This window comes from Staphylococcus sp. EG-SA-17, assembly GCF_017151845.1.
Taxonomy (GTDB): Bacteria; Bacillota; Bacilli; order Staphylococcales; family Staphylococcaceae; genus Staphylococcus; species Staphylococcus aureus.
Genome location: NZ_JACVZO010000009.1, coordinates 1 through 57,671, shown reverse-complemented (window position 1 = coordinate 57,671; position 57,671 = coordinate 1). Strand labels below are relative to the sequence as shown.

Genomic DNA, 57,671 nt, shown 5'->3' with positions numbered 1-57,671 from the left:
TAATTAGCAAAGACATCATATTTATAGCGTTTGTGTTTATTAGTGATTGGGTATTTGAAAATGGTCAATGATAGTTTTTAAAGGAATAAATTCATTTTCATTTATACCAGTAAGATTAAATACTAGCTACCAAAGTCTATTTATATACGTCAAAATATAATGACTGCTATAATGAGTAATCAATAGACACAAAGAGGAGATTATGTGATGAATAATAAAGTATTAGTGACGGGTGGTACAGGGTTTGTTGACATGCGAATCATTTCACGATTATTAGAACAAGGTTATGAGGTCAAAACGACGATACGTGATTTAAGTAAAGCTGATAAAGTAATTAAAACAATGCAAGACAATGGTATTTCCACAGAGCGATTAATGTTTGTCGAAGCGGATTTATCACAAGATGAACATTGGGATGAAGCAATGAAAGATTGTAAATATGTGTTGAGTGTGGCATCTCCAGTGTTTTTCGGTAAAACAGACGATGCAGAAGTGATGGCGAAGCCTGCCATTGAAGGCATACAACGTATTTTAAGAGCTGCAGAACATGCTGGCGTGAAGCGTGTGGTGATGACTGCAAACTTTGGTGCAGTTGGTTTTAGTAATAAAGATAAAAATTCAATCACAAATGAAAGTCATTGGACAAATCAAGATGAACCAGGCTTATCAGTATATGAAAAATCAAAATTGTTAGCTGAAAAGGCAGCGTGGGATTTTGTTGACAATGAAAATACGACAGTAGAATTTGCCACAATCAATCCAGTTGCAATTTTTGGACCATCATTAGATGCACATGTTTCAGGAAGCTTTCATTTATTAGAAAATTTATTGAATGGTTCAATGAAACGTGTACCTCAAATTCCATTAAATGTTGTTGATGTGAGAGATGTAGCAGAACTACACATTTTGGCAATGACAAATGAACAGGCTAATGGCAAGCGATTTATTGCTACGGCTGATGGACAAATTAATTTATTGGAAATTGCAAAATTAATTAAAGAAAAACGACCTGAAATAGCTCAAAAAGTTGCTACTAAAAAATTGCCAGACTTTATTTTGAGTCTAGGTGCTAAATTTAATCATCAAGCTAAAGAAGGTAAACTTTTATTAGATATGAACCGCAATGTAAGTAACGAACGTGCAAAAACATTACTTGGTTGGGAACCGATTGCGACACAAGAAGAAGCAATTTTAGCAGCAATTGATAGTATGGTTAAATTTCATTTAATATAATACAAAAACACCGTCCATAAGTAAGTGGCTTTCCTCTTGATAAAAGGGGCATTCACTCAATATGTGACGGTGTTTTATATTTTTACGTTAACACTATTGCTGTGGCTTTTGACGACCTTTTAATAAAATTGCTGTCGCACCTACGATAATAATAAATAGAATCGCACCAAATAATCCCATATATTTTACTGCGTTACCGAACACGATACCGACAGCTAAAAAGTCTGTATCTGAGAATGTTGTTGCAGCACCACCTAATTCGCCTAAAAATGGCAAGAATAATAATGGTAAAAACGTGATTAGGATACCATTTAGAGCGGCGCCAGCAACAGCACCTTTAATACCGCCTCTTGCATTACCGAATACAGCAGCCGTTGCACCTAAGAAGAAGTGTGCAACTACGCCAGGTAAAATGACGACGCCACCAAATAAGAATAAGATAAACATACCGATGACACCTGTAATAAAGCTGACAAAGAATCCAATTAATACTGCATTTTGTGCATAAGGGAACACAATAGGGCAGTCTAATGCAGGTTTAGAATTTGGTACAAGCTTTTCAGAAATTCCTTTAAATGCTGGGACGATTTCAGCTAAGATTAAACGAACGCCGGTTAAAATAATAAATACACCAGCAGCAAATGTCACACCTTGAATTAATGAAAAGACAATAAAGTTTTGACCATCACTAATAGATTCGTGTACATAACTAACGCCCGCAAATAAGCATGCGATGAAGTAAAGTAATGCCATCGTAATCGAGATACTAATTGTACTTTCTCGTAAGAAACTTAAGCCTTTTGGAAATTTAATCTCTTCCGTTGATTTAGACTTACCTTTGAATAATTGACCTACAGCACCTGCGGCAAAGTAACTGATTGAGCCAAAATGACCTAACGCTACTTGGTCATTCCCTGTAATTTTTCGCATCGTAGGTTGGAGTAATGCAGGTAAGACTGCCATGATTAATCCTAATACGAGTGCGCCGATAACAATCGTTAGCCAGCCTTTAATATGACTGACTGTTAAAATGATTGCTAAAAACGCAGCCATGTAAAATGTATGATGACCTGTTAAAAAGATATATTTTAAATTAGTGAAGCGGGCAATTAAAATATTAACAATCATGCCACAGACCATGATGAGTGCAGCTGTTGTTCCAAAATCTTTTAAGGCTAGTGAGACGATAGCTTCGTTGTTAGGTACGATACCTTGCACACCGAATGCGTGTTGAAATATTTTGCCGAATGGCTCAAGAGATCGAACGACGACATCAGCACCTGCACTTAAAATTAAGAAGCCTAATATCGTTTTAATGGTTCCTGAAGTGATCGTTGCGGCAGGTTTTTTCTGAACGATTAAACCTATAAAGGCAATCAGTGCAACAAGAATGGCTGGTTGACTTAAAATATCGACTATAAAATTAAGGATTGCTTGCATAGGTCGTACCTCCTTTAAATCATGTTAAGTTGTTGTAATTTTTCTGAGAGCTTTTGTTGTAATTCAGCTTTATCTAAAATATTATCAAGAACTAAGACATCCCCTAGACGTTCGGCATTTTCAGCTAAATCTCTACCACAAATAAACAAGTCAGCCATCTCTGGACTTGCTGTCATAATGTCACTATGTTCAACTTCGATATCAGATGGTGCATTAAGTTGCCTAAGTGCTTCTTGTGCGTTCATTTCTACCATAAAACTACTTCCTAAACCGTGGCCACATACTACTAAAATCTTCATATTAATCATGCTCCTTTAAAATGTTTTTAATGTCTTGTGCGTTTGTTGCAGTTAATAGTTGCTGGACTGTTTGGTTATCGCCCAGTATGGTTGCTAAATTTTGTAATACAGATAAGTGTGAATGATTGTCGATGGCACTCAATACAAAAATGAGTGATGCGTAGTGATTTTCATCACAGAATGCCACATGTTGGTTCAACTTTAATAGACTTAAACCAACTTGATGTACGTCATTGTTCGGTCTTGCATGTGCAATTGCAATTTCAGGTGCGATAACGATATAAGGTCCAAGTTCATTAACGCTATCAATCATTGCTTGAACATAGCCTTGTTCAATAATTTGTTCTTGTAGTAATGGCTGAGAAGCTATAGTTATAGCTTCAGTCCAATCATTTACTTGTTCTTTTACAATGATGCGTGTTGTTGACAAAATGTCTAATGACACGTTATTAAGCCTCCTTTGTCATAGTTAAAGCAATGTGTTGTTTAATTTTAAAAATATTCCCATCTAAGAAATCTTGTCGATATAAGTCGCTGCTTAAGCATTCGCTTAACTGTCCCAATGCCTTTAAATGTGCATTGGGGTGGTCCGTTGCTAATGTAATTACAAGGTGAACGGGATCGTTAGCTTTACTACCAAAGATAATCCCTTCAGTGAAATATGTTAGTGCGAAACCTACACCATTCTGTACATAATCAGTACCAGCGTGAATAAGTGCAATATGTGGACTAATGACCATATATGACCCGAATTGTTCAAATTGTTTTAAAATTGCAGCTGTATAATTTGAATAGACAATGCCATCATTGATTAAAGGTTGCACAGCCACTGCAATTGCGGATTCAATTGATAATGGTTGTTTATTTATAATGATGCGATGTTCAGGCAATAAATCTGCGAGTGACTTGCCATCAGTTGCCATTTTCATGACTCGTTGTTCTCTTGAGTCATTGATAATTTGATTCAATTTTTGACGAGATTGTTGATTGATAAATGGATCGACATGAATAACTGGTACAGCTGATATTTCACAAGGTACTGTTGAAATGACATAATCAATGTTATCTTGCAATAATCGACTTTCTTCCAATTGATAAATGGAATAGGCATCCCAAATGTGAAACTCAGGATACAGATGATTTAGTTTTGATTTTAAAAGTTGCGACGTGCCTATACCAGAACCACATAGTAAGACAACCTTAATCATTGATTGCTTATGTGTTGCAACACGCTCTATACTTGATGCGAAATGAATTGTAATGTATGTTAATTCATCTTCGTTGAAGCGAATAGCAGCATCCTGTTCAATTGGGCTAATATGCTTGCTAACGGCTTCTATGATTTGAGGATAGCGACGCATAACTTCTTGCCTCAAAGGATTAGGTTGTAGCATATCGTATTTAATACGATGTATAGCTGGTTTGATATGTGTGATCAGACTGGTATGCAACTTGTTGTCTTTTGACATATCAATGCCTAATTCTTGGCTAACACAAGTGATCAATTCATGTATATTTTGCGATAAATCATGATATTCAAAGGTAATTGAAGATGCTGTATGTTCGGTCATTTTAGAGCCTAGTAAATGTAACGTGATAAAGATAATTTCAGACTCTGGAAATGTGACATTACAACTGCGTTCTAAGTTTTCTATCATTTTTGAAGCAATAGCATACTGATTAGTATGTCGCCATTTATTAATTTCATTGATAGGTATATCGAACGAAAAATTTTCATTTAGACGCTGAATGGCAATGAGTATATGATAGATTAAGCCATCGATAGCCGACTGAACTAAATGATAATTTTCACTATTTAATGTCTTAATAATGGCACGGCGAACCAATGCGATTGATTCTGAATTAAAGATATCAGCCTCTATAAAAGGTGCAGCTTGTTTCATATATTGATGTATAAAGTGTGCATACGCTTTACGATAATAATCTTCCTCACCAATAATATTGAATCCTTTATTGTGGACATAATTTAACTTTAAATGGTATTGATCTAGTTGGGCTTGAATCATTTTAATATCATCTGCAATTGTCCGACGCGAAACATTAACATCTTGCGCAAGTTGCTTTGTTGAAACAGGGTCAGTTGTTTCGAATAACTTTAAAGCGATATGTGTGAGTCGCTCATCTTTTGAAAAATGAATTTGATTCGTTAGATTGTGCTCTAATTCATTTAATAGTGTCGCGTGAGCTGTTGTTACTTTGATGCCTGCAGCTTTATTACGACTGACTTGGTAATGATAAGTTTCAGCATATTGCTCAATATATGCTATATCATATTGAATGGTACGAGGTGATACACCAAGTTGATTAGCAATGGTATTGATTGGAATAAACGTTTGCTCATGAATTAAAAGATACAAAATTTCGATTTGTCTATAACTTAACAACGTAATATCCTCCTATTTGTAATTGTAAGCGATTTCTCGAAAACGTAGATATGCAATCTCTTTCATATTTTAATCCGAAAAATTGCATATCAAAATGTTTATGGCGCAAGATTTTATAGGAATTTTTAAAATAAATTAGATATTCATGTTGACAATTTAAAAATGTCGCAGTATATTTAGTTAGACATCTAACGAAATGGTGGTGCAATAAATGGAATTCACTTATTCGTATTTATTTAGAATGATTAGTCATGAGATGAAACAAAAGGCTGATCAAAAGTTAGAGCAATTTGATATTACAAATGAGCAAGGTCATACGTTAGGTTATCTTTATGCACATCAACAAGATGGACTGACACAAAATGATATTGCTAAAGCATTACAACGAACAGGTCCAACTGTCAGTAATTTATTAAGGAACCTTGAACGTAAAAAGCTGATCTATCGCTATGTCGATGCACAAGATACGAGAAGAAAGAATATAGGACTGACTACCTCTGGGATTAAACTTGTAGAAGCATTCACTTCGATATTTGATGAAATGGAGCAAACACTCGTATCGCAGTTATCTGAAGAAGAAAATGAACAAATGAAAGCAAACTTAACTAAAATGTTATCTAGTTTACAATAAATGGTAAGCGTGACTGGTAGAAATCAGTCACTTTATCTTTAATATTATAGTTAGATATCTAATTGTTAGTAAGCTAATTATTGAAAAAGACAAGGAGTATTGAACAATGAAAGACGAACAATTATATTATTTTGAGAAATCGCCAGTATTTAAAGCGATGATGCATTTCTCATTGCCAATGATGATAGGGACTTTATTAAGCGTTATTTATGGCATATTAAATATTTACTTTATAGGATTTTTAGAAGATAGCCACATGATTTCTGCTATCTCTCTAACACTGCCAGTTTTTGCTATCTTAATGGGGTTGGGTAATTTATTTGGCGTTGGTGCAGGAACTTATATTTCACGTTTATTAGGTGCGAAAGACTATAGTAAGAGTAAATTTGTAAGTAGTTTCTCTATTTATGGTGGTATTGCACTAGGACTTATCGTGATTTTAGTTACTTTACCATTCAGTGATCAAATCGCAGCAATTTTAGGGGCGAGAGGTGAAACGTTAGCTTTAACAAGTAATTATTTGAAAGTAATGTTTTTAAGTGCACCTTTTGTAATTTTGTTCTTCATATTAGAACAATTTGCACGTGCAATTGGGGCACCAATGATTTCTATGATTGGTATGTTAGCTAGTGTAGGCTTAAATATTATTTTAGATCCAATTTTAATTTTTGGTTTTGATTTAAACGTTGTTGGTGCAGCTTTGGGTACTGCAATCAGTAATGTTGCTGCTGCTCTATTCTTTATCGTTTATTTTATGAAAAATAGTGACGTTGTGTCAGTTAATATTAAACTTGCGAAACCTAATAAAGAAATGCTTTCTGAAATCTTTAAAATCGGTATTCCTGCATTTTTAATGAGTATCTTAATGGGATTCACAGGATTAGTTTTAAATTTATTTTTAGCACATTATGGAAACTTCGCGATTGCAAGTTATGGTATCTCATTTAGACTTGTGCAATTTCCAGAACTTATTATCATGGGATTATGTGAAGGTGTTGTACCACTAATTGCATATAACTTTATGGCAAATAAAGGCCGTATGAAAGACGTTATCAAAACAGTTATCATGTCTATCGGCGTTATCTTTGTTGTATGTATGATTGCTGTATTTACAATTGGACATCATATGGTCGGACTATTTACTACTGATCAAGCCATTGTTGAGATGGCGACATTTATTTTGAAAGTAACAATGACATCATTGTTATTAAATGGTATAGGTTTCTTGTTTACTGGTATGCTTCAAGCAACTGGTCAAGGTCGCGGTGCTACAATTATGGCCATTTTACAAGGTGCGATTATCATTCCTGTATTATTTATTATGAATGCTTTGTTTGGACTAACAGGTGTCATTTGGTCATTATTAATTGCTGAGTCACTTTGTGCTTTAGCAGCAATGTTAATCGTCTATTTATTACGTGATCGTTTGACAGTTGATACATCTGAATTAATAGAAGGTTAAATATTTCGTACACCTCTGGCTGAGTATATTTCGGTCGGAAGTGTATTTTTCGAAAAAAATAAATATATGATACGATTATGAAAAATAAAGTGAGATTGGCATATGTATAAATCTAAAATACTGTTGAAATATATTTTTAGTGAAGAATTAGACGTTAAAGATTTAACTGAAGAAAAATATAATCAAGATTACGAAGCATTAACATTTAGCTTTAAAGAGGAAACATATCAAAGTAGGTTAGCTAAGAAAACACCGACTAAAGCAGGTTATTTTGTTGCATGTTGGACAAAAGATGAGAACAATTGTAATCAACCATACTCGAAAGAGGCGTTTGCAGATTACTTAATGATTATAGTTATTGATGAAGAATTAAGCGGTTATTTTTTATTTCCTAGGGAATTATTGGTAGAAAAAGGTATCTTAACTACATTTGAACATAAAGGTAAGATGGCTTTTAGAGTTTATCCTAAGTGGTGTAATCAATTGAATAAAACAGCAGGGCAAACACAAAAGTGGCAATGTAAATATTTTTTTGAATACTAATAAAAAGTCATATGGTTGAACTTATAAGAGATGAATATATCATCTTCGATAAGATAACCATATGACTTTATTTTTTATCATTTAATGATGAACGGTTTCTTGTCCTACTTTATTCCAAGTGAGGATAAAGCTCAACATTGCAAACACACTGATTGCTGTTAATAAAATAAAACCGACATCCCATCCGAATTTATCAACTACAGCACCTAAGACGATGTTGGCCATTACAGCACCAAACAGATAACCAAATAATCCTGTTAATCCAGCTGCTGTGCCAGCTGCTTTTTTAGGTACATAATCTAATGCTTGTAAACCAATTAACATAACTGGTCCATATATTAAGAAACCAATGGCAATTAATGAGACATTGTCTAACCAAGCATTGCCTGGAGGATTTAACCAATAAATTAATACAAATACTGTGACACCTAACATAAAGAAGAAACCTGCAGGTCCACGACGACCTTTGAATAATTTATCAGAAATGTAACCACATAATAATGTACCAGGAATTCCAGCCCATTCGTATAAGAAGTATGCCCAACCTGATGCTTTTAAGTCGAAATGTTTTTCTTCACTTAAGTAGACTGGCGCCCAATCAAGTACACCATAACGCACGAAATAAACAAATATATTTGCAAAGGCAATTGCCCATACCCATTTATTGTTTAGTACATATTTAAATAAAATTTCTTTTGTAGTTAATTCTGTTTCTAATGTTTTCTTATCGCTTGTAGCAAAGTCATTTTTATAAATTTCGATTGGAGGTAAACCTTGAGATTGAGGTGTGTCTCTAATCAATACGTATGAAATTGCGGCAATGATAAGTGCTAAGAGTGCAGGGTAAATGAATACACCTTCGAAACCTTTTAAATAACCAAAGTTGATAAATGCTGTTGTTGTAATACCCCAAGCAGCAATAGGTGCCATAATACCTCCACCAACATTATGCGCAACGTTCCAAAGGGCAGTCTTACTTCCGCGTTCACTTACACTAAACCAGTGAACGAGAACACGACCTGAAGGTGGCCAGCCCATACCTTGAAACCATCCATTTAAGAATAATAGGACAAACATAATACCGATACCTGATGTAAAGAACGGTACAAATCCCATTAACAAATTGACGATAGCAGTGAGTGCTAATCCAAGAACTAAGAATATCCGAGCATTGCTCCGATCACTTACAGTACCCATAAAGAACTTACTAAATCCATATGCGATGGAAACAGCAGAAAGTGCAAAACCTAGTTCCGCTTTTGTAAAACCTTGCTCTTGCAATGCCGGCATCGCTAATGAAAAGTTTTTACGTAATAAATAGTACCCAGCGTAACCGATGAAAATCCCAAGAAATACTTGGAGACGTAATCGTTTATAGGTATCATCTATCTGATTTTCTGGCAAAGGCTTAATATGCTTTGCAGGTTTAAGAAAATTCATAAAATCCTCCTTAATATGTATTTATATGCATTTTGTGCGATAAACTTATATTAGACATGTATGAAAGCGTTGTCAATATACTTTTGTGAAATCTTGCAGATTTAGTTTTTGAAGCATTTTATAAACAGTCAGAAAAGTAAATGGTCGAACATAAATTAATAATTATGCAATTATTATGTCGTTATACTTACTAGCTGTGTATCTACGAATGGAGTGCAAACATATTTTTATTTGCAGAAAAGGGGTAAATGGCATATAACTATCTTTTTTATGTAGGTTGGTATAAAATTTATACTAATAGGAGGGATAGTATGAATATAGTAGGGCATCATCACATATCCATGTATACAAAAGACGCAAAACGTAATAAGGATTTTTACACAAATGTCCTTGGATTACGATTAGTTGAAAAGTCGGTTAATCAAGACAATCCGTCAATGTATCATTTGTTTTATGGGGACGAAGTAGGTACAGCTGGAACAATTTTAAGCTTTTTTGAAATTCCCAATGCGGGTCATAAGCAGCCAGGTACTGAAACGATTTATCGATTTTCATTATTAGTACCAAATCAAGCGGCACTTCATTATTTTGAAAAACGCCTTGATAATAATGGTATTAAGTCTGAACGTTTGTACTATCTTGGACAAGAAGGTATTGTCTTTAAAGATGAAGACGACTTAGAAATCATACTGCTTGTTAATGATAGTTTTGAAGTACCACATCAATGGCAACATAACGCTTATAGTGAAATACCTCAAGCATATCAAATTTTAGGAATAGGGCCAGTCGAATTAAGAGTTAGAAATGCAGCGCGTACGGTAGAATTTTTGGAAAATGTCTTAGGTTATCGCAAAAGAGATAATAAATCATTCGATGTGCTGACATTAGCACCACAAGGTTTATATTCGGATTTTGTAGTTATTGAGCAACAGGGACAACGTGAAAGACCTGGACGAGGTTATATCCATCATATTGCAGTTAATACACCTCAAATGAGTGACTTAGATGCAATTTACAAGAAATTACAACAACAACCACAAAGTAATTCAGGTATAATTGATCGCTATTTCTTTAAATCATTATACTATCGCCATAATTCAATTATGTATGAATTTGCGACTGAAGCGCCTGGATTTACTATTGATACACCTCTTGAACAATTAGGAAGTCAATTGAACTTGCCTGACTTTTTAGAAGCAGAACGTGAACAAATTGAAAGTAAGTTACACGAAATATAAAGGAGAATGTTTAATGGCAAAATTAGAAATGAATAAAAATACGCCTCTTGAGTTTGGTTTGTATTCCTTAGGTGATCATTTATTGAATCCATTGAAAGGTGAAAAAGTTAGTTATGAGCAACGTATTAATGAAATTATTGAAGCAAGTAAATTAGCAGATGAAGCAGGTATTGATGTTTTTGCAGTTGGTGAAAGTCATCAGGAGCATTTTACAACACAGGCACATACGGTTGTGTTAGGTGCAATTGCCCAAGCGACAAAGCATATTAAAGTTTCAAGTTCTTCAACGATTATTAGTGCAACAGATCCTGTAAGAGTATTTGAAGACTTCGCGACATTAGATTTGATTTCTCATGGTAGAGCCGAAATTGTAGCTGGCAGAGCATCAAGAACAGGTATTTTTGACTTGTTTGGCTATGATTTAAAAGACTATGATGAATTGTTTGAAGAAAAATTAGGTTTACTTTTAGAGTTAAATAAAACTGAGCGTATTACTTGGTCTGGAAAATATCGTCCAGAACTTAGAAATATGAAAATATTCCCAAGACCAATCGATAATACATTGCCAATATGGCGTGCTGTTGGTGGTCCACCTGCAAGTGCTATTAAAGCGGGAAAACAAGGTGTGCCAATGATGATTACAACTCTTGGTGGCCCAGCAATGAACTTTAAAGGTTCTATAGATGCTTATCGTCAAGCAGCAACTGAAGCAGGTTTCGATGCTTCGCCTAAGTCTTTACCAGTAAGTACAGCGAGTCTGTTTTATACAGCTGAAACAACTCAGGATGCTATGAGAGAATTTTATCCACATTTGAATACAGGGATGTCATTTATTCGTGGCGTTGGTTATCCGAAACAGCAATTTGCTAATTCGTCAGATTATCGAGAAGCGCTAATGGTTGGAAGCCCGCAACAAATTATTGAAAAGATATTGTATCAACACGAGTTGTATGGTCATCAACGTTTTATGGCACAGCTTGATTTTGGCGGTGTGCCATTTGAAAATGTTATGAAGAATATAGAGTTAATTGGCAACGACATTATACCGGCGATTAAAAAGCATTTATCAAAATAGGAGGGGCGTCATCATGAATATTGTATTATTGTCAGGTTCCACAGTAGGTTCTAAAACGAGAATTGCTATGGATGATTTAAAAAATGAACTAGAAGTCATCAATGAGGGACACCAAATAGAATTGATGGATTTACGAGACCTCGAATTAGAATTTAGTGTTGGAAAGAATTATCTAGATACTACAGGAGATGTATATAAATTAACGACGTCGTTAATGCAGGCTGATGTGATTTTTATTGGTTTTCCAATTTTTCAAGCTTCCATCCCTGGTGCTTTGAAAAATGTATTTGATTTGCTTCCGGTCAATGCGTTTCGTGACAAGGTAATAGGACTTGTAGCGACAGCAGGTTCTAGTAAACATTATTTAATTCCTGAAATGCATTTAAAACCAATATTGAGTTACATGAAAGCACATACGATGCAAACGTATGTATTTATTGAAGAGAAAGATTTTTCAAATCAACAAATTGTCAATGATGATGTTGTATTTCGTTTAAAAGCGTTGGCACAATCCACAATGCGAACTGCTAAAGTACAACAACATGTGCTTGAAGAAGAAAACAACCAATACGACTTTTAAAGTATAAAAATAAGACGCTCGGCACACTAAATTTGTAAGTGTTTGAGCGTCTTTTTATTTAACTATATAGCCAGTGAACGACGATAAAGGCAAGTGATGACAAGCATATTGAGGTAATAATGATTGTCATAAGCGGTTTAAGTGCGCGATTTTTAAGATCTTTAAATGCCACATTTAACCCTAAAGCAACCATGGCCATTAATAAGCAAATTGTTGATACAGTATTTAAAATATTTAGCAATGCTGACGGAATAGTTACATATGTATTCACTAAGGCCATAATGACAAATCCAATTAAAAAGTAAGGAATGCTTATTCGACCCTTGCTAGATGATTCTGATGAACGGAAACGCATAATTAAAATAAGTACAATGGTTAATGGAATCAGTAAGAATACTCTACCAAGTTTACCAAGAAGTGCAATTTTAAGTGCATCACTACCACCAAAGCCACCAGCTAAGACAACGTGTGCAATTTCATGAAGACTAACGCCGGACCAAGCGCCATAAACATTTGTCGTCATTGAAAAGATAGCATAGATAGCTGTATATATAAGTGAAAATATCGTACCAATCAATGCGATGATACCGATACTAATAGCTGTATCCTTTTCACGTGATTTGAATATTGGAGCTACTGCAGCAATAGCGGCAGCACCACAAACGCCTGTACCTACACCTAGTAATAATGCGATGTTTTTGTCACCATGCAACAGTTTGTTGACAAAGAGCATCATTACAATACTAAAAATAACGACACCTACATCGATGGCTAATAGTCTACTACCTTGACCGATAATATCAAATATATTGAGTTTAAGTCCGTACAGGATAATTGCAAATCTTAATAAATATTTAGATGAAAACGTAATACCTGAGCTATATTGTTCAGGATATCCTCTAAAGTGACGATATAGAATAGCGATTAATATCGCGATAGTTAATGCGCCAACCTTATCTAGGATTGGCAATTTAGCTGCTAAAAAGCTAAATAATGCGACTATAAATGTTAGTGATAGTCCAATCATAAAATGCTTATTTTTCAATGATGCCATGAGCAGTGCCTCCTTTAATAGCATTTTAGCACTGTTTTGTAGTATTTTTAAATATAAATTTGGAATGGTTAATAAAGTAGTTATTAAATTAAGTTGTGTGATAGGTATCAAGGACATCAATCAAAGTAATAGGCACTACAACCCTTATTGGTGGGGCCCCAACAAAGAAGCTGACGAAAAGTCAGCTTACAATAATGTGCAAGTTGGCGGGGCCCCAACATAGAGAATTTCGAAAAGAAATTCTACAAGCAATGCAAGTTGGGGAAGGACAACAAATTTAAGATACAAGGCGTAATATTAATATGTTATTATTATGATAATTTACAGAATTATATGAAAAATAAATGAGGGTGTGATGGTATGTTTGGAATGAAAGTGAATGAACAAATAAGATTAAAAATTTTAGAAGCCCATGACACAGAAGCGCTTTTCAATTTAATCAATCGTTCAAGAAATTCACTTAGGGAATGGTTACCTTGGGTAGATGCAACTGAGCAACCATCAGATACGCGTGCATTTATTAAAAGAGGACTTTTGCAATTTGCTGATGGTAATGGATTTCAGTGTGGTATTTGGTATGAGGGAATGCTAGTTGGTGTTATCGGTTTGCATGAAATTAATCACATGCACAGAAAAACTTCAATAGGGTATTATTTAGATAAACAATTTGAGGGTCATGGGATTATGACACAAGCAGTTGAGGCATTGATAAAGTATTGCTTCGATGAGATTGACTTAAATCGAATTGAGATCAGTGCCGCAGTTCATAATGAAAAAAGTCGAGCTATTCCTGAAAGGCTAGGATTTACTAGAGAAGGTATGTTACGTGACAATGAATTACTAAATGGTATTTATTCATCGAGTTACATCTATAGTTTATTAAAATCAGAATATAATGAAGGATGATAAATCAGACTACAAAAGAGTAATGACTTACATATAAGTATTACTCTTTTATTTATTTTCAAACTAAAAAGGTTGTTGACAGTATTATTTTATAACAATATAATGATTTTGATAATTATTATCAAGTAGATAATGTTCATGGGAGGATGCCTTAAAATCATCATTTTAAGAGCCACGTATTATCTTGGCATTTAGGGAGTGTGAGATAGTACGAATGAGGGCATGTCTATGGGGATAATAGAATTTCTATAATGAGGTGTCAAAATGAAAAAGTTAACAACGCTATTATTAGCATCAACGTTATTAATTGCTGCATGTGGGAACGACGATAGTAAGAAGGATGATTCAAAGACATCGAAAAAAGATGATGGTGTTAAAGCAGAATTAAAACAAGCAACAAAAGCATATGATAAATATACTGATGAACAGTTAAATGAATTTTTAAAAGGTACAGAAAAATTTGTTAAAGCGATTGAAAATAATGATATGGCCCAAGCAAAAGCGTTATATCCAAAAGTTCGTATGTATTATGAACGCTCTGAACCAGTTGCAGAAGCATTTGGAGATTTAGATCCTAAAATTGATGCACGTCTTGCAGATATGAAAGAAGAGAAAAAGGAAAAAGAATGGTCAGGATATCATAAGATTGAAAAAGCATTATACGAAGATAAGAAAATTGATGATGTGACTAAAAAAGATGCACAACAATTATTGAAAGATGCAAAAGAATTGCATGCCAAAGCTGATACATTAGATATCACACCAAAATTAATGTTACAAGGTTCTGTTGACCTATTAAATGAAGTTGCAACTTCTAAAATCACAGGTGAAGAAGAAATTTATTCACATACAGATTTATATGATTTTAAAGCGAACGTTGAAGGCGCACAAAAAATTTATGACTTATTTAAACCTATTTTAGAGAAAAAAGATAAAAAATTAAGTGATGATATTCAAATGAACTTCGATAAAGTGAATCAGTTATTGGATAAATATAAAGATAACAACGGCGGTTATGAGTCGTTTGAAAAAGTATCTAAGAAAGACCATAAAGCATTTGCAGATGCTGTTAATGCATTAGGAGAGCCACTAAGTAAAATGGCTGTGATTACTGAATGACAAATTATGAACAAGTTAACAATAGTACGCAATTTTCAAGACGTACATTTTTGAAAATGTTAGGTATTGGCGGTGCCGGTGTTGCAATTGGCGCAAGTGGTGTTGGTAGCATGTGGTCTTTCAAATCAATGTTCAATACACCAGAAGATCCGGAAAAAGATGCGTATAATTTTATGGTAAAGTGCAACCAGGCATTACCACACCGACGCAAAAAACATGTAAATTCGTTGCATTAGATTTGAAATCAAAAGATCGGGATGCGATTAAAGCAATGTTTAAGAAATGGACGGTTATGGCTGATCGTATGATGGATGGAGATGCAGTTGGCAAGGCCAGTAACAATCCTTTAATGCCGCCAGTAGATACCGGTGAATCGATAGGATTAGGTGCAAGCAAGTTAACGATTACCTTTGGAATTAGTAAGTCTTTGATGAAGAAAATTGGGTTATCTAATAAAATTCCCGATGCCTTTAAAGATTTACCGCATTTTCCGAATGATCAGTTAATAGACGATTACAGCGATGGCGATATTATGATTCAAGCATGCTCAAATGATTCACAAGTGTCTTTTCATGCGGTTCATAATTTAGTTCGTCCGTTTCGAGATATTGTTAAGGTGCGTTGGGCGCAATCTGGTTTTATCTCTGCTAAAGGTAAGGAAACGCCAAGGAATTTAATGGCATTTAAAGATGGAACAATTAATCCTAGGAAGAATAATCAACTTAAAGATTATGTGTTTATTGATGATGGATGGGCGAAGCATGGAACTTATTGTGTTGTCAGACGTATCCAAATACACATTGAAACGTGGGATCGCACTGCATTAGAAGAACAAGAGGCGACATTTGGTCGGAAACGACATAGTGGTGCGCCGTTAACAGGCGGGAAAGAGTTTGATGAAATTGACTTAAAAGCGAAAGATAGTCACGGTGAGTACATTATAGATAAAGATGCTCATACGAGACTAGCGAAAGAAGCTAATACGTCAATTTTACGTAGAGCCTTTAATTATGTTGATGGTACGGATGACCGCACAGGTAACTTCGAGACAGGCTTGTTGTTCATTGCTTTTCAAAAAGCGACCCAACAATTTATCGATATTCAAAATAATTTAGGCAGTAATGATAAATTAAACGAATACATTACACATAGAGGTTCTGCTTCATTTTTAGTATTACCAGGTGTTAGTAAGGGAGGATACCTCGGTGAAACATTATTTGACTAAAATTATAGCAATGCTAATAACTGCTGCTATGGTGTGTAGCTTTGGGTTACTGAAAAGTCAGGCAGCAGCACAACAAAGTATTAGTGATGTATATAGTGTGATTACGGATGCGAAATCTGTACTTTCTAATAATTCGATATCGAATGACAATAAGCAGAAAGCAATTGAGCAAGTGGTAAGTGCAGTTAAGAAATTATCGCTTGAAGATAATAGTGAAGGTAATGCTGTCAAATCAGATGTGAGAAAGCTTGAAGATGCAAAAGCGAATGATGATCAAAAAGATACACTTTCGCAATTAACGAAGTCATTAATTGCTTATGAAGAGAAATTGGCTAGTAAAGATGCGGGTTCTAAAATTAAACTATTACAACAGCAAGTCGATGCCAAAGATGCAGCGATGACAAAAGCGATTAAAGATAAAAATAAAGCAGAGCTAGAATCGCTGAACAATAGTTTGAATCAGATTTGGACAAGTAATGAAACGGTGATTCGCAATTATGACGCAAATCAATATGGACAAATTGAAGTCGCATTATTACAACTTAGAATTGCAATTCATAAGTCGCCATTAGATACGACAAAAGTGTCACATGCTTGGACAACTTTTAAATCAAATATTGATCATGTCGATAAGAAAAGTGGTACGTCTGCAAATGATCAATACCATGTATCACAATTAAATGATGAGTTAGAGAAGGCGATTAAAGCTATCGACGACAATCAATTGTCGGATGCTGATGCTGCGCTTACACATTTTATAGAAATTTGGCCGTATGTTGAAGGTCAAATTCAAACTAAAGACGGTGCTTTGTATACGAAAATTGAAGATAAAATACCATACTATCAAAGTGTATTAGACGAACATAATAAAGCACATGTGAAAGATGGCTTAGTAGATTTAAATAACCAAATTAAAGAGGTTGTTGGCCATAGTTATAGCTTTGTTGATGTGATGATTATCTTTTTACGTGAAGGTCTAGAAGTGTTATTAATTGTAATGACATTGACTACTATGACGCGTAATGTCAAAGATAAGAAGGGTACTGCAAGTGTGATTGGTGGTGCAATTGCCGGACTTGTACTGAGTATTATCTTAGCAATTACGTTTGTAGAAACTTTAGGTAATAGTGGCATTCTTCGTGAAAGTATGGAAGCGGGATTAGGTATTGTTGCGGTCATATTAATGTTTATCGTTGGTGTTTGGATGCACAAACGTTCAAATGCGAAACGCTGGAATGATATGATTAAAAATATGTATGCCAATGCGATTAGTAATGGTAATTTGGTATTGTTAGCGACGATTGGTTTAATATCTGTGTTGCGTGAAGGTGTCGAGGTTATCATTTTCTATATGGGAATGATAGGCGAATTAGCGACCAAAGATTTTGTCATAGGTATCGTCTTGGCCATCGTGATATTAATTGTCTTTGCGCTATTATTTAGATTTATCGTCAGATTGATACCTATATTCTATATATTTAGGGTATTGTCGATCTTTATTTTTATTATGGGATTCAAAATGCTTGGCGTAAGTATTCAAAAGTTACAATTATTAGGTGCGATGCCAAGACATGTTATTGAAGGATTCCCAACGATTAACTGGTTGGGCTTCTATCCAAGTTATGAACCATTGATAGCACAAGCTGCTTATATTATGGTAGTTGCTATCTTAATCTTTAAATTTAAAAAATAAAAAACAGGCCGAGTGCCTGTTTTTTTGTTGCGATGTTGGAAATACTCGGTATTGCAGTATAACGATAATCACAGCATTAATTCTTATAAGATTAATGTGTTGGCGGTTTGCCTCGGCATGTGAATTTAACGATGAACATACTGAACTCAAAGAGCAATATGAGTGGCAATGTGAGTAATATATTTAATGTTATGTCTGGTGGTGCAATGATACTCGCCAGCACAAAGCAAGCGAAATAAATATATTTTCGATAATGCTTCAATGATGTGGTATCTATAAGACCGAATTTTGCAAGTCCTATGAATAATATTGGCAATTGGAATAAAATGCCAAAACTGAAAAGCCAACGGATAAGTTCAACTAAATACGCTTTAAAGCCAATGACAGGCGAAATGTTTAAAGTTAATGATAATTTTAACGCGAATTGAATGATCATTGGAAAGCCAACATAAAATGCAAAAGCGACGCCAGCACAGAATAATAACACGCTGAAAAAACTATATTTATAAATAAATTGACGTTCATTATTATGTAATCCAGGTGCAATGAATGCCCACAATTGATAAAACATGACTGGTGAAATGAAACAAAACGCGATGAAAAATATAATCATCACGTATATTTGGATCATTTCTGTGAATGAAAATGCATGTAAGGACACATGTGCACGGGTAATATACGTTATGAATGGTGTCATCCACCAAAATGATGAAACATATACGACGATGACCGTAATGACGAACGACAATAAAATTTTTACTAACCGATGGCGTAGTTCGCTAAAGTGAACCATTAATGTATCATCAGTACTATTGCTCTCGCTGTTGCTTCGATTCCTTACTGGGTGTATCGTGAGACTCTTTATCTAAATCTTCTGTTGCAGATTTAAATTCTTTTAAAGTAGAACCGATAGCACGACCAAATTGTGGTAATTTTTTCGGACCAAAAATAATTAAAGCGATAATGCTAATGACGACAAGACTTGTCGGGCCTGTGATGCCTAAAATAAAAGTGTTAGTTATCATGATAATCAACCTCGATCATAAGTAGTATATAGTATTTACTTTATACCGAACGATAATTATTATCAACAATATTTTATATAATAATTAAAAAATTGTTATAAATACATTTTACTGAGGTATTAATTCTGAAATGATAGCTTGTTCTTTTAAGTCGATATAAGTACAAGTACCAGCTTGAATATCGATATGCCATTTATAAATGCCAGCTTCAGCCATTTCATCACAAAATGTTTCGAAATCTGTTTGTCCTTGTTGATGTCTAGTTAATACATCTTGAACGATAGATTGATTTGATCTTGGAGCGACAGGATGATTACTTTTGATAGATGAAGTAACAATATCATCTTCTGATTGATGTACGTAAGTTGCTGTGCCATCTTGAATATTAACAATATTGTACGTCATACCCATATCCTTAAATGCTTTGAATAGTTTTGGAAAATCAACACCAGTAAATTGTTGATGTGCTTGTTGAATTGCAGATAATGTAAATGCCATAATAGTCTCCTTTGAATGGTTTGATTTAGTGAAAATGCGTGCATCATACTAAAATTAGAATGCTATTAATTATGCAGCAAGGTGTAACGAAAGTAAAAAAATACGACTTGTAGGCGTTGAGGTGTTTGTTTCAAAATGTCATACATAGGTTGACACTCATATTTTTTTGTGTAGATTTGACAAATATAGTTGTCAAAAAGACAAATATAATTTACAGTGTAATTAAGGAGTTGATGCGATGTGCGTAATCGATTGAAAGAATTACGAGCACGAGATGGCTTAAACCAAACGCAGCTTGCTAAACAAGCGGGTGTTTCAAGACAAACCATTTCGCTAATTGAGCGAAACAACTTTATGCCATCGGTATTAACTGCAATAAAGATTGCTCGTATCTTCAATGAAAAGGTGGAAACTATTTTTATTATTGAGGAGGATGAGGCATGAAGATACTAAGATATATCGGATATCTTTTACTGGGTGGACTTGTAGGTGGTATCATAGGTGGAATTTTAGGTAACTTTGATGGATTGGGTATTGAGAATTTGACGTTTGCGACATACAACAATGTCGTTGTAATATCAATTGTTGCGACCATTATTATCATATTGGTAGAAATCATTGTTTTGATGAATCAAAGACGTGCATTGAAGTATAAGCGGCTTGTAGATGAAGAGGTAGATATCGATGCAACAGATCAATATGAATTGCTTGCGAATCGTTATGTTTTAAATGGAAGTATATTAAGCATTATACAGACAATTATTGCCTTTGTAGTGTTACTAATTTTTGTGGTAGGACACGCTGAAGCAAATGCAATACTATTCTTTTTAATACCATTTTTTGCTAGTGCTATTTTCAATACACAATTTACACTGTTTAATAGAAGATTTGATGATAGAATGCCAAAAATTGCAGATAAGAATTACACTGAAAAGCGATTGGAAATATTGGATGAAGGTGAACGCCATATAGAATTAATTGCATTATTTAAAACATATGCGATCAACTTATCCATATTGATACTAGCCATTGTAGTAATTGGGCTTTATTCAATTACTACTGGAGTTAATCAAAGCTTTAGTTTGCTACTTATCATCGCTATTTTCATATATAACGCCTTTAGTTATTTATTGAAGAGAAGACGTTTTTATTAAAATTAAACAAAGAGGAGCATGGATATGACAACATTGTTAAACGTAGATAGTGTGAACAAACAATACAAAGATTCGGATTTTAAATTGCAAGATGCATCTTTAACGATTTCTACTAATGAGACAGTTGGATTAATTGGGAAAAATGGCTCAGGTAAATCGACATTAATTAATATTCTAGTAGGCAATCGACATAAAGATAACGGTAGTATCACATTTTTTGATGAAGAACATGCTATGGATGATGTCGAATATAAAGAACACATAGGTATAGTGTTTGATGATTTGAGAGTACCTAATAAATTGACTATTAAAGATATTGATAAAGTATTTCAATCTATTTATACGACTTGGAATAGTCAAAAATTCTTTGATTTAATCAAATATTTTGAGTTGCCACTACAAACTAAAATTAAAACTTTTTCAAGAGGGATGCGAATGAAGATAGCTTTAACAATTGCGCTTTCTCATGATGTGAAGTTATTAATCTTAGATGAAGCAACTGCAGGTATGGATGTTTCTGGACGAGAAGAAGTAATGGAACTATTAGAAGATTTTGTCGCGCAAGGTGGAGGCATCTTAATATCATCGCATATTTCTGAAGATATAGAACAATTAGCGGATAAATTAGTGTTTATGAAAGATGGACGAATGATTTTAACTGAACAGAAAGATATACTTTTAGCACAATATGGAATTGTTACGACAGAAGATAAAGATGTTGAAATTCCTAAGCATTTAATCATAGCTTCTAGATTGTCAAAGGGGAAATATCAAATTTTAGTTAAAGATTATGCAGAAATTGAAAATGCAGAACCTTTAAAACACATTGATGACGCTACGAAAATCATAATGCGAGGTGAAGTATAATGAAAGGTATGTTCCTAAGTAGTTTTTATGCAACGAGAAAGCAAACATATATTTATTTTATAGTCGCTATCATAGCTGCGGGATACTTTGCAGTATTTAATCCGTTAATGAGTTCGGCAATGGCTGGGGTTATGTTAATCACACCTATTACTGATAATATTAAACATGAAAAAGACTCAAGATGGATGTATTATGTATCTACTTTACCGGTTAAACGTAGTGATTATATTAAGTCATACTTTGCCTTTTATTTAATCTTATTCGGTGCAAGTTTAATGATTGGATTAGTTGTGACTACGATTGTGACCCAAAGTGTGATGATTGGTATTATGTCAGGTTTAATGAGTTTTGGTATCATAGGGGCATACTCTATCATTTTCCCATTGACATTTAAATTTGGCGCTGAAAACTCTAATGTCATTATGATATTTGCATCTATTCTACTACTTATTTCTTTCGTGGTCTTTTTCTTTATATATGGTATGGTTAGTGGTGCATCGGCATTAGAATTTGAAAAAATTAGCACTGAAGGATGGCTAGTTGTCATAGTATATGCGGTCATTGGTATCGTTATAACAAGTGTTTCTTATATATTGTCTATTAAAATTTTTAACAAACAAGAACTATAATCAATATTCTTGGTGTGAAGCTAGTCATTGAAATAATATTTAGAGCAGGTGATAAATCAATACGATTATCATCTGCTCTTTTTGGTGTTGTGGAATGAAATGCGAGATGATAGGTTGAGGTGACATCTCTATATCATATCATTTGTTTTTAGAAGATTAGGTTGTGTGGGAATTGCATCCTTTTATAGTGAGGATTAACGTGTATATATTATTGAGTATGTTGCTGAAATTTATTTGCGTGTATCAATTGATGATGGTATATGCCAATGATTTCCTCGGAAATATAAAAACTCGATCATGTATCATAACTGATGATTGTCTCAAAAATATACTGTGAAGCACAATATTTTTGGATGCAGTTCAAATACATTGATCGAGATCAAGGTTATCTATTCATCACTTTGACGTAGACGTTGATTTTTAAAATAGATGAGCATGATGCAGAAAGTCGCAACGGATACCGAGATAATCATTACTTGGTCGTGCCCTTTAAAGATAAGGCTGATGATATATGATACTACAAGTATGCCAAGTGAAGAAGAAATATATTTTGCGTTTGTCAGTTCATTATGGAAATAAGGCGTGATTAACCATAATCCAATATAGAATATTAAAACACTGATATACATCATATTAATTTCAAACAAGTCATTTAGTTTATTGTTATTACTAAAAACAATTGCGGCATTAATCACACCTAAAGCGATATTGATTAATAAATGCGTATACGATAAACGGAAACCGATAGATGACAATTTATGATTAATGTAATTTTCAGTAATGATCCAATATACACCGAAAAGACTAATTAAAATCATAAATTGGAATATATAAATGTAACTAAAATGATCAATGCTAAATGATGACGAAGCTAAACCAACCAGTACCTCGCCAAAGATAATAATTGTTAGTAATGAAAAACGTTCTACTAAATGCATCATATTAACAGGTGATAATACAAGATATTTCTGAAATGGAATAAGTCCTGTCGCTGCAATGAATACGCCTAAAAATCCAGGGATGTAATGGATACTTTGTGGTAGTACTAATGATAGAAATGATAAAAATGAAATCACAAAGGCTACGGCCGCAAAAGCTTGACATGTACGCTTATCGCCATAATCTAACCCTGTACGTATATGTAATAAATACTGGAATCCGATACTTAAATACATAATTGCCACGCATAAGAAGAATGGGAAGAATGTCTTTTCAAAGTCCGGATATAGGCTGTTAGATAGAAAGACCATGATAAACATATTAAACATCATAAACGAGACGTCTTTGAATGTAACTTGACCAAATCGATTTGTAAAAAATGTTTGATGAGACCACATTAACCATAAGAACAAACTCATGACGATGTATTTGAAAAATAAATCAGCTGAAATGGAACCGTTTTGTGTTGTTAAAATCACATGTGCGATTTTTTGAATGGCATAGACGAAAATTAAATCAAAGAACAACTCATGGAATCCTGCACGCTTTTCAGCTAAATGTTTTGGTGTTAATGCATTAACCATAAAATTTTAACTTCTTTAAGATGTGTAATTAATTTACTAAGTATACTATTTATTTTTTCTAGTGAATAGAGGAAGATTTGGCGATGAAGTGGAAGGAGGGGCGACTGCAAGGTAATTGCGGAATTAACAATCATCAGCGATTTAATATTTGACTAGAGACGTAATGGTAAGGAAAAGTTGATGAGAAATTGATGGTGAAACCAGCTGTGAATAGCGATGCAATGATAGATAGCATTTAATTAGAGTCATTACGCGAAATGATTAATGATAATTTGTGGTAAATCAAAGCATAATTTTGTACTATAGATGAGGATGATAGAGCATATTTAAGAGTGTGAAATGTTAAAGTGAAACCGTTTACGTTTCCGATTGCCCAAACAAATTACATCATTGTATAATATGATTTGTTAAATGCATAACAAGAATGAAAATGTAACATACGTAGCAATTGGTTTCATAAATTGGATGTTAGTGGCGTATTGGTTCATTAGACGTATTAGTAATAAAATTGTATATATCATAAGGAGATGAATATGACATGACGAGAGTCGTATTAGCAGCAGCATACAGGACACCTATTGGCGTTTTTGGAGGTGCGTTTAAAGACGTGCCAGCCTATGATTTAGGTGCGACTTTAATAGAACATATTATTAAAGAGACGGGTTTGAATCCAAGTGAGATTGATGAAGTTATCATCGGTAACGTACTACAAGCAGGACAAGGACAAAATCCAGCACGAATTGCTGCTATGAAAGGTGGCTTACCAGAGACAGTACCTGCATTTACAGTGAATAAAGTATGTGGTTCTGGGTTAAAGTCGATTCAATTAGCATATCAATCTATTGTGACTGGTGAAAATGACATCGTGCTAGCTGGCGGTATGGAGAATATGTCTCAATCACCAATGCTTGTCAACAACAGTCGCTTTGGTTTTAAAATGGGACATCAATCAATGGTTGATAGCATGGTATATGATGGTTTAACAGATGTATTTAATCAATATCATATGGGTATTACTGCTGAAAATTTAGTAGAGCAATATGGTATTTCAAGAGAAGAACAAGATACATTTGCTGTAAACTCACAACAAAAAGCAGTACGTGCACAGCAAAATGGTGAATTTGATAGTGAAATAGTTCCAGTATCGATTCCTCAACGTAAAGGTGAACCAATCGTTGTCACTAAGGATGAAGGTGTACGTGAAAATGTATCAGTCGAAAAATTAAGTCGCTTAAGACCAGCTTTCAAAAAAGACGGTACAGTTACAGCAGGTAATGCATCAGGAATCAATGATGGTGCTGCGATGATGTTAGTCATGTCAGAAGACAAAGCTAAAGAATTAAATATCGAACCATTGGCAGTGCTTGATGGCTTTGGAAGTCATGGTGTAGATCCTTCTATTATGGGTATTGCACCAGTTGGCGCTGTTGAAAAGGCTTTGAAACGTAGTAAAAAAGAATTAAGCGATATTGATGTATTTGAATTAAATGAAGCATTTGCAGCACAATCATTAGCTGTAGATCGCGAATTAAAATTACCTCCTGAAAAGGTGAATGTTAAAGGTGGCGCTATTGCATTAGGACACCCTATTGGTGCATCTGGTGCTAGAGTATTAGTGACATTATTGCATCAACTGAATGATGAAGTTGAAACTGGTTTAACGTCATTGTGTATTGGTGGCGGTCAAGCTATCGCTGCAGTTGTATCAAAGTATAAATAATAAGAAAACAGGTTATCACAACAGTATTAATTACATGTTGGTATAACCTGTTTTTATTTGTTTATGGATTTATTGGGTAATATTAGTCATTTGATGGTTTAATTGCAAATGCTCTAACAGGGAACCCAGGTGCATGTTGTTGTCCGTTCGCATCTTTGTTTTCAAACGTTTCAATATTAGGCCAACGTTTTGACCAATCGGTACGAAGTGCAACAAAAGTGCCAGGTTCAATAGTACCATGCTCTTTTTCCCATGCTTCTATATGCGCACGTGTTACAATGAAATCATTGTTGTTCGCTACTTCTGTTGAAAAGTCTAATACAATTAACGGCAATACCAATTCTTTTAAATCAATGTCTTCTAAATAACGTTTATTCTCGACAAAGTGAATTGGTGCATCAATGTGAGTACCATATTGCGTTACAATATTCCAACGTTGCACATAGAAACCATGATCTTTAACAGTGAATAAAGTTGAAACCTCGCCTTTTTCAAACTCACTAAAACGTGGTATTTCTGGATCAAATGTATGCGTTAAATCAACCCAAGTTGCTTGTTTTAAAGTATTTAATTGTTGCCATAAAGGATATTGTGTCATAAAATCACCCGTTTTTAGTTTATTATATGATAAATGCTGCGATTATTCTTGGCGTTTAGCTTTAACAGCATTCACAAGTACAGTCAATGCATCTTTAACTTCTTCTTCTTTTCGCGTTTTCAAACCACAGTCAGGGTTTACCCAGAATAATGAGCGGTCGATTTGTTGTAGTGAACGATTGATTGCTGTAGTAATTTCTTCTTTTGTTGGAATACGTGGACTATGAATATCATATACACCTAGACCAATACCTAAATCATAATTAATATCTTCAAAGTCTTTAATTAAATCACCATGGCTACGAGATGTTTCAATTGAAATAACATCAGCATCTAAGTCATGAATAGCATGAATGATTTGACCGAATTGAGAATAACACATATGTGTATGGATTTGAGTTTCATCACGAACTGAAGACGTTGCAAGTTTAAATGATAAAACAGCATCTTTAAGATATTGTTCGTGATATTCAGAGCGTAATGGTAAGCCTTCACGTAATGCAGGTTCGTCAACTTGGATAACTTTGATTCCTGCAGCTTCAAGTGCTAATACTTCTTCGTTGATTGCTAAAGCAATTTGATCTTGAACGACTTTACGTGGTAAATCAACACGTTCAAATGACCAGTTTAGAATTGTTACAGGTCCAGTTAACATACCTTTAACTGGTTTATCTGTTAAGCTTTGTGCATAAACTGTTTCATCAACAGTTAAAGGCGCTGTCCATTTTACATCACCATAAATGATTGGTGGTTTTACGGCACGTGAACCATATGATTGCACCCAACCGAATTTAGTTACTAAGAAACCTTGTAATTTTTCTCCGAAGAATTCAACCATGTCATTACGTTCAAATTCACCGTGAACTAATACATCTAAGCCGATGTCTTCTTGAATTTTAATCCATCGAGCAATTTCATTTTTTAAGAATGTTTCATATGCTTCGTCTGTAATGCGTTTGTTCTTCCAATCTGCACGGTATTTTCGAACTTCTCGGCTTTGTGGGAATGATCCAATAGTTGTTGTTGGTAAATCCGGTAAGTTCAAACGTTTTTGTTGTTGTTCAATACGTTGCGCGAATGGTGATTGTCTCGAAGTACGCACGCTTTCGAAATCATAATCTAAGTTTTTGAATGATTGATTTTGGAAACGCTCATAACGTGCTTTTAATTTATCATATTTAACACTATCGTTTTGATTAAATAGGCGACGCAATGCATCTAATTCGTCTAATTTTTCAGTTGCAAAGCTTAAGCCTTCGCCAACACTTGTATCTAATGTTTCATCATCTAAAGATACTGGAACATGTAATAATGAAGATGATGGTTGAATGACAAGTTCATTAGTGTGTGCTAACAATTTATCGATTAAGACTTTTTTAGCTTCAATGTCACTTGCCCATACATTACGACCATCAATAATTCCAGCGTATAATGTTTTTGATTTATCAAAATCTCCAGCTTCAATTTGTTTAAGGTTATAGCCATTATCATGGACAAAGTCTAAACCTAAACCACCAACAGGTAAAGAACTTAAGAATTTAAGATGTGCATGTTCGAAGTATGTTTGAATGACTAATTTTTTAGCAATACCAGCTTCTTCGAAATAGTCATAAGCTTCACGTGTAATATTTTCATAGCTTTCACTGTCGTCTGTAACTAAGATTGGCTCATCAACTTGAATGTATTCAGCACCTGCATCTATTAATGATTCAAACACTTCTTTATAAAGTGGTAATAACGTTTTAACTTTTTCTTCAAAAGTTTGGTGACCGCCTTTTGATAATTTAACAAAAGTAATCGGACCAACAATGACAGGGTGAGCGTTAACGTTTAAAGATTGGGCATATTTAAAGCGATCTAATAATACGTTGCGACTCACTTTAGGCTCAACATTGTCCCATTCAGGTACGATGTAATGATAGTTAGTGTTAAACCATTTTATAAGTGCACTTGCAACATGGTCTTTATTACCGCGAGCAATATCAAATAATAAGTCATCATCGATAGTTCTACCTTGGAAACGTTCAGGGATGATGTTGAATAATAATGACGTATCTAAAATATGGTCATATAAAGAGAAATCACCAACTGGGATGCTATCTAAGTGATAGTACTTTTGTAATAATAAATTTTCTTTATGTAGATCAGTTAATGTTTGATCTAATTCTTCTTTAGAAATCTTCTTTGCCCAATAACTTTCGATGGCTTTTTTCCATTCTCTTTTTCTACCTAATCTTGGGAATCCTAAGTTTGATGTTTTAATTGTTGTCATAATATTGCCTCCTTGTGAGCAGTAATAGATTTTGAGTATGCTGCAAGTTCTAATGAATCTTCGACATTTTGAAACGGTGTGATAATGTATAAACCATTAAAATATTCATGAACAGTATCGATTAAATCCTTTGAAAGCTTAAGACTTAGTTCTCGTGTTTTGGCTTTATCATCTTTAACTGCTTCAAATTGTTGTAAAATTTCATCTGACATCTTGATTCCTGGCACTTCATTATGCAAAAAGAGTGCGTTTTTGTAACTTGCGATAGGCATAATGCCTATGAAAAATGGTTTGTTCAAGTGCTTAGTGGCATGGTAAATTTCAATGATTTTCTCTTTGCTGTACACGGGTTGTGTTATAAAATAAGACATTCCGCTTTCTATCTTTTTCTCTAGTCGTTTTACGGCACCATCTAATTTACGAACATTAGGGTTAAAGGCGCCAGCGATGTTGAAGTGTGTACGTTTCTTCAGCGCATCACCGTCAGTGTTAATACCTTGATTAAATCTTAGAGCGAGTTCAGTTAATCCTTTAGAATTAACATCATAGACATTGGTTGCACCTGGTAAGTGACCAACTTTTGAAGGATCACCAGTTATGGCTAATATTTCGTTAACGCCAATGAGCGATAATCCAAGTAAATGGGACTGCAAGCCGATTAAGTTTCGGTCTCGACATGTAATATGTACGAGTGGTTCAATATTGTAATATTGCTTAATTAAGCTTGCAGCAGCAATGTTGCTAATTCTGACAGTTGCCAATGAATTATCTGCGAGTGTTACCGCATCTACATTTGCTTTATCAAGTTTAGCGATATTTTCAAAAAATCTATCCGTGTCCAAATGTTTCGGTGTATCCAATTCGATAATAACGGTTGGACGTTCTTGAACCTTAGATGTTAATGATTGTCTAACTTTATTTTGAGATGGATTGAAAAGTGCTTTCGTTGGTATCGGAATCACTTTTTTGTCATTAACAGGTTTAAGTGTCTGAATAGATTCTTTAATAAATTTGATGTGCTCTGGCGTTGTACCACAGCAACCACCAATTAAACGAACACCTTCGCGAATTAAATTTTGAGCAACTTGGCCGAAATATTGTGCATTGTCACTATACTTAAATTCACTATTTTCAATATCTAATAAGCTGGCATTTGGATAACAAGATAAGTATGCGTGCTCTGGTAATTCAATATGTGTGAAAGACTCTTGCATATGGTGTGGGCCATGATGACAATTGAGTCCCACGATGTTTGCACCACATTGAACGAGTTGTTTTAATCCTTCATTGATTGCCTGACCATTAACTAAGTAATTTGTGTTTGAAGCAGTTAATTGAGCAATGATTGGAATGTCGTATTTCTTTCTCGTTCGTGAAATGACATTTGTTAGCTCTTCTAGGTCGTAATACGTTTCGAAAAGTAGCGCGTCAACGCCTTCTTCAATTAAGGTGTCTATTTGAATTTCAGTATGATAAAGAATAGTTTGTAAGCTGATATCCTCTTGTTTGATACCTCTAAACCCACCAACTGTGCCTAATATATACGTATCTTTATTTGCTGCTTTTTTTGCGATGCGTACGGCGGCTTGATGTATAGCTTTAACTTTATCTTCAAGACCGAATCGTTTTAACTTTTCAAAATTTGCACCATAAGTATTGGTTTGAATGACATCAGCACCAGCTTCGATATATGAACGATGGATACGTTCAACTTTATCTGGATGGCTAAGATTATATGCTTCTGGACAGGTGTCTAATCCTTCAGAGTATAAAATGGTTCCAATAGCGCCATCAGCTACTAAAACATTATCTTTCAATTGTGTGAGGAATTGACTCATTGAATGCCTCCTTTAATGCGTATTTGATGTCTGCAATGAGTTCATCAGGATCTTCGAGACCAACACTTAATCGGAATAGACCGAAAGTGATACCACGTTCTTGTCTCACTTCTTCAGGTAGTGTTGCGTGAGACATTGTTGCTGGGTGCGAAAGTATTGTTTCCACACCACCTAGACTCACTGAAACGAGTGGTAATGTCAGTGCATCGACAAATTGTTGTGCTTTAGACTCATCAGCTAAACGTAAGCCAATAACGGCACCGCCATTTTTAGCTTGTTCTAAATGAGATGCAGTAAGTCCCGGGTAATAAACTTCTGAAATTTCATCTTGCTTTATTAAAAATGACACGATTTTTTGCGCGTTTTCGACAGATTGTTTAAATCTGATTGGAAATGTTTTTAAATGTTTAGCAAGTGTCCAGCTATCTTGAGCAGATAACATATTGCCTGTACCATTTTGTATTAAATAAAGAGCCTCACTAATTGCCTCATTATTAGTAATGACAGCACCAGCAATTAAATCGCTATGTCCACTTAAAAATTTTGTAGCACTATGAATGACAATATCAGCGCCTAGTAATAAAGGTGATTGACCTAACGGTGTCATAAATGTATTGTCCACAGCTACCAGTAGTTCATGCTTTTCGGCTATTTTAGAAACAGCTTTGATATCAGTAATTTTAAAACAGGGATTCGATGGTGTTTCGATATAAATTAATTTTGTGTTTGATTGAATGGCACCCTCGATTTGTTCGATCTTGGTAGTATCTACGGTTGTAAATTCAATATTAAAACGATTCAAAATTTGCTCAGTGAGGCGAAAAGTACCGCCATATACATCATCAGGTAAGATGACATGATCACCAGATTTGAAAGTCAAAAGTACTGCTGAAATAGCAGCAATACCTGATGCAAAAGCAAAAGCGAATTTTCCCTGTTCTAATCGTGCTAACTTCTCTTCTAAAAGTTCACGGTTAGGGTTGCCACTTCGTGCATAATCATATTTAACATCGCCACCAAGACTTGTTTGATGGAATGTTGAAGAATCATAGAGTGGTGGGTTAGCTGAATGATATTCCACACCTCTACGCCAATCGAATATCACTTCTGTCTCTTTTGAAAGTGTCATACAATCTCTCCAATCTGAGCTTTATCTAATGCTTGGATGATATCGTGTTCGATGTCTTCATAATTTTCAACGCCTAGTGATAAGCGGATTAAATACTCATCAATGCCACGTTTATCTTTTTCAGCATCTGGCATATCAACATGTGTTTGTGTGTAAGGGAAGGTCACTAATGTTTCAGTGCCTCCTAAACTTTCTGCAAAAATACAAATGTCTAAATTTTCTAATAATTTAGCGACGCTATAGGCCTTGTTAAGTCTTAAACTAAGCATGCCAGTTTGCCCGCTATATAGTACTTCGTCAATCGCTTGAAGTGACTGACATTTTTTAGCAAGTTTTCTTGCGTTTGATTGCGCGCGCTCAATGCGTAAATGCAAAGTTTTAAGTCCACGTAACAACAAATAACTATCTATTGGTGATAGTGTTGCGCCAGTCATGTTGTGAAAATCAAACAACTGTTGTGCGAGTGATTCATCTTTGACGGTTACGACACCTGCTAGTACATCGTTATGTCCACCAATATATTTCGTAGCTGAATGTAAGACTATATCAGCACCTTCTGCTAACGGTGTTGAAAGATAAGGTGTTAAAAAAGTATTGTCGATAATTGACAATAAGCCTTTAGCTTTACAAAGTTGATAGTACGTCTTTACATCAATAGCAATCATTTGTGGGTTAGATATTGGTTCAATGAATAATGCAACTGTTTTATCAGTGATTTCTTTTTCAACTTGTTCATAATCTGTAAAATCAACGTACTTAAATTTGATATCGTATTGTTGTTCGTAAAACTCAAACAATCTAAATGTGCCCCCATATAAATCGAATGAAACTAAAATTTCATCATGAGGTTTAAATAGATTACATATTAATTGAATGGCTGACATTCCACTTGATGTAGCGAATGATGCAATACCATGCTCAAGTTTGGCAAAACAGGTTTCAAATGTTGAGCGTGTAGGATTTTTAGTACGTGTATAATCAAATCCTGTCGATTGTCCTAGTTTTGGATGCTTGTAGGCAGTAGATAAATGGATTGGATTTGCTATAGCACCGGTTGAATCATCAGTTAATGTGATTTGGGCTAACTGTGTATCCTTCATATTAAGACCCTCCTATAAGAAAAAATAAAAAGCTTCCGTCCTTCGTACCCGAATGAATCGGATAAAAAGGACGAAAGCTTATGTTTCGCGGTACCACCTTTGTTTGTTATTCCATCGCTGAAATAACCTTATTCAGTACGCATTAAAAGTAAATATGCTTACTGAACAATTATCACAATTTAAGTCGTTAAGTAAGGATATAGTAATGTGCTATCTCATACTTATTAACAAAAAATCGTGCGTAAAGAATCCAGTACGCCATTTAACATCAATGTTAATACTGTATCGCTATAACGGGCGAACCCGTAGACACCTCATATTGGCATCAACACTCCAAGGCCATTTTCAAACACGCTTTCAAAATCTTCTCTCAGCTACTAAAGACTCTCTGTATAAGCAGGGTGTGTTTTACTTTCCTCTTTATTGTGTTTACGTTTCATTAAACTGTTATAAGATATTAATTAGCTTACAGAGTAAAAAAAGATTTGTCAACAATTATTCAGAAAATTTTGATTTAAAAGTTAATTTGTTTGTGAAATTGTATTTGGTATCTTGAAGTTAAAAAATGAATTATTTTTTAAATAAAGTGTGGTTAATGGTTGTCTGACTCATTTAGAATACATAAAATATATTTAACTGTTGTTATCAAATAAAAAGTGATGTGAGTGAATTGTCAAAAAGTGAAGATCAACGTATTACTAAAACAAAATATGAACAAATTAAGCAAATAGATATATCGGATATCAAACCGAATCCGTATCAGCCCCGAAAAACTTTCGATGAAAATCATTTAAATGATTTGGCAGATTCAATTAAGCAATATGGTATTTTGCAACCAATTGTGCTTAGAAAAACAGTTCAAGGTTATTACATTGTAGTTGGTGAAAGAAGGTTTAGAGCTTCGAAAATTGCTGGTCTAAAATACGTATCAGCGATTATCAAAGATTTAACAGATGAAGATATGATGGAACTGGCGGTCATAGAAAATTTACAACGAGAAGACTTAAATGCGATTGAAGAAGCTGAAAGTTATCAACGTTTGATGACAGATTTGAAAATTACACAACAAGAAGTAGCGAAGCGATTGAGTAAGTCGCGCCCGTATATAGCGAATATGTTGAGGTTATTACATTTGCCGAAAAAGATTGCTGACATGGTAAAAGATGGGCGACTGACAAGTGCACATGGACGAACGTTATTGGCAATTAAAGATGAACAACAAATGCTTAGGTTAGCGAAACGGCTTGTTAAAGAAAAGTGGAGTGTCAGATATTTAGAAAACCATGTTAATGAATTAAAAAATGTTTCGTCAAAGTCGGAAACAGACAAAGTAGATATAACTAAGCCTAAATTTATAAAGCAACAAGAACGACAGTTGCGAGAACAGTATGGCGCAAAAGTAGATATATCGATAAAAAAATCAGTCGGCAAAATCTCATTTGAGTTTGAATCACAAGATGACTTTGTGAGAATCATTGAACAATTAAATCGTAAGTATGGTAAATAGTTACACAATTTTATATAATATCACTTTGTGAATCTATAGATATATCGATAGTTATCTATATTCTTTGAAGATGATGCGACTTCAGTAGGTTGGAAGAATACAGCAATATTAATAAAATTATTTGAGACTATATAGAAGGGAGTAACGCTAATTATGGATCAAGTTATGAGTATTATTTCATCGCTATTCGAACCATTAACTAAAATTGAAACATATGAAAGTGTCGCTACTAAATTAGCGATGATAATTATATATATTATCGTTGCATTAATCGTAATTAAAATACTTGATAAAATGATTGCCCAAGGATTTAAAATACAAAACAAGAGTAAAAAGGGTAATAAAAAACGTTCGAAAACATTAATATCATTGGTGCAAAATGTTGTTAAATATATTGTGTGGTTTATAGTTGTAACTACCATTTTAAGTAAATTTGGCATTAGTGTTGAAGGAGTAATTGCAAGTGCTGGTGTCGTAGGCTTAGCAGTAGGTTTTGGTGCTCAAACTATAGTTAAAGACGTAATTACAGGTTTCTTTATTATATTTGAAAACCAGTTTGATGTAGGTGATTATGTTAAGATAAACAACGGTGGTACAACTGTAGCAGAGGGAACAGTTAAATCAATTGGGCTCCGTTCAACACGTATTAATACAATATCTGGAGAACTTACAATCTTGCCAAATAGTAGCATGGGTGAAATAACGAATTACTCAATTACGAATGGAACAGCAATTGTTAAAATTCCAGTATCTGTAGATGAAAATATTGATAATGTTGAGAAGAAATTAAACAAATTATTTACATCTCTGCGTAGTAAATATTATTTATTTGTAAGTGATCCTGTTGTGATTGGTATTGATGCCTTTGAAGATACTAGAGTGATATTAAGGGTTTCAGCAGAAACAATACCAGGTGAAGGTTTCTCTGGTGCGCGTATTATTCGTAAAGAAGTACAAAAAATGTTTTTACAAGAAGGTATCAAGACACCACAACCAATAATGACACCTTTTAATCATAGTGAAAACGGTGTTTAGTAGTTTATAATACATGGAGGTCATATTTAATGGCGTCAAAATATGGAATAAATGATATAGTAGAAATGAAAAAACAACATGCGTGTGGAACCAATCGTTTTAAAATTATTAGAATGGGTGCTGACATTAGAATTAAGTGTGAAAATTGTCAACGAAGCATTATGATTCCACGTCAAACGTTTGATAAAAAACTAAAAAAAATCATCGTATCTCAGGATGATACACAAAGATAGGAGAATGATTCATGGCTTTAACAGCAGGTATCGTTGGCTTACCAAACGTTGGTAAATCAACATTATTTAATGCAATTACAAAGGCGGGTGCCTTGGCAGCAAACTATCCGTTCGCAACTATAGACCCAAACGTGGGTATTGTAGAAGTGCCAGATGCAAGACTACTTAAATTAGAAGAAATGGTTCAACCTAAAAAAACATTACCTACTACATTTGAATTTACAGATATTGCCGGAATTGTTAAAGGTGCTTCTAAAGGTGAAGGTTTAGGTAATAAATTCTTATCACATATTAGAGAAGTAGATGCGATTTGTCAGGTCGTTCGTGCATTTGATGATGATAACGTAACTCATGTTGCTGGTCGAGTAGACCCTATTGATGACATCGAAGTTATCAATATGGAATTAGTACTTGCAGACTTAGAATCAGTTGAAAAACGCTTACCTAGAATTGAAAAATTGGCACGTCAAAAAGATAAGACTGCTGAGATGGAAGTGCGCATTTTAAATACTATTAAAGAAGCTTTAGAAAATGGTAAACCTGCCCGCAGTATTGACTTTAATGAAGAAGATCAAAAATGGGTGAACCAAGCGCAATTACTGACTTCTAAAAAAATGCTTTATATCGCTAATGTTGGTGAAGATGAAATTGGTGATGATGATAATGATAAAGTAAAAGCGATTCGTGAATATGCAGCGCAAGAAGACTCTGAAGTGATTGTTATTAGTGCAAAAATTGAAGAAGAAATTGCTACTTTAGATGATGAAGATAAAGAAATGTTCTTAGAAGATTTAGGTATTGAAGAACCAGGATTAGATCGATTAATTAGAACAACTTATGAATTATTAGGATTATCAACATATTTTACTGCTGGTGTGCAAGAAGTACGTGCTTGGACATTTAAACAAGGTATGACTGCACCTCAATGTGCTGGTATCATTCATACTGATTTTGAACGTGGATTTATCCGTGCCGAAGTAACAAGTTATGACGACTATGTACAATATGGTGGCGAAAGTGGCGCTAAAGAAGCGGGCAGACAACGATTAGAAGGTAAAGAATATATTATGCAAGATGGCGATATCGTTCATTTCAGATTTAATGTATAAACGATAGAGTGAAGTTAATTAAATAGTATATATGTAGAAGAGGCGGAATCAATTGTTCGCCTCTTTTAATTATGCGTGTTATTTATTAAAAGAATGGAATAATTTTACTCGCGTTAATAATATCTTGAGTGCTGAAAAATTGTTTGCCTTCGCCAGTATAAGCAGGCTCTAAAACAAGATTAGCCTTTGCACAATAAAGCCATTCAGGATGAATGCCACTATTAAGTATCTCTTGGAATTCTTGAAAATCTTTAGACCAATCAATATTTAAATTCATTCCTTACCACCTCACAACCATTATAGAACATGTGTTCGCTTTTGTGAAGTGTATTTTTAAAAAATATCATAGAAAATTTCAAATGTATTAATGTCAAAAATGATATGAAGAGTAGTTTGAATTATTATTGTAAAAAGTAATGGCGCATGATATAATTCTTTATTGTGAGTAATGAAAATTATTCCTTGCTTATCTGTTTTAAGATTGATAAGCCGTATAGACCACAAGGAGGTGCAAATATAAAATGAGAACATATGAAGTTATGTACATCGTACGCCCAAACATTGAGGAAGATGCTAAAAAAGCGTTAGTTGAACGTTTCAACGGTATCTTAGCTACTGAAGGTGCAGAAGTTTTAGAAGCAAAAGACTGGGGTAAACGTCGCCTAGCTTATGAAATCAATGATTTCAAAGATGGTTTCTACAACATCGTACGTGTTAAATCTGATAACAATAAAGCTACTGACGAATTCCAACGTCTAGCTAAAATCAGTGACGATATCATTCGTTACATGGTTATTCGTGAAGACGAAGACAAGTAATAATTAGAGGGGGCGTTTAAATGCTAAATAGAGTTGTATTAGTAGGTCGTTTAACGAAAGATCCGGAATACAGAACCACTCCCTCAGGTGTGAGTGTAGCGACATTCACTCTTGCAGTAAATCGTACGTTCACGAATGCTCAAGGGGAGCGCGAAGCAGATTTTATTAACTGTGTTGTTTTTAGAAGACAAGCAGATAATGTAAATAACTATTTATCTAAAGGTAGTTTAGCTGGTGTAGATGGTCGCTTACAATCCCGTAATTATGAAAATCAAGAAGGTCGTCGTGTGTTTGTTACTGAAGTTGTGTGTGATAGCGTTCAATTCCTTGAACCTAAAAATGCGCAACAAAATGGTGGCCAACGTCAACAAAATGAATTCCAAGATTACGGTCAAGGATTCGGTGGTCAACAATCAGGGCAAAACAATTCGTACAATAATTCATCAAACACGAAACAATCTGATAATCCATTTGCAAATGCAAACGGACCGATTGATATAAGTGATGATGACTTACCATTCTAATAAAAATTAACGAAATTAAAGCGAAAAAATTATCAAAGGAGGCACACAATCATGGCAGGTGGACCAAGAAGAGGCGGACGTCGTCGTAAAAAAGTATGCTATTTCACAGCAAATGGTATTACACATATCGACTACAAAGACACTGAATTATTAAAACGTTTTATCTCAGAACGCGGTAAAATTTTACCACGTCGTGTAACTGGTACTTCAGCTAAATATCAACGTATGTTGACTACAGCTATCAAACGTTCTCGTCATATGGCATTATTACCATATGTTAAAGAAGAACAATAATATTTAATATATTATAACCCCCGTAGGCATAGGCTTACGGGGGTTTTTGTGTTTTGGGATATAGAAAAAGGGCAGAAAAAGGACGATGTGAATGTTTTGTGTTCGGGATTTGCACAAAGATATGTTTATATTGCAAAAATAATATGAATTTAGATGCATAAAAAAAGAACTACGCATTTTAAATAAAATGCATAGCTCTTCTTTTTCTTGCATACGAATTAAAATAACTCGCGAGACCTATAAGTCTCTTTCCTCACTAGATAGTTTATACTTTTGGTCTGTTGAAGTCAATAATTTTATCTAAAGCTATAAAAAATCTTTTGATAGCTAATGCATTATTATAATAGCTTTCGTTTCTTTTATATCGCTTTTGAAGTTGGTCCAAATCGTGATATCTTGCTTGGATAATTGCATTACTACAAACTTGATTATGTAATTCTAGAGTAGCGAAAGTATCTATGAAATTTTTTATTCCGAACATGTTTCTAGATATGCCTATATTATTCCCTTTTTCAAATAAATATTGAGGAGATCTACTGTCATAATTTAGATTTGCTATGATGGGTTGGTTATGAGCTGATTTGTTTCTTATATTTTTAACTAAAGGCATTAAAATATTAGCAACTCTCAATTCTTCGTCATTGTACTTCTTGTAATAGAAGTTGAGAAACGAAACGAATTGACCTAGTTGCATGAATTCAATGCAAACCCATGCGGGTGGATTTTGATAGTATTTATTCAACTTTGCGGGTAGTTGCCCTCTTTTATTCATATGCTTAAATATTTCGTTTTTATTTTTGATTTTGGTTTCCATAACTTCTTCTGGTGTTCTTGAATTTGTGTCAAAATTTGAATTGTTATATGATTTATCAATACATAAGAACTCATCTATTATTTTATAACCATCTTCTTGGTTATTTTCTGTTATTAGTTTTAAGACTAGACACTTTAAACTATGTTCAATATCTAAAGTTAAATGCAACATTGTGTATCTTAATTTCATATCTATAGTTGCTAAATCTGATAAATAAGCAAATTCTATGAAATAGCCGCCATTCTTTTTTTCGAAATTTTTTCGGAAATAAGCTAGTTTGAAGAAGTAATTATTTTTTCTAAGAATTTCATTTGCTTTTTCGGTGTCAATAATATTAAAAAATATATTCATCTGTTTTAATTTCGCTATTTGCTCATCAAAATTGAGCATAGGCTTAATTTCTGCTAGTGTATCATCTTTTTCCAATATTAACTCCCCAATCGTTCAAATTTATTCATCATATCTTTCGCCATCTGATTAGTAACATGTGTGTATATCTCTAGAGTTTTTATAATCTGAATGACCTACATGCTCTTGCATTGCTTTTAAGTTAATTCCTAATTGAGCAAGTGTAGATATATGAGAATGATGTAATGTATGCGTCGTTGCAGGTTTCTTAATGGAACTAATCTCAGTTGTCTCTTTGATAGCCCCCCCTTTAGTAATGTGGCTAATTTTGTTCGAGTCGATAGGGCTACCAGCCGTATTTGTGAATATGTACTCTCTATCAATAAACTTATCATTCCAAGCATAAGTGTTCTTAGTAAGTCGATGCTTTGGGTAGTGAGCCCTATGGCCTTATAGCTATTACTTCTTTCAGTTGTCTCTTTTACTCCGGATGCTTCCATTTTTAATCAGTTTCCCAATTAACTTTACCGTCGATATCTAGCGTTTTATCTTGATAGTTTATATTTTCTTTATTTATTGCAAATAGTTCACCGATACGCATGCCATTATCAATTTAAAACTGAACTATAGATTTTACCTTTTTATAATTACGTTTTGTCGTTGGACGTTTTTTTATACTTAATTACATAGTCGAAACAATCCAGTAACCCCTTAACTTAATTATCTTCATTATTTTCTAAAGTGTTATTACGTTTAGCTAGTAACGCATCACTATAGGGATATCTATTTTATCTATTACACATATAACTTTGAATTGCTTACTATTTTAAATTAACAAATTCTATTCTCTTAGATTTAGTCCAATTATGTGTAGACGATTTATAGTTATTAAATTCAGAGTGGTAGCAAATTAAAGTTAATCAAGAGTTAAGATGAAGTTAATTCATGAACACGTCTATTATTTCTATAATTGTAGCAAATAAAGCTTTACATCAAGGAGGTAATTAAATATGTTCAAAAAACATCATTCTAAAAATTCAATCTTATTAAAATCTATTCTATCGCTAGGTATCATCTATTCGGGATCATTTGGAATATATTCAAAAGCAGGCGCGTCAACACAAAATTCCTCAAGTTTACAAGATAAACAATTCCAAAAAGTTGAAGAAGTACCAAATAATTCAGAAAAAGCTTTGGTTAAAAAACTGTACGATAGATACAGCAAAAATACAATAAATGGAAAATCTAATAAATCTAGGAATTGGGTTTATTCAGAGAGACCTTTAAATGAAAATCAAGTTCGTATACATTTAGAAGGGACTTACACAGTTGCTGATAGAGTATATACACCTAAGAGGAACATTACTCTTAATAAAGAAGTTGTCACTTTAAAAGAATTGGATCATATCATAAGATTTGCTCATATTTCTTATGGCTTATATATGGGAGAACATTTGCCTAAAGGTAACATCGTCATAAATACAAAAGATGGTGGTAAATATACATTAGAGTCGCATAAAGAGCTACAAAAAGATAGGGAAAATGTAAAAATTAATACAGCCGATATAAAAAATGTAACTTTCGATCTTGTGAAAAGTGTTAATGACATTGAACAAGTTTGAAATTAAGTTAAATAAGTATATACAGTGTTTTATCGCTAATACTTTGAAAGTTAGGTATCTAAAGGTGCCTAGCTTTCTTTGTTATGATCAGCACCATCATATAGAAAATTCTTTAATGACGTTTATGCCGAAATCTACAAAAATAATTTCTCTTTTATGGTTAATCAATATGTTTTTATATTCGACAACCTTAAAATTAACTTCTTTCAATTCCATAATAAGGTCTCTATAAAATAACTTTGTTTAAAAACGATTCGTATCTTTCAGATTCAAATACCATCATTTTCTCCTAATACTTACATTTTAATTACAATTATGTAAGTTGTTTTCAGAGACATCCTATTTTATATTTTGTCAGAGGTGATCTTTTGAAAACGATTTTAAAAACAATAACATATCTCGCACTTACTATCGTTGGCGCTTATGCTGCTCTATTCATTTTAAAAACAATAGACTCTCATGGTATAACAGATCAATTTAACCCATTAGTAAAGGAAGATGATTCTTATGTTAAAACGACAGAGGTGTCTACTAGAATGGATGATCAACTCCGAAGTTATACTCAAAGTGCTTTTAATAAAGAAGGGAAAGAGACGCAATTAATGTATACTGCTACATTTGATGTTAAACCGCATAGATACTTGAAAATTACACATAAAGGTCATCATGTAGAAACTTTTGAAGAAGTAGAAAAGGAAGAAGTACCAAAGAAAGCATTAGACAAACTGAGTCGATAATAGCACCCTTATATTACATTACTCATTTTAAAAATGATTACGAACGAAAGTAACGCATGAAGAGTAATTTAAAAAAATTTGTAATAATTATGAATAGAATTAAAAACAAGGGGTAATACAATCTATATAGCATATAAGCTTTTGTTATGAGTTTCTAAAAAAGGAAGAGAGAGTGATATTATGAAATTAAAATCATTAGCAGTGTTATCAATGTCAGCGGTGGTGCTTACTGCATGTGGCAATGATACTCCAAAAGATGAAACAAAATCAACAGAGTCAAATACTAATCAAGACACTAATACAACAAAAGATGTTATTGCATTAAAAGATGTTAAAACAAGCCCAGAAGATGCTGTGAAAAAAGCTGAAGAAACTTACAAAGGCCAAAAGTTGAAAGGAATTTCATTTGAAAATTCTAATGGTGAATGGGCTTATAAAGTGACGCAACAAAAATCTGGTGAAGAGTCAGAAGTACTTGTTGCTGATAAAAATAAAAAAGTGATTAACAAAAAGACTGAAAAAGAAGATACAGTGAATGAAAATGATAACTTTAAATATAGCGATGCTATAGATTACAAAAAAGCCATTAAAGAAGGACAAAAAGAATTTGATGGTGATATTAAAGAATGGTCACTTGAAAAAGATGATGGTAAACTTGTTTACAATATCGATTTGAAAAAAGGTAATAAAAAACAAGAAGTTACTGTTGATGCTAAAAACGGTAAAGTATTAAAGAGTGAGCAAGATCACTAAAATATGTCGTAACACTAACGATAGCAACATGTCTTAATTCATATTAATTATTAAAAATACCCTCACAACGCAATGTGATATATCCAGTATAGATTTGAAAGGATATATGCCTAACGTGTTGTGAGGGTTTAATTGCATCTACTTATCCATGCGAATATCGACTTCTTCTAAATGTTTCTGATATTCTTTAACCTTACTTTCTAAAAACATTTCATATGGTGCATCAAAGAAGTCAGCTAAATGCATGGCATCTTTAAATTTAGGTTCATGGTGATGATTCTCCCATTCCCAAATTTGGTGTGCTTCATATTTAGTACCATATTTCTCATTTAATTGTTGTGCTAATTCGTCAATTTCTAAATTATGTTTAGTTCGTAAGTTATATAAAATATGCATATTCATTGTTCATTAACCTCGCTTCTTGATTTAAAATTCAAAGATGCTCTAATAATATGTGTATATTCTAGTCCTATAACATAAAATAATCAAGCTATGAATTCGCCAGAAAAAATAATGTATATGATATTGCCGGTACAGAGACTTTAAATAACGATAGCTACATTGAATAAAATTGATATTCAATTACTACTTTGAAAAATATTTAGATAAAAATAATTTGAATTTGTTTTAGAAAGTCTAATAACGGGTACTACTTAGAATAACGCAAAATAAATAGAAAAAGGAGACTGAAAATTATGTTTGGATTTATTGGAATGTTAATTGTCGGTGGCTTAATTGGATGGGCTGCTGGTGCTATTATGGGTAAAGATATCCCAGGTGGTATTTTAGGTAATATTATCGCAGGTATTATTGGATCATGGTTAGGTGGAACATTATTAGGACATTGGGGTCCTGAACTAGGAAGCATTTACATCTTACCAGCTTTAATTGGTTCAATTATCTTAATTGCACTGGTAACGCTAATTTTAAGAGCTGTGCGTAAAAAATAAAATATTCAACTTAGGTTGAATGGAAATCAAGATGGCATTCAGTTGTCATCTTTTTTATTTGCGTGAAAATGGTCAATATGTATTATAATATTTGAAAATGTAGGTAAGATAGGATTAAAAAGTAATAAATTAACATGAGGAAAGGTTGGAAATAAAAAAGCGAGTATTTGACAAATAAAAAAGGATGACGTTGGGTTGCGCCATCCAGGAGTATTATGTTCATGAATATAAAAGACTGTGTAGTCATTTAAGAACTACACCCATATAGTAACACATCACTTGATTAAAGACAATACTATTTTTAGAGTCATTAATTTAAAATATGAATTAATTCTTTTTTTAGAATAGAATATTAAGATTGATATTGAATTAGTAGTCAAAGTGTTATGGTAGATATGAAATACATAATGTAAGGAGTAATATTATGACGATTTATTTAGTTAGACATGGCGAATCACAATCGAATTATGATAATAAACATTTTCGATCTTATTTTTGTGGACAATTAGATGTGCCGTTAACGGATTTTGGTAAGAAAAGTGCAGACGATTTATGTGATTATTTTAAAGAGAAACAGATTAAACATGTATATGTTTCAGACTTATTAAGGACACAGCAAACGTTTGAACATATTTTTCCATATGACATTGCATCAACGACTACGCCTCTATTAAGAGAACGTTCGCTTGGCGTATTTGAGGGTGAATATAAAGATGAAATCAGTGCGAATCCGAAATATGAAAAATATTTCAATGATCCAAACTTTAAAGACTTTCGTCATAGTTTTTCACAAAAAGCGCCTGAAGGAGAAAGTTATGAAGATGTATATCAACGCGTCGAACATTTTATGAATCATGTTGTCAATGAAGATACACAAAAAGATGATATCGTCATTGTTGCACATCAAGTTGTCATTCGTTGTTTAATGGTTTATTTTAATAACGTTTCACGGGAAGAAGCTGTGGATTTAAAAGTTGAAAATTGCAAACCATATATCATTGAATAGAAGTATAGAGGTTCTGAAAAGCTGTGTTTTATAGCGGCCTTCAGAACCTTTTTTGTATTTGGAATTTAAAGGGAATCATTCTTATCAACAGACTTACCACCAATAGCTAATGTGATAATTGTGCTTGCGAACAAAATAATTGAAGTTATAAATGACGCTAATGTAAAAGGTGTAAATTGTGTGAACGATAATATCAATGATAAAAAGAACCAAGAGATAGCCCCTAGAAATTGTAAAATAGCAGAAGAAATTCTAAAACTCATATAATCATATATAGCTAAAACAAGTGAAGGTAATGCGACTAATACCATTATAATGATGTTGAGGGTGAATAAATATGGCTGTTCAAAAGTTACTGTGTTTGGTCCTGTTGGATGCATTGCTGCTAAGAACAAGCAAACAATCGTTGATAAAATTGCTAAAATAATAAAAGTAATTCGAACTTTCATCATGACCATCCTTTGTTTATAGAGTCAATATAATTATGAAATACGTTAGAGATATAGTCAAATGCGTCAACTAATGGGGATTTTAGGATGGATAGAGAATTTAAGGCAATTAAAAAAGCATCAAACAGTAATATGCTGCTTGATGCCCAAATGATGACTTTAGCTAAATTGATTAGTCACTTTTAAGGATAAAGAATTGCCATGAGTTAAAGCACATGTAATGATGTGTTACATGTCGCAATGATGGCATTCAGTTATTTATCGATAACATCACTCTTGATACCTTTAGATTTTAAGAAATCTTTAATTTTATCTTGTTGCTTTTTATTAACATCACCGGCATATTTTGTTGGCACGTCGACTACATTGATTTTATTTTGCGGTTGATAGCTAAGCTTTTCAATATCTTCATCAACATTGGCGATTGTACTATTTAAAGCTTTGAAGTAATTCATCATTAATTCAACGGGTTTCTTATATTCTTTAGGAATATTGTTTTCAGTGACAAATTTCTTGAAATGCAAATCATTTTTTACAGCTAAGTTAGATAAGTGACTAAGTGTTTCTGCTTGTTTTTCAGTCACTTTTGTTTGACTATCAATTTGTTTATCTAGTTTATGTTGCATTATATATTTGTTATCAAGTATATCGCTATTTACAGACAAATACTTTTCTATAGCTTGCTTCATTTCTGCATCACTAATATCACTATTTTTCTTATCTGAGTTAAAGATATCTTTTGTTTCTAATTTTTTAGCGCTTTTAGGTGCATGGATGCCAGTACTTGTGTGATGATCTTCGTTATCAGATTGATCGGACGCGCAACCTGTAAGAATTAATGCAGATGCTAAAAATGTACTTAGTAGTAATCTCTTTTTCATAATGTAATATAACTCCTTGGTTTATCTTTAATTGAAAAAATGTGTATTCATGTTTAATAGAGTAACATTGAATTAGTTTGGAATGTCACGATGACCTTGCAATGACCATAGACGTAAATGATTACGTGCATGAGTTGCTTTTTCTATCAATAATGCATCATTTTGGACGTTGTTAAGGATAGCTTTATCTATAAATAACTGCATAATTGGTTGTATCAATTTAGATGTAGGTATTGTACGTAAAAGCATAATGATTTCATTCACATATTTTTCCTTCTCAATATCATTTTTCATATTGATTTGTTTGCGTAGATAACTTGTGAACGCTTTAATTTCTGAATCAGATTTCAAATAGTGGTGTCTATCATAATAGATTAATTCCTCAACAGAAGCTGGTACATAGTACCCTTCATCAGAAATATTAATGCCTGACGCCTCAGACTCGACAACATCAAATAACACAGGGTGAAACACGAAGTCATCTTCAATATAATATAGCTCAGTACCAGCTAAAGTATCTAAGCTATATTGCAACTCTTCTTTACTAAAAGTAGCGTCATAAAATCTTTGTGTGAGATATAGTAGATGATTAGTTGATAAAATACCATACAAGTTTACAGAACCAAGTATAATACGAAGAGGTAAAATATCTTTTTTATCTATTAATCCTTTCTTAATCTCAGAAATCAATTCAGTGATTGCATCATTTCTTAAACTATCGGTTGTACCAAAATCTTCAAAGTCATCATCTTCATCATATAGTATATCGAAGTGAACTTCGTCATCCATCATTGATAATTCTATCGCATTTTCAAAATCTGCTAAACTATGCTTAATCGTTTGCTCATCAATAAATTCATTGATAGCCTCTTTTATATCGCCATCAGCGATTTGATTCAGGTAATTTTCAATATGTTTACGCACGTCATTTGGTAAAATGAGACAATCATACCCGAAGTCATAATAATAATAGAAATGAGTAATTAAAAATGTGCCAGGATTCATCAAATGAATGTTTTCAAATGTAATTAGTTCATTGTTTAATCGATAGTTATCATCACTTTCGAGTATGCCAGTAAGAATACTAAACTCAAATAGGGAAGCATTAGAAAACACTTGTTCAATGATATGATTATTATTGAAAAATGCTGTCATAATCAATTTAACAAGATTTTGCTTGTTTTTATTTGAGAATCCTTTGATACCATACTGTCTGCAAATTGCTTTTAGCTCATCATTAGTTTTTAACAGTAAGGCCTGTTCCATTGTGACATCGTTTAAGCGCGTATGTTGTCTTACACGAAAGATTTCATCATTTAAATGCATATGGTCTTTTGTATCTAATGTTTCGAATTCACCATATGCACTATTTAGTACCTCTGAATTGATATAACTTAAAAATAAATTATTTACAAAGAACGTATCTTCGTTAATTTGAATAACAAAACCTAGATGATTTGTTAGCTTTAAAATATTAACCTCATGGCTATTTATAATTGTGACAGGATTACCCTTAGATATAAGTGTTTCTATAAATTTTTGTTCTGTCTTATTCATATCATGATAAATCTTATGTAAATTTTCAGGACGTAAAGCATGCATCGTGACTTCAAATCCTTCTTTGTCGTTCGGTAAATTAAAATATTCGCATGCATTTTGTAACTTTCCTGGGTAGATAAAATGAGCATCAAGCATTTTTACACACCTCATTGTATTTTTTAAGTTTATCATAACATGATTTTATGCCAGGATAAAAAAATAACAGCATCTTAACAAATGTAAGATACTGTCAGTGAAACTGTGAAAACTTTAGTTTCTGATAATATAGTCAAAGGCATTTAATGCTGCATTTGCACCAGCGCCCATTGAAATGATAATTTGTTTGTTCTTCTGATCTGTGACATCGCCAGCAGCAAATATTCCAGGTACGTTAGTATTATTGTTACGATCAATAACAATTTCACCACGTTCGTTTAATTCAACAGCATCTTTTAACCATGATGTGTTTGGAAGTAAACCAATTTGAACAAAGATACCATCTAAGTTAAGTAGATGTTCTTCGCCGGTGCTCATGTCTTCGTAACGTATACCTGTAACATGGTCTTCTCCGACAACTTCAGTAGTTTTGGCATTTGTTTTGATATCAACATTTGATAAAGAACGTAAACGATCTTGTAACACGTTGTCTGCTTTTAATTCGCTAGCGAATTCGAATAATGTAACATGATTAACGATACCAGCAAGGTCAATTGCTGCTTCAACCCCAGAGTTACCGCCACCGATAACTGCTACGTCTTTATTTTCAAATAGAGGTCCGTCACAGTGCGGGCAGAATGCAACACCTTTATTAATCAATTGCTCTTCACCTGGAATGTTTAGCTTACGCCAACCTGCACCAGTAGCAATAATGACTGTTTTACTTTCTAAGACAGCACCGTTTTCTAACGTAACTTTAATTGCTTCGTCAGTCTTTTCGATATCTGTAGCACGAATGCCTGTCATTGCATCAATGTCATATTGATCAATGTGCGCTGCTAAGTTAGAAGAAAATTCAGAACCAGTTGTTTCTTTAACAGTAATGAAGTTCTCAATACCAGCAGTATCATTAACTTGGCCACCGATACGATCAGCAACTATACTAGTACGTAAACCTTTACGTGCTGTGTAAATCGCTGCACTACCACTAGCAGGACCACCACCAACGATTAAGACATCATAAGGTTCTTTATTTTCAAACTCAGATGCATCTGCCGTACTGCCTAGTTTCGAAAGAATATCTTGGATTGTCATACGACCATTGCCAAATTCTTCGCCATTTAAAAAGACAGCAGGGACTGCCATGATGTTTTCAGATTCTTCACGGAACACTGCACCATCAATCATAGAATGCGTGATGTTAGGGTTGATCACACTCATTAAGTTAAGTGCTTGAACGACATCAGGACATTTTTGACACGTTAAACTAATGAATGTTTCAAAATGGAATGAACCTTCTAAGTTTTTAATTTGGTCAATGATTGACTGTTTTTCTTTAGGTGCACGACCACTAACCTGTAAAATTGCTAAAACAAGTGAGTTAAACTCGTGACCTAATGGAATACCTGCAAATGTTATACCTGTTTCTTCACCAGGACGATTGACTGAGAAACTTGGTGTACGTTTTAAAGACTTTTCAGAAAGTGAAAGTCTAGGTGACATATCAGAAATTTCTGTTAATAATTCTTTTAGTTCTTTAGATTTATCATCTGAACCAAGGCTGGCAACGAATTCAACGTTGCCCTCCATTAGTTCTAATAGTTGTTTAAGTTGTTGTTTTAAATCAGCATTAAGCATGGTTGTAATACCTCCTTAGATTTTACCTACTAAATCTAAACCAGGTTGCAATGTTTTAGCGCCTTCTTCCCATTTAGCTGGGCATACTTCGCCAGGGTTTTTACGAACATATTGAGCTGCTTTGATTTTGTGAGCTAATGTACTAGCGTCACGTCCAATTCCGTCAGCGTTAATTTCAGATGCTTGTACAACACCGTCTGGGTCGATAATGAATGTACCACGTTGAGCTAAGCCAGTAGCTTCATCTAATACATCAAAATTACGAGTGATTGTTTGTGATGGGTCACCAATCATAGTGTAAGTGATTTTGCTAATTGCATCTGAATGGTCATGCCATGCTTTGTGTACGAAGTGAGTATCAGTTGATACTGAGAATACATTTACGCCTAATTTTTGTAATTCTTCATATTGGTTTTGTAAGTCTTCTAATTCAGTTGGACAAACGAATGAGAAGTCAGCAGGATAGAAGCATACTACGCTCCAAGAACCTTTTAAATCTTCTTGTGTAACTTCTTTAAATTGATCTTTTTTTGGATCGAAAGCTTGCGCTGTAAATGGTAAGATTTCTTTGTTAATTAATGACATAAATATCTTCCTCCTAAGAATTTAAGTATGAATTAGAACTATCAATTGATTGTGCTTAATTATAATAATTCTAATCTCTTAGTTAGCATTATTACATTTTGATCCAGAATAGTCAACTGGATAACTTTGTAAAGTGAATGATTACTTTTAAAATAAAGAAAGATAATATAAAGTGCTTTGATAATGGATTTTGTAGTTGATGATTTAAAAGGTTGTGTCTATATTTAATATCTTGATTTTAATGTAAAAAATGTAAAAAAAGAAGATTTGTATTCTCAACTAAGTCAACCTTATTGATAATGGTGTGAGAATATTTGTTCGAGATGGATGAAGGTAATGCGTGAGAAACTGGATTTTTCAAGTACGAGACAATATTTTTAAAAGTTCAATTATTAACTTATAAGCAAATAATTGCTATAAAAAAGTTTGGACGTGTACAATTGCAATATGAAGATTTTTAATTAACTGTAAAGTATCGAGGAGTGGGTAACGTGTCAGATCATGTATATAATCTTGTGAAAAAGCATCATTCTGTTAGAAAATTTAAGAATAAGCCTTTAAGTGAAGACGTTGTTAAGAAATTGGTAGAAGCTGGACAAAGCGCTTCGACGTCAAGTTTCCTGCAAGCATACTCAATTATTGGTATCGACGATGAGAAGATTAAGGAAAATTTACGAGAAGTTTCTGGACAACCTTATGTTGTAGAAAATGGCTATTTATTCGTCTTTGTTATTGATTATTATCGTCATCATTTAGTTGATCAACATGCTGAAACTGATATGGAAAATGCATATGGTTCAACGGAAGGTTTGCTAGTAGGTGCAATCGATGCAGCATTAGTTGCCGAAAATATTGCGGTAACTGCTGAAGATATGGGGTATGGCATTGTCTTTTTAGGATCATTAAGAAATGATGTTGAACGAGTTCGAGAAATTTTAGACTTACCTGACTATGTCTTCCCGATATTTGGTATGGCAGTAGGGGAACCCGCAGATGACGAAAATGGTGCAGCCAAGCCACGCTTACCATTTGACCATGTCTTCCATCATAATAAGTATCATGCTGATAAGGAAACACAGTATGCACAAATGGCAGATTACGACCAGACAATCAGCGAGTACTATGATCAACGTACAAACGGGAATCGCAAAGAAACATGGTCGCAGCAAATTGAGATGTTCCTAGGAAACAAAGCAAGATTAGATATGTTAGAACAATTGCAAAAATCAGGCTTAATACAGCGATAGCAAGATACCAAAATAACCCGCCCCCTCTAGCTTAAAATGATAAGTATAGCTAGAGGGGGCGGGTATTTCTTGCAATGAATTAGTGTGAAGTTAATGCAGCATTATCATTTGATTCGAAAGTATCTTTGTCCCAATGTTTAGTTAACTTGGCGGTACCTGTACCAGCTAGCATTGAATCGTTCACGTTTAATGCTGTTCTACCCATGTCAATCAATGGTTCAACGGAGATGAGCACGCCGGCTAAAGCGACTGGCAAGTTTAACGTTGACAACACCAATATGGATGCAAATGTAGCCCCGCCACCGACGCCAGCAACGCCGAATGAACTAATAATCACGACAGCGATTAACGTTACAATAAATTGTAAATCAATTTCTACATTAGCGACGGGTGCGACCATAATTGCAAGCATGGCAGGGTAAATGCCTGCACAACCATTTTGTCCAATCGACAATCCAAATGTCGCAGCGAAATTGGCAATACCTTCTGGCACGCCTAGACGTCTTGTTTGTGTTTGTACATTCAGTGGTAAGGCGCCCGCACTTGAGCGTGATGTGAATGCAAAGATTAATACTTCCAAAGTCTTTTTAATATAGCGAATAGGGCTAATGCCTAACAGGCTTAAAATAATTAAGTGAATGATATACATCGTAATTAATGCAGCGTACGATGCGATTAAGAATTTTCCTAAAGTCCAAATGGCGCCAAAGTCACTTGTCGATAACGTGTTGGCCATAATTGCTAATACACCGTATGGCGTTAAACGTAAGACGAACGTCACAATCGCCATTACTAGTGAATAGATAGCGTCAATCGCACGCTTAAGCAATTCACCATGATCAGGTTGTTTGCGTGCTACGCGTAAATAAGCAAATCCTATAAACGAAGCAAATATCACGACAGCAATCGTGGAAGTTGCACGTTGTCCAGTGAAATCTAAGAATGGATTTTTAGGCAATAATTCCAAAATTTGTTGTGGTAACGTATGTGCTGTTAAATCTTTCGCTTGTTTAGCAATTTCGCTTCCACGTGCTTGTTCAGCGTTACCAAGATTAATTGTTGATGCGTCTAAACCAAACACCAAGGCATACACAACACCAACAATTGCAGCAATGGTGACAGTGCCAATTAAAAAGATAAAAATGAGACTACCAATTTTAGCAAACTTTTCTCCGATTTGAATTTTAGTGAATGCAGCGACAATAGAAATGAAAATTAAAGGCATCACAATCATTTGCAACAATGCAACGTAACCTTGTCCGACAATGTTGAACCAGTCACTTGTTGATGTAATAACATTCGAATGTGTTCCATAGACAAGATGTAATAACACGCCAAATACAATGCCGATACCTAAAGCTGTAAACACACGTTTCGCAAAAGATATATGTTTGCGAGCCATCATGTGCAATATTACGATGAAAATCACCAATACAATAATATTAATCAGTGTAAGAAAAGCATTCATGAACGTCACTCCTCAAATTTTTGAATATAATTCCGACTAGTATGCTAAGAATAATATTAATTTTAAAATATTTCAAGAGGGCATTTGCAATTAAATGTAAACATGATGAAATTCGACCGTTGGCATAAGGGAATTTGTAAACAAATCGTTTTGAATTTAGTAGAGAAAGGTGAAAAGGGTTAATAGTGTTATGACCTAGTCGATTAAAGTTGATATTTGAAAATGAAGCAGGGCATTAAATGTAATAAATTAAATAAGTTGTCATTACAGCGTTAATAATAGAAATGATTTTAACAGGAAAAAAGTGATGAATATTTGGAAAAGATATATATCGTGCACTGTCATAAGAGATAAGATATGAGAAAACAAATGCATCCTTGAATCGAGATGTGGCTATGACGGTTTGATAAAAATTGCTAACCTCATATTTATTGAATAAAAAGATAATAAATGATCAACCTTGAAAAGACGCTTCGAACAAACACGTTGTAAAAAATTCTGTCGAATCAAAATTAGCATCTTTTGAGTGTTCGTGTGTGCAGGTGGGAGTTCAAAAGCTATCGTAAAAAAATATTTTTGTTTGAGCAAAAAGGCGTTTGTAGTAAATGTGAATATGAGTGAGCCCTTGTGCGATTCGTCATTTACTAACACAGCCAAACATTTAAATTGAATGGGTTTATTAAGATGAATCTATTTAGGAATACACAGGAGCCATCCCATTTAAAAGTAACATACTATAAAAATTTATTCAAAATTCAATATTAATCATAATGAATAATTAAAAAACCTGAAACAAATTAGTTTGATATGCTTTCTTCAAAGTAGATATTGAATGGAGTATATCAGCTTGTTTCAGGTTTTATGAATTGAGTATTAAATTTGAAAGTAAATTACAGTTCTATAGGTTTATAAAAAATCAGTTTTTAAATAATAGATATATTACTGAGTCTTACAGGCTGGGACATAAATCAATGTTCTATGCTCTACGAAGTTATATTGGCAGTAGTTGACTGAACGAAAATGCGCTTGTAACAAGCTTTTTTAAATTCTAGTCAGGGGCCCCAACACAGAGAATTTCGAAAAGAAATTCTCTGTGTTGGGGTGGGACGACGATAAAGAAATACTTTTTCTATAGAAATTAGTATTTCTTATGCATGAGTTTTACTCATGTATTCCTATTTTTAAGTACACATTAGCTGTGGCTAATGTGTAAGAACCACTACATAATAAATTATTAGTGGCTCTTTATCATTTCTGTCCCACTCCCTACAGGTTGAATAAACGTGCGAAGAAACCTTTTTTCTCTTCTTGAGGTTTAGGTTCTGACATTTCAGACTGTGAAGCTGTGCTGTCATTTTCTGCTTTCGCTTCCAATGAATCGTTCGAAGTAGCTTGTTTAGAAGCTTCTGCATGGGCTTCTGCTACTTGTTGTTCAGCATCATGTTGCGCTTCTGCATCTACTGTAGCTTCTTTATTTGAAGTCTCAGCTGCATTGTCATTTTTAGACTGCTCAACGCTGGCTTTTTCAATTGCTTCAGTTGCAGAAATTTGATCCTCTTTATCTACTTTAGTAGTAGTGCCATCGCCTGCATTGTCTGCTTTAGTATCCGTCTTAGCGTCTGTTGATGTATTCACTCCAGCAACCTTCGAATCTTTACTGTCAGCCTTTTCATCAGTAGCGGACTTAGCATCAACTTTATTTGTTGATTCAGCCAATACTTTAGCTTGAGATGCTTGTGCTTCTTGGATAGCCTCTTGTGATGTTTGGATGGCTTTTAAGGATTCGCTATTTGAATCGATTTTAGATGTAAGTTGATTTTGAAGTTCTTTTAATTCTTGTTGTTGCTGATGTACTTGATTCATCATTTGACCAAGTAGGTGACGTTCTTCGCGCATTTTCTGGATTTCTAGGCGTAAATCTTCTACTAATTGAGCGACATTTTGATTAGTAGGTAAGTTTTTGTCATCGTTTTTGACAATGACTTGCAGGAAGTCTTTTTCTTTTTCTAATTCATCAAACGCTAGATCATAACTATTTGTTTGTTTTACTTTGTCGGCAATGTCTTTGAAAAGCTCGATATCTTCTTCTTTGAAATCAGTTGCTTCACGACCACGATATTCAGTCTTGCTTAGTTGGTAACCACGTTCTTCTAAATGTTGAACAATTTTACGGACTTGCTTCTCACTTAGTTCTACGCGTTGTGCAAATTCTTTAGTTAACATACTTTAAAGTCCTTTCTGCATATACTTTATGTATACTGACGTTTGTCTACGGGCAGTGAAACGTCAGTCTTGCTTCATACATAGTTTAAACGTTATTGTTAGTGATTTCAAGTTTGTTTAAAATGGTTTACGTAAATCCATTTCTTCTAATAAAGCATAAATAATTTCACGTGCGATACCATTGGCAAATACATACTTCAAAATATAATTTGATTTAACACTTGTACCGTAGATATCCTTTGTCAGTTTAATATTTTTCTTTAAAAATAAGTCCACTTTTTTAGTGTGACCATCATTAGTTGGATGAATGTAATCAATTTCAGTTTGTCTTTCAAATTGATGTTCGTATAAAAACTGTCTACGGTGTTCAATAATGAGGCCGTTATCTTGTGTTAAATCTGCAGGTTCTTTAGGGACTTCCATCATTAAAAAGTTAATACTTCTAGAATGAACAAGGTTTGATAATAAGTTTAGTTCATGTTCAATTTGATGTAATGTTTGCGTCATTAACTCATCATGGTTGGGTAGGTCTTTTGCGAATAAATAAATTAAAAATGCTGAATTGGTTGTGGCTTCATAATGTGCAGTTGCTAGACTGACAACAACATCGTTTTCTAAGCCTACGATAAAAACATAATCGTTTTCGGTTTTGTTGTTTTCTAATGAGCGTTTGATGATACGTTTATCTTCAGTTAAAGATAAATTTAACTTAGTATCGTAAAGTTTAAGTGCTTCGTTGTAATGTGGATCTTTGACAGATTGAATGGTTTTAAATTCCATAAGAACACCTCCCCAATTTAAATAATATTATAGCATAATCGCCTGCTGTAAAAGACTGTTCATAAACTTTTAAATGGTATAAAAAACTGTACTATCTTAAATTAGACAGTACAGTAATCTCATTTTGAATTCAGTGTGATAACTAAGCTTTGGGACCTTTAGATGCTTCAGCAAAATGTGTAATATCAATCTCTTCATAAGCTGAATTATTTTCATGCACTTCTTGATGTGATGATTTGTCACGAACCGCTACAACTAACATTTTATCGTCTAAAATAAGTTGTTTATATTTTTCTAATTCATCAGGCGCTAAGTTGTAGCGTGATAAAACTGCATGTTCACCATCTTCTCCTGTTAACAGTTTAGTCATTCTATCACTAAATGTTCCACTTGTTGAGATAAGGGAGATTTCAGAGTCGTGTAAGTCATTTAGGTGTAATTTACTTTTACTAATAATTGTTAGCTCTGATTCTAAATAACCTTCAGATTTCTTTTGATTGATTACGTTGTATAATTCGCCAGTGTCATTTACTACAGTAATATCTGCCATAGTTGTCGCCCCTTTAAAAATTTGTTTATTTAATCTTTTACCCTTCTTATTATAAAGTAAAACCCTTACATTATTAAGTTATAAGTCTTCATTCGCATTAAACGTCTCTGTACATTTATAAAACTATTAAAAGATTACCTAAGCAGTTATTGAAAAAATGCCGAAAATTTGCTATTATCGTTAAATAATTTACATAAACTCATATAATCTAAAGAATATGGCTTTAGAAGTTTCTACCATGTTGCCTTGAACGACATGACTATGAGTAACAACACAATACTAGGAGTAGCTTCAGCCATTAAATTGTAACCATGGTGGGTGATTTATATCATTTTATATGATGGTCACAGTTTATTTGATGAAACTTCTTTTACATTGATTGCATGACAAATTCGTTATGCATGTTCGTTCACTCATAAACCCTGAAACTATTATTTAGTTTGGGGATTTTTTTGTATCTAGCACCAATTTAAGAGCAAAATGTTTCACACAAATCTGAGGAGGTTTTAAGAGTGGAGTTACTAGGACAAAAAGTAAAGGAAGACGGCGTTGTCATTGATGAGAAGATTTTAAAAGTCGATGGATTTTTAAATCATCAAATTGATGCAAAGTTAATGAATGAAGTTGGTCGCACTTTTTACGAGCAATTTAAAGATAAAGGGATTACTAAAATCTTAACCATTGAAGCTTCCGGTATCGCACCTGCAATCATGGCTGCACTGCATTTTGATGTGCCATGTTTATTTGCGAAAAAAGCAAAACCTAGCACTTTGACGGATGGTTATTATGAAACATCTATTCATTCATTTACTAAAAATAAAACAAGTACGGTCATTGTTTCAAAAGAATTTTTATCAGAAGAAGATACTGTACTCATCATCGATGACTTTTTAGCAAATGGTGATGCTTCATTAGGATTATACGATATCGCACAGCAAGCGAATGCTAAGACAGCTGGTATTGGTATTGTTGTTGAAAAGAGTTTCCAAAATGGGCATCAACGTTTAGAAGAAGCAGGTTTAACAGTTTCTTCTCTCTGCAAGGTTGCTTCACTAGAAGGAAACAAAGTGACATTGGTGGGAGAAGAATAATGAAAAATTTAATCCTAAGTGTTCAACATCTTTTAGCTATGTACGCAGGTGCCATCTTAGTTCCAATCATTGTTGGTACAAGTTTGAAGTTTACACCTGAACAAATCGCTTACTTAGTTACAGTAGATATATTTATGTGTGGGGTTGCCACATTTTTACAAGCCAATAAAGTAACAGGAACAGGATTACCAATCGTTCTTGGATGTACATTCACGGCTGTTGCGCCCATGATTTTAATTGGTCAAACGAAAGGAATAGATGTACTTTATGGTTCGCTATTTTTATCAGGGATATTAGTTATTATCATCGCGCCTTTCTTTTCACATCTTGTAAAATTCTTCCCACCAGTAGTAACGGGTAGTGTTGTTACTATCATTGGTATCAATTTAATGCCAGTAGCAATGAATTACTTAGCTGGAGGTCAAGGTGCAAAGGACTATGGAGATGTTAAGAACATTTTGTTAGGTTTAATGACATTAATCATTATTCTTGTTTTACAAAGATGCACAACTGGATTTATTAAGAGTATTGCCATATTAATTGGACTCGTTTTAGGAACGATAGGCGCTGGCTTACTTGGGATGGTCGATATTAATCAAGTCAATCATGCCGGTTGGTT

Annotated in this window: 56 protein-coding genes, 5 pseudogenes, 1 riboswitch and 1 other annotated feature; of the genes and pseudogenes, 32 read left to right on the top strand and 29 right to left on the bottom strand. The window is 33.8% G+C overall.

Going from position 1 to position 57,671, the window contains the following annotated elements; genetic code table 11:
- Positions 1-207 precede the first annotated feature (207 nt).
- Positions 208-1,233: an SDR family oxidoreductase gene (locus IDG65_RS06230; RefSeq protein WP_001060925.1), complete on the top strand. Its 1,026-nt coding sequence runs from the start codon at positions 208-210 to the stop codon at positions 1,231-1,233.
- Positions 1,234-1,326: 93 nt separating this feature from the next.
- On the opposite strand, the gene IDG65_RS06225 is transcribed toward IDG65_RS06230, so the two are convergent.
- The 4 genes from IDG65_RS06225 to IDG65_RS06210 are packed head-to-tail and all read right to left on the bottom strand — an operon-like array spanning position 1,327 to position 5,377.
- A complete protein-coding gene (locus IDG65_RS06225; protein ID WP_001147973.1) occupies positions 1,327-2,673 on the bottom strand; it encodes a PTS ascorbate transporter subunit IIC in 1,347 nt (448 codons plus the stop codon).
- Positions 2,674-2,687: 14 nt separating this feature from the next.
- Positions 2,688-2,972, bottom strand: coding sequence for a PTS sugar transporter subunit IIB (locus tag IDG65_RS06220; protein ID WP_000699538.1), 285 nt, complete (start codon positions 2,970-2,972; stop codon positions 2,688-2,690).
- Between the two features lies 1 nt (position 2,973).
- Entirely contained in the window at positions 2,974-3,417 is a 444-nt protein-coding gene (locus IDG65_RS06215) for a PTS sugar transporter subunit IIA (protein ID WP_000050767.1), read from the bottom strand.
- A gap of 4 nt (positions 3,418-3,421) precedes the next feature.
- Positions 3,422-5,377, bottom strand: a complete 1,956-nt coding sequence (locus IDG65_RS06210) for a BglG family transcription antiterminator (protein ID WP_000954269.1) — start codon at positions 5,375-5,377, stop codon at positions 3,422-3,424.
- Between the two features lie 211 nt (positions 5,378-5,588).
- On the opposite strand from IDG65_RS06210, the gene mepR reads away from it, so the two are divergent.
- The 3 genes from mepR (at position 5,589) to IDG65_RS06195 (ending at position 8,013) form a co-directional block, all read left to right on the top strand.
- The gene (mepR, locus tag IDG65_RS06205) at positions 5,589-6,008 is read left to right on the top strand and encodes a multidrug efflux transporter transcriptional repressor MepR (protein ID WP_000397416.1); all 420 of its coding nucleotides are present in this window, start codon (positions 5,589-5,591) and stop codon (positions 6,006-6,008) included.
- Between the two features lie 106 nt (positions 6,009-6,114).
- Positions 6,115-7,470 carry a multidrug efflux MATE transporter MepA gene (gene mepA, locus IDG65_RS06200; RefSeq protein ID WP_000651055.1) on the top strand — a complete coding sequence of 452 codons (1,356 nt, stop codon included), beginning with the start codon at positions 6,115-6,117 and terminating at the stop codon, positions 7,468-7,470.
- 102 nt (positions 7,471-7,572) lie between these two features.
- Positions 7,573-8,013, top strand: coding sequence for a MepB family protein (locus IDG65_RS06195; RefSeq protein ID WP_000278299.1), 441 nt, complete (start codon positions 7,573-7,575; stop codon positions 8,011-8,013).
- An 81-nt stretch (positions 8,014-8,094) separates the two neighbouring features.
- Here the strand turns inward: IDG65_RS06195 and glpT are convergent, their stop codons facing one another.
- Positions 8,095-9,453 (bottom strand): glycerol-3-phosphate transporter, encoded by a 1,359-nt coding sequence (glpT, locus tag IDG65_RS06190; RefSeq protein WP_001010111.1) that lies wholly within the window; start codon positions 9,451-9,453, stop codon positions 8,095-8,097.
- Between the two features lie 311 nt (positions 9,454-9,764).
- Between glpT and IDG65_RS06185 the strand changes: the two genes are divergently transcribed.
- The 3 genes from IDG65_RS06185 to IDG65_RS06175 are packed head-to-tail and all read left to right on the top strand — an operon-like array spanning position 9,765 to position 12,346.
- The gene (locus IDG65_RS06185; protein ID WP_001028203.1) at positions 9,765-10,691 is read left to right on the top strand and encodes a VOC family protein; all 927 of its coding nucleotides are present in this window, start codon (positions 9,765-9,767) and stop codon (positions 10,689-10,691) included.
- A gap of 13 nt (positions 10,692-10,704) precedes the next feature.
- Positions 10,705-11,766, top strand: a complete 1,062-nt coding sequence (locus tag IDG65_RS06180; RefSeq protein WP_001096120.1) for an LLM class flavin-dependent oxidoreductase — start codon at positions 10,705-10,707, stop codon at positions 11,764-11,766.
- A 13-nt stretch (positions 11,767-11,779) separates the two neighbouring features.
- On the top strand, positions 11,780-12,346 hold the full coding sequence (locus IDG65_RS06175; RefSeq protein WP_001028425.1) for an NADPH-dependent FMN reductase: 567 nt from the start codon (positions 11,780-11,782) through the stop codon (positions 12,344-12,346).
- 58 nt (positions 12,347-12,404) lie between these two features.
- On the opposite strand, the gene IDG65_RS06170 is transcribed toward IDG65_RS06175, so the two are convergent.
- The gene (locus IDG65_RS06170) at positions 12,405-13,400 is read right to left on the bottom strand and encodes a YeiH family protein (protein WP_000157635.1); all 996 of its coding nucleotides are present in this window, start codon (positions 13,398-13,400) and stop codon (positions 12,405-12,407) included.
- Positions 13,401-13,760: 360 nt separating this feature from the next.
- On the opposite strand from IDG65_RS06170, the gene IDG65_RS06165 reads away from it, so the two are divergent.
- The 4 genes and pseudogenes from IDG65_RS06165 (at position 13,761) to IDG65_RS06150 (ending at position 18,343) form a co-directional block, all read left to right on the top strand.
- Positions 13,761-14,306: a GNAT family N-acetyltransferase gene (locus IDG65_RS06165; RefSeq protein ID WP_000467636.1), complete on the top strand. Its 546-nt coding sequence runs from the start codon at positions 13,761-13,763 to the stop codon at positions 14,304-14,306.
- 264 nt (positions 14,307-14,570) lie between these two features.
- Positions 14,571-15,425: an iron uptake system protein EfeO gene (gene efeO, locus IDG65_RS06160; protein WP_055383653.1), complete on the top strand. Its 855-nt coding sequence runs from the start codon at positions 14,571-14,573 to the stop codon at positions 15,423-15,425.
- Positions 15,422-16,650 (top strand): annotated as a pseudogene (gene efeB / locus IDG65_RS06155) (iron uptake transporter deferrochelatase/peroxidase subunit). The gene efeO and the pseudogene efeB overlap by 4 nt, the downstream one beginning before the upstream one ends.
- The gene (locus IDG65_RS06150; RefSeq protein ID WP_000683715.1) at positions 16,631-18,343 is read left to right on the top strand and encodes an FTR1 family protein; all 1,713 of its coding nucleotides are present in this window, start codon (positions 16,631-16,633) and stop codon (positions 18,341-18,343) included. The pseudogene efeB and the gene IDG65_RS06150 overlap by 20 nt, the downstream one beginning before the upstream one ends.
- A gap of 91 nt (positions 18,344-18,434) precedes the next feature.
- On the opposite strand, the gene tatC is transcribed toward IDG65_RS06150, so the two are convergent.
- From tatC to IDG65_RS06135, 3 genes are all read right to left on the bottom strand, one after another.
- Complete coding sequence (gene tatC, locus IDG65_RS06145) at positions 18,435-19,136, bottom strand: twin-arginine translocase subunit TatC (protein ID WP_001670255.1); 702 nt, start codon at positions 19,134-19,136, stop codon at positions 18,435-18,437.
- A 16-nt stretch (positions 19,137-19,152) separates the two neighbouring features.
- Positions 19,153-19,377: a twin-arginine translocase TatA/TatE family subunit gene (locus tag IDG65_RS06140; RefSeq protein ID WP_001794540.1), complete on the bottom strand. Its 225-nt coding sequence runs from the start codon at positions 19,375-19,377 to the stop codon at positions 19,153-19,155.
- Positions 19,378-19,476: 99 nt separating this feature from the next.
- Positions 19,477-19,866: a DUF1398 domain-containing protein gene (locus IDG65_RS06135; RefSeq protein ID WP_000886001.1), complete on the bottom strand. Its 390-nt coding sequence runs from the start codon at positions 19,864-19,866 to the stop codon at positions 19,477-19,479.
- Between the two features lie 240 nt (positions 19,867-20,106).
- On the opposite strand from IDG65_RS06135, the gene IDG65_RS06130 reads away from it, so the two are divergent.
- From IDG65_RS06130 to IDG65_RS06115, 4 genes are read left to right on the top strand one after another with little or no spacing between them, the layout of a single operon-like run.
- Positions 20,107-20,310, top strand: coding sequence for a helix-turn-helix transcriptional regulator (locus tag IDG65_RS06130; RefSeq protein WP_001246010.1), 204 nt, complete (start codon positions 20,107-20,109; stop codon positions 20,308-20,310).
- Entirely contained in the window at positions 20,307-21,020 is a 714-nt protein-coding gene (locus IDG65_RS06125) for a DUF3169 family protein (RefSeq protein ID WP_000698765.1), read from the top strand. Before IDG65_RS06130 ends, IDG65_RS06125 begins: the two co-directional genes overlap by 4 nt.
- Positions 21,021-21,044: 24 nt before the next feature.
- Positions 21,045-21,887 carry an ABC transporter ATP-binding protein gene (locus tag IDG65_RS06120; protein WP_000209563.1) on the top strand — a complete coding sequence of 281 codons (843 nt, stop codon included), beginning with the start codon at positions 21,045-21,047 and terminating at the stop codon, positions 21,885-21,887.
- Positions 21,887-22,516: an ABC-2 transporter permease gene (locus IDG65_RS06115; RefSeq protein ID WP_000677724.1), complete on the top strand. Its 630-nt coding sequence runs from the start codon at positions 21,887-21,889 to the stop codon at positions 22,514-22,516. The genes IDG65_RS06120 and IDG65_RS06115 overlap by 1 nt, the downstream gene beginning before the upstream one ends.
- Before the next feature lie 389 nt (positions 22,517-22,905).
- Here the strand turns inward: IDG65_RS06115 and IDG65_RS06110 are convergent, their stop codons facing one another.
- Positions 22,906-24,039, bottom strand: coding sequence for a low temperature requirement protein A (locus tag IDG65_RS06110; protein WP_000245678.1), 1,134 nt, complete (start codon positions 24,037-24,039; stop codon positions 22,906-22,908).
- Positions 24,040-24,577: 538 nt separating this feature from the next.
- Here IDG65_RS06110 and IDG65_RS06105 point away from each other — a divergent pair.
- A complete protein-coding gene (locus IDG65_RS06105) occupies positions 24,578-25,759 on the top strand; it encodes an acetyl-CoA C-acetyltransferase (RefSeq protein WP_000199070.1) in 1,182 nt (393 codons plus the stop codon).
- Positions 25,760-25,868: 109 nt separating this feature from the next.
- Here IDG65_RS06105 and IDG65_RS06100 read toward each other — a convergent pair.
- The 5 genes and pseudogenes from IDG65_RS06100 to IDG65_RS06080 all read right to left on the bottom strand — a co-directional run.
- Positions 25,869-26,357: pseudogene (locus IDG65_RS06100) on the bottom strand (cyclase family protein); the annotation flags it as partial.
- Between the two features lie 42 nt (positions 26,358-26,399).
- Positions 26,400-28,628: a 5-methyltetrahydropteroyltriglutamate--homocysteine S-methyltransferase gene (metE, locus tag IDG65_RS06095; RefSeq protein WP_000207610.1), complete on the bottom strand. Its 2,229-nt coding sequence runs from the start codon at positions 28,626-28,628 to the stop codon at positions 26,400-26,402.
- Positions 28,625-30,466 carry a bifunctional homocysteine S-methyltransferase/methylenetetrahydrofolate reductase gene (locus IDG65_RS06090; RefSeq protein WP_000077323.1) on the bottom strand — a complete coding sequence of 614 codons (1,842 nt, stop codon included), beginning with the start codon at positions 30,464-30,466 and terminating at the stop codon, positions 28,625-28,627. The genes metE and IDG65_RS06090 overlap by 4 nt, the downstream gene beginning before the upstream one ends.
- Positions 30,435-31,595: a cystathionine beta-lyase MetC gene (gene metC / locus IDG65_RS06085; protein WP_000175842.1), complete on the bottom strand. Its 1,161-nt coding sequence runs from the start codon at positions 31,593-31,595 to the stop codon at positions 30,435-30,437. Before metC ends, IDG65_RS06090 begins: the two co-directional genes overlap by 32 nt.
- The gene (locus tag IDG65_RS06080) at positions 31,592-32,695 is read right to left on the bottom strand and encodes an aminotransferase class I/II-fold pyridoxal phosphate-dependent enzyme (protein ID WP_000655698.1); all 1,104 of its coding nucleotides are present in this window, start codon (positions 32,693-32,695) and stop codon (positions 31,592-31,594) included. Before IDG65_RS06080 ends, metC begins: the two co-directional genes overlap by 4 nt.
- Before the next feature lie 63 nt (positions 32,696-32,758).
- Positions 32,759-33,128: a binding site (T-box leader), on the bottom strand.
- Between the two features lie 228 nt (positions 33,129-33,356).
- On the opposite strand from IDG65_RS06080, the gene IDG65_RS06075 reads away from it, so the two are divergent.
- The 4 genes from IDG65_RS06075 (at position 33,357) to ychF (ending at position 36,579) form a co-directional block, all read left to right on the top strand.
- Positions 33,357-34,202, top strand: a complete 846-nt coding sequence (locus IDG65_RS06075) for a ParB/RepB/Spo0J family partition protein (protein WP_052997563.1) — start codon at positions 33,357-33,359, stop codon at positions 34,200-34,202.
- 153 nt (positions 34,203-34,355) lie between these two features.
- Complete coding sequence (locus tag IDG65_RS06070) at positions 34,356-35,237, top strand: mechanosensitive ion channel family protein (RefSeq protein WP_000373076.1); 882 nt, start codon at positions 34,356-34,358, stop codon at positions 35,235-35,237.
- A 29-nt stretch (positions 35,238-35,266) separates the two neighbouring features.
- The gene (locus IDG65_RS06065) at positions 35,267-35,470 is read left to right on the top strand and encodes a DUF951 domain-containing protein (RefSeq protein ID WP_000157348.1); all 204 of its coding nucleotides are present in this window, start codon (positions 35,267-35,269) and stop codon (positions 35,468-35,470) included.
- A gap of 11 nt (positions 35,471-35,481) precedes the next feature.
- A complete protein-coding gene (gene ychF / locus IDG65_RS06060) occupies positions 35,482-36,579 on the top strand; it encodes a redox-regulated ATPase YchF (protein ID WP_001218728.1) in 1,098 nt (365 codons plus the stop codon).
- Positions 36,580-36,664: 85 nt separating this feature from the next.
- Here the strand turns inward: ychF and IDG65_RS06055 are convergent, their stop codons facing one another.
- Positions 36,665-36,856: a hypothetical protein gene (locus tag IDG65_RS06055; protein ID WP_001052483.1), complete on the bottom strand. Its 192-nt coding sequence runs from the start codon at positions 36,854-36,856 to the stop codon at positions 36,665-36,667.
- A 244-nt stretch (positions 36,857-37,100) separates the two neighbouring features.
- Here IDG65_RS06055 and rpsF point away from each other — a divergent pair, with 244 nt between their 5' ends.
- From rpsF to rpsR, 3 genes are read left to right on the top strand one after another with little or no spacing between them, the layout of a single operon-like run.
- On the top strand, positions 37,101-37,397 hold the full coding sequence (gene rpsF, locus IDG65_RS06050; protein WP_001261460.1) for a 30S ribosomal protein S6: 297 nt from the start codon (positions 37,101-37,103) through the stop codon (positions 37,395-37,397).
- 20 nt (positions 37,398-37,417) lie between these two features.
- The gene (gene ssb, locus IDG65_RS06045) at positions 37,418-37,921 is read left to right on the top strand and encodes a single-stranded DNA-binding protein (protein ID WP_000934799.1); all 504 of its coding nucleotides are present in this window, start codon (positions 37,418-37,420) and stop codon (positions 37,919-37,921) included.
- Between the two features lie 51 nt (positions 37,922-37,972).
- Positions 37,973-38,215, top strand: coding sequence for a 30S ribosomal protein S18 (gene rpsR, locus IDG65_RS06040; protein ID WP_000897044.1), 243 nt, complete (start codon positions 37,973-37,975; stop codon positions 38,213-38,215).
- Between the two features lie 265 nt (positions 38,216-38,480).
- On the opposite strand, the gene IDG65_RS06035 is transcribed toward rpsR, so the two are convergent.
- Entirely contained in the window at positions 38,481-39,419 is a 939-nt protein-coding gene (locus tag IDG65_RS06035) for an Abi family protein (RefSeq protein WP_061739073.1), read from the bottom strand.
- Between the two features lie 38 nt (positions 39,420-39,457).
- Positions 39,458-40,182 (bottom strand): annotated as a pseudogene (locus IDG65_RS06030) (tyrosine-type recombinase/integrase); the annotation flags it as partial.
- Between the two features lie 205 nt (positions 40,183-40,387).
- Between IDG65_RS06030 and selX the strand changes: the two are divergent.
- From selX to IDG65_RS06015, 3 genes are all read left to right on the top strand, one after another.
- The gene (gene selX / locus IDG65_RS06025) at positions 40,388-40,999 is read left to right on the top strand and encodes an enterotoxin-like toxin X (RefSeq protein WP_000473140.1); all 612 of its coding nucleotides are present in this window, start codon (positions 40,388-40,390) and stop codon (positions 40,997-40,999) included.
- 368 nt (positions 41,000-41,367) lie between these two features.
- Positions 41,368-41,736 carry a YxeA family protein gene (locus IDG65_RS06020; RefSeq protein WP_000849173.1) on the top strand — a complete coding sequence of 123 codons (369 nt, stop codon included), beginning with the start codon at positions 41,368-41,370 and terminating at the stop codon, positions 41,734-41,736.
- Between the two features lie 180 nt (positions 41,737-41,916).
- A complete protein-coding gene (locus tag IDG65_RS06015) occupies positions 41,917-42,489 on the top strand; it encodes a PepSY domain-containing protein (RefSeq protein ID WP_000769722.1) in 573 nt (190 codons plus the stop codon).
- A gap of 138 nt (positions 42,490-42,627) precedes the next feature.
- Here the strand turns inward: IDG65_RS06015 and IDG65_RS06010 are convergent, their stop codons facing one another.
- Positions 42,628-42,891, bottom strand: coding sequence for a helix-turn-helix domain-containing protein (locus IDG65_RS06010; protein ID WP_001055897.1), 264 nt, complete (start codon positions 42,889-42,891; stop codon positions 42,628-42,630).
- 293 nt (positions 42,892-43,184) lie between these two features.
- On the opposite strand from IDG65_RS06010, the gene IDG65_RS06005 reads away from it, so the two are divergent.
- On the top strand, positions 43,185-43,439 hold the full coding sequence (locus IDG65_RS06005) for a GlsB/YeaQ/YmgE family stress response membrane protein (protein ID WP_000466742.1): 255 nt from the start codon (positions 43,185-43,187) through the stop codon (positions 43,437-43,439).
- A gap of 38 nt (positions 43,440-43,477) precedes the next feature.
- Here the strand turns inward: IDG65_RS06005 and IDG65_RS06000 are convergent.
- Positions 43,478-43,686: pseudogene (locus tag IDG65_RS06000) on the bottom strand (hypothetical protein).
- Positions 43,687-43,863: 177 nt separating this feature from the next.
- Between IDG65_RS06000 and IDG65_RS05995 the strand changes: the two are divergent.
- On the top strand, positions 43,864-44,445 hold the full coding sequence (locus tag IDG65_RS05995; protein ID WP_000158387.1) for a histidine phosphatase family protein: 582 nt from the start codon (positions 43,864-43,866) through the stop codon (positions 44,443-44,445).
- A 65-nt stretch (positions 44,446-44,510) separates the two neighbouring features.
- Here the strand turns inward: IDG65_RS05995 and IDG65_RS05990 are convergent, their stop codons facing one another.
- The 5 genes from IDG65_RS05990 to ahpC form a co-directional block, all read right to left on the bottom strand.
- Positions 44,511-44,894 carry a hypothetical protein gene (locus IDG65_RS05990; RefSeq protein WP_000868241.1) on the bottom strand — a complete coding sequence of 128 codons (384 nt, stop codon included), beginning with the start codon at positions 44,892-44,894 and terminating at the stop codon, positions 44,511-44,513.
- Positions 44,895-45,148: 254 nt separating this feature from the next.
- Positions 45,149-45,775: an NDxxF motif lipoprotein gene (locus IDG65_RS05985; protein ID WP_000746679.1), complete on the bottom strand. Its 627-nt coding sequence runs from the start codon at positions 45,773-45,775 to the stop codon at positions 45,149-45,151.
- A gap of 72 nt (positions 45,776-45,847) precedes the next feature.
- Positions 45,848-47,470, bottom strand: coding sequence for a hypothetical protein (locus IDG65_RS05980; protein WP_000882891.1), 1,623 nt, complete (start codon positions 47,468-47,470; stop codon positions 45,848-45,850).
- Positions 47,471-47,584: 114 nt separating this feature from the next.
- Entirely contained in the window at positions 47,585-49,108 is a 1,524-nt protein-coding gene (gene ahpF / locus IDG65_RS05975; protein ID WP_000930492.1) for an alkyl hydroperoxide reductase subunit F, read from the bottom strand.
- A 15-nt stretch (positions 49,109-49,123) separates the two neighbouring features.
- The gene (gene ahpC / locus IDG65_RS05970) at positions 49,124-49,693 is read right to left on the bottom strand and encodes an alkyl hydroperoxide reductase subunit C (protein WP_000052781.1); all 570 of its coding nucleotides are present in this window, start codon (positions 49,691-49,693) and stop codon (positions 49,124-49,126) included.
- A gap of 491 nt (positions 49,694-50,184) precedes the next feature.
- Here ahpC and nfsA point away from each other — a divergent pair, with 491 nt between their 5' ends.
- Positions 50,185-50,940, top strand: a complete 756-nt coding sequence (gene nfsA / locus IDG65_RS05965) for an oxygen-insensitive NADPH nitroreductase (protein ID WP_001279727.1) — start codon at positions 50,185-50,187, stop codon at positions 50,938-50,940.
- Positions 50,941-51,019: 79 nt separating this feature from the next.
- Here the strand turns inward: nfsA and IDG65_RS05960 are convergent, their stop codons facing one another.
- A complete protein-coding gene (locus IDG65_RS05960; RefSeq protein WP_000991015.1) occupies positions 51,020-52,408 on the bottom strand; it encodes an L-cystine transporter in 1,389 nt (462 codons plus the stop codon).
- 84 nt (positions 52,409-52,492) lie between these two features.
- On the opposite strand from IDG65_RS05960, the gene IDG65_RS05955 reads away from it, so the two are divergent.
- Entirely contained in the window at positions 52,493-52,591 is a 99-nt protein-coding gene (locus IDG65_RS05955; RefSeq protein WP_001792089.1) for a hypothetical protein, read from the top strand.
- A gap of 1,083 nt (positions 52,592-53,674) precedes the next feature.
- Here IDG65_RS05955 and IDG65_RS05950 read toward each other — a convergent pair.
- The 3 genes from IDG65_RS05950 to IDG65_RS05940 all read right to left on the bottom strand — a co-directional run bounded on the left by IDG65_RS05950 (position 53,675) and on the right by IDG65_RS05940 (position 55,961).
- Positions 53,675-54,631 (bottom strand): prolipoprotein diacylglyceryl transferase, encoded by a 957-nt coding sequence (locus IDG65_RS05950; RefSeq protein ID WP_000956134.1) that lies wholly within the window; start codon positions 54,629-54,631, stop codon positions 53,675-53,677.
- Positions 54,632-54,748: 117 nt separating this feature from the next.
- Positions 54,749-55,411 (bottom strand): hypothetical protein, encoded by a 663-nt coding sequence (locus IDG65_RS05945; RefSeq protein ID WP_000394698.1) that lies wholly within the window; start codon positions 55,409-55,411, stop codon positions 54,749-54,751.
- Between the two features lie 142 nt (positions 55,412-55,553).
- On the bottom strand, positions 55,554-55,961 hold the full coding sequence (locus IDG65_RS05940; RefSeq protein WP_000763768.1) for a general stress protein: 408 nt from the start codon (positions 55,959-55,961) through the stop codon (positions 55,554-55,556).
- Between the two features lie 179 nt (positions 55,962-56,140).
- Positions 56,141-56,243, top strand: a riboswitch (purine riboswitch).
- Between the two features lie 230 nt (positions 56,244-56,473).
- Here IDG65_RS05940 and xpt point away from each other — a divergent pair.
- Positions 56,474-57,052, top strand: coding sequence for a xanthine phosphoribosyltransferase (gene xpt, locus IDG65_RS05935; RefSeq protein WP_000421410.1), 579 nt, complete (start codon positions 56,474-56,476; stop codon positions 57,050-57,052).
- Positions 57,052-57,671 (top strand): annotated as a pseudogene (pbuX, locus tag IDG65_RS05930) (xanthine permease PbuX); the annotation flags it as partial. The gene xpt and the pseudogene pbuX, both read left to right, overlap by 1 nt.

Coding starts and splice junctions, on each gene's coding strand:
- IDG65_RS06230 (WP_001060925.1), top strand. CDS start 208: ATGAATAATAAAGTATTAGTGACGGGTGGTACAGGGTTTGTTGACATG.
- IDG65_RS06225 (WP_001147973.1), bottom strand. CDS start 2,673: ATGCAAGCAATCCTTAATTTTATAGTCGATATTTTAAGTCAACCAGCC.
- IDG65_RS06220 (WP_000699538.1), bottom strand. CDS start 2,972: ATGAAGATTTTAGTAGTATGTGGCCACGGTTTAGGAAGTAGTTTTATG.
- mepR (WP_000397416.1), top strand. CDS start 5,589: ATGGAATTCACTTATTCGTATTTATTTAGAATGATTAGTCATGAGATG.
- mepA (WP_000651055.1), top strand. CDS start 6,115: ATGAAAGACGAACAATTATATTATTTTGAGAAATCGCCAGTATTTAAA.
- IDG65_RS06195 (WP_000278299.1), top strand. CDS start 7,573: ATGTATAAATCTAAAATACTGTTGAAATATATTTTTAGTGAAGAATTA.
- glpT (WP_001010111.1), bottom strand. CDS start 9,453: ATGAATTTTCTTAAACCTGCAAAGCATATTAAGCCTTTGCCAGAAAAT.
- IDG65_RS06185 (WP_001028203.1), top strand. CDS start 9,765: ATGAATATAGTAGGGCATCATCACATATCCATGTATACAAAAGACGCA.
- IDG65_RS06180 (WP_001096120.1), top strand. CDS start 10,705: ATGGCAAAATTAGAAATGAATAAAAATACGCCTCTTGAGTTTGGTTTG.
- IDG65_RS06175 (WP_001028425.1), top strand. CDS start 11,780: ATGAATATTGTATTATTGTCAGGTTCCACAGTAGGTTCTAAAACGAGA.
- IDG65_RS06170 (WP_000157635.1), bottom strand. CDS start 13,400: ATGGCATCATTGAAAAATAAGCATTTTATGATTGGACTATCACTAACA.
- IDG65_RS06165 (WP_000467636.1), top strand. CDS start 13,761: ATGTTTGGAATGAAAGTGAATGAACAAATAAGATTAAAAATTTTAGAA.
- efeO (WP_055383653.1), top strand. CDS start 14,571: ATGAAAAAGTTAACAACGCTATTATTAGCATCAACGTTATTAATTGCT.
- tatC (WP_001670255.1), bottom strand. CDS start 19,136: ATGGTTCACTTTAGCGAACTACGCCATCGGTTAGTAAAAATTTTATTG.
- IDG65_RS06135 (WP_000886001.1), bottom strand. CDS start 19,866: ATGGCATTTACATTATCTGCAATTCAACAAGCACATCAACAATTTACT.
- IDG65_RS06125 (WP_000698765.1), top strand. CDS start 20,307: ATGAAGATACTAAGATATATCGGATATCTTTTACTGGGTGGACTTGTA.
- IDG65_RS06120 (WP_000209563.1), top strand. CDS start 21,045: ATGACAACATTGTTAAACGTAGATAGTGTGAACAAACAATACAAAGAT.
- IDG65_RS06115 (WP_000677724.1), top strand. CDS start 21,887: ATGAAAGGTATGTTCCTAAGTAGTTTTTATGCAACGAGAAAGCAAACA.
- IDG65_RS06110 (WP_000245678.1), bottom strand. CDS start 24,039: ATGGTTAATGCATTAACACCAAAACATTTAGCTGAAAAGCGTGCAGGA.
- IDG65_RS06105 (WP_000199070.1), top strand. CDS start 24,578: ATGACGAGAGTCGTATTAGCAGCAGCATACAGGACACCTATTGGCGTT.
- metE (WP_000207610.1), bottom strand. CDS start 28,628: ATGACAACAATTAAAACATCAAACTTAGGATTCCCAAGATTAGGTAGA.
- IDG65_RS06090 (WP_000077323.1), bottom strand. CDS start 30,466: ATGAGTCAATTCCTCACACAATTGAAAGATAATGTTTTAGTAGCTGAT.
- metC (WP_000175842.1), bottom strand. CDS start 31,595: ATGACACTTTCAAAAGAGACAGAAGTGATATTCGATTGGCGTAGAGGT.
- IDG65_RS06080 (WP_000655698.1), bottom strand. CDS start 32,695: ATGAAGGATACACAGTTAGCCCAAATCACATTAACTGATGATTCAACC.
- IDG65_RS06070 (WP_000373076.1), top strand. CDS start 34,356: ATGGATCAAGTTATGAGTATTATTTCATCGCTATTCGAACCATTAACT.
- IDG65_RS06065 (WP_000157348.1), top strand. CDS start 35,267: ATGGCGTCAAAATATGGAATAAATGATATAGTAGAAATGAAAAAACAA.
- ychF (WP_001218728.1), top strand. CDS start 35,482: ATGGCTTTAACAGCAGGTATCGTTGGCTTACCAAACGTTGGTAAATCA.
- IDG65_RS06055 (WP_001052483.1), bottom strand. CDS start 36,856: ATGAATTTAAATATTGATTGGTCTAAAGATTTTCAAGAATTCCAAGAG.
- rpsF (WP_001261460.1), top strand. CDS start 37,101: ATGAGAACATATGAAGTTATGTACATCGTACGCCCAAACATTGAGGAA.
- ssb (WP_000934799.1), top strand. CDS start 37,418: ATGCTAAATAGAGTTGTATTAGTAGGTCGTTTAACGAAAGATCCGGAA.
- rpsR (WP_000897044.1), top strand. CDS start 37,973: ATGGCAGGTGGACCAAGAAGAGGCGGACGTCGTCGTAAAAAAGTATGC.
- IDG65_RS06035 (WP_061739073.1), bottom strand. CDS start 39,419: ATGCTCAATTTTGATGAGCAAATAGCGAAATTAAAACAGATGAATATA.
- selX (WP_000473140.1), top strand. CDS start 40,388: ATGTTCAAAAAACATCATTCTAAAAATTCAATCTTATTAAAATCTATT.
- IDG65_RS06015 (WP_000769722.1), top strand. CDS start 41,917: ATGAAATTAAAATCATTAGCAGTGTTATCAATGTCAGCGGTGGTGCTT.
- IDG65_RS06010 (WP_001055897.1), bottom strand. CDS start 42,891: ATGAATATGCATATTTTATATAACTTACGAACTAAACATAATTTAGAA.
- IDG65_RS06005 (WP_000466742.1), top strand. CDS start 43,185: ATGTTTGGATTTATTGGAATGTTAATTGTCGGTGGCTTAATTGGATGG.
- IDG65_RS05995 (WP_000158387.1), top strand. CDS start 43,864: ATGACGATTTATTTAGTTAGACATGGCGAATCACAATCGAATTATGAT.
- IDG65_RS05990 (WP_000868241.1), bottom strand. CDS start 44,894: ATGAAAGTTCGAATTACTTTTATTATTTTAGCAATTTTATCAACGATT.
- IDG65_RS05985 (WP_000746679.1), bottom strand. CDS start 45,775: ATGAAAAAGAGATTACTACTAAGTACATTTTTAGCATCTGCATTAATT.
- IDG65_RS05980 (WP_000882891.1), bottom strand. CDS start 47,470: ATGCTTGATGCTCATTTTATCTACCCAGGAAAGTTACAAAATGCATGC.
- ahpF (WP_000930492.1), bottom strand. CDS start 49,108: ATGCTTAATGCTGATTTAAAACAACAACTTAAACAACTATTAGAACTA.
- ahpC (WP_000052781.1), bottom strand. CDS start 49,693: ATGTCATTAATTAACAAAGAAATCTTACCATTTACAGCGCAAGCTTTC.
- IDG65_RS05960 (WP_000991015.1), bottom strand. CDS start 52,408: ATGAATGCTTTTCTTACACTGATTAATATTATTGTATTGGTGATTTTC.
- IDG65_RS05950 (WP_000956134.1), bottom strand. CDS start 54,631: ATGTTAACTAAAGAATTTGCACAACGCGTAGAACTAAGTGAGAAGCAA.
- IDG65_RS05945 (WP_000394698.1), bottom strand. CDS start 55,411: ATGGAATTTAAAACCATTCAATCTGTCAAAGATCCACATTACAACGAA.
- IDG65_RS05940 (WP_000763768.1), bottom strand. CDS start 55,961: ATGGCAGATATTACTGTAGTAAATGACACTGGCGAATTATACAACGTA.